This is a genomic window from Acinetobacter sp. P37 (assembly GCF_057480965.1).
Genome location: NZ_JBLIYY010000017.1, coordinates 1 through 57,671, shown reverse-complemented (window position 1 = coordinate 57,671; position 57,671 = coordinate 1). Strand labels below are relative to the sequence as shown.

Genomic DNA, 57,671 nt, shown 5'->3' with positions numbered 1-57,671 from the left:
TCTCAGGAGCCGTTCATGTTCAAAGAAGAGCAGCAAATATTTGCACGAGATGGCGTAGTGATTCTGCGCGGTCTTTTTAAAGATTGGATAGATGTTTTGGAACAAGGCGTTGCCGTCAATGAACAAAACCCAGGTCAATGGTTTCGTGACTATACGCCGGGGCAAACAGAGGGCCGCTTTTGGGCGGACTACTGCAATTGGCAGAGAATTGAGGCTTTTGACCAATTTATTCGTAAGAGCCCCGCGGCCGATATTGTAAAAAACATTATGAATGCGCAAGCGGTACGTATGTTTCATGAGCATGTTTTGGTAAAAGGTACTGGCTCAGCAAAAGTGACACCTTGGCATCATGACGCGCCTTATTACCCTGTAAATGCAAAGCAAACCTTAAGCTTATGGATTCCGCTTGATCCGATTTCACGCGAGTCCAGTATTGAGTTTGTGGCGGGTTCACATCTCTGGGGCAAACACTTTAAAGCTCAGGGCTTTAATGGCGAATATTATGAACATGAAGGCGCTAAAGAAGAGATGCTGCCAGATATTGACGCTCACCGTGAGGACTACAGCATTCTCGGCTGGGAACTGGAACCCGGTGATGCGATTGCCTTTGACTTTCGGACTATACACGGCGCACCAGGCAATAGCTCGAAACAGCATGCACGCCGTGCGGTCTCTTTCCGCTGGTTAGGCGATGATGCCGTTTATGTCGATCGAGGCGGAAAAACCTCTCCACAATATCCGCATTTGATCGACAAATTACAGACAGGCGATGCCCTGCCTGAGGATGAATTTCCGTTCATGGCTTGACCATTAATTTTTAAAGGTCCCTCCTGATACCAATGCTGACCCATTTTCAGCATTGGTTTTTTTTTATGCGCTTATGAACTTGCGAAAAATGTGTAAAAAACTTAAAAATAAATCTCATATATAACAAGATCAGCAAAAACATGAGCTATAACGGCAGCTGCCTATGCGGCGATGTCCAATTTCAGATACTGCAAGACATCCATACCATTTATCATTGCCATTGCAGTTTATGCCGTAAACAAAGCGGTACGGGTGCAAATGCCGCATCACTTATCCACTGCAGCGCTTTTCAATGGCTCCAAGGCCAAGAACAGATTCAAAGCTTTTATAAAGCTTCAGGTTTTACTTCCTGCTTTTGTTCTCATTGTGGCTCTCCACTTCCAAATACTGTACGCAATACCGATTGGATCTGGATTCCACTCGGCCTATTAGATCAAAGCCCTGCCATATCAACCCGATTAAACTTTTGCCTCAGTTCTAAAACTGCATGGCAAATACCCTCTGAAGCAGATCAAAGCTTTGATCACTTGCCGAAAATGAGTGAACTCAATGCATTTTTTAAATGACAGTTGAATCCACAATCAAAAAAGCCCTGAATCATTCAGGGCTTTTAGGTAAGACTGAAACTTTATTCACTAAAATGAATTACGGTACGAATCGATTTTCCTTCGTGCATCAAATCAAAAGCTTCGTTAATTTGTTCCAAGCCCATGGTGTGCGTCACAAATGGTTCGAGCTGAATCTCTCCTTTCATCGCATCTTCTACCATGCCCGGCAGCTGACTGCGGCCTTTTACCCCGCCAAAGGCTGTACCTTTCCACGTGCGTCCCGTCACCAGCTGGAATGGGCGTGTTGAAATTTCCTGCCCTGCTCCTGCTACACCAATAATCACGGACTGTCCCCAGCCACGATGTGCAGACTCAAGCGCCGAACGCATGACATGGGTATTACCGATACATTCAAAGGAATGATCAACTCCCCAGCCTGTCATTTCCACAATCACTTGCTGAATCGGCTGTTCATAATCTTTAGGGTTTAAAAAGTCTGTTGCGCCAAACTCTTCTGCAAGCTTGAACTTTTCAGGGTTGGTATCCACCACAATAATACGGCCTGCTTTGGCTTGGCGCGCACCTTGCACCACTGCCAAACCGATACCGCCTAAACCGAATACCGCAACCGTGTCGCCTTCTTGCACTTTAGCTGTGTTATGCACTGCGCCTATCCCTGTTGTTACCCCGCAGCCCAGCAGACAAACGTGTTCAGGATTCGCTTCAGGGTTAATTTTAGCCAAAGAAACTTCAGCCACAACTGTATATTCAGAAAAGGTTGAACAGCCCATGTAATGGTAAATAGGCTCGCCATTATATGAAAAACGTGTTGTACCGTTTGGCATCACACCCTTACCTTGTGTTGCACGTACCGACACGCACAGGTTAGTTTTACCTGATTTACAGAACAAGCACTCGCCGCATTCAGCTGTATACAATGGAATGACGTGATCACCAGGTTTTAAACTGGTCACGCCCTCACCGACTTCAATCACAATGCCCGCACCCTCATGCCCCAGCACCGCAGGGAAAATACCTTCAGGATCTGAACCTGACAGCGTAAAAGCATCGGTATGGCAAACACCAGTATGGGTAATTTTAACCAAGACTTCTCCTGCCTGCGGCGGAGCAACATCCAGTTCTACAATTTTCAGTGACTGGCCTGGACCAAATGCGACAGCTGCTCGTGATTTCATTTTGTACCCTTCTTTACTGAATGATTTATTGCCCAACCAATGTTTTAAAACTGTTTTTTTGAACAATAAATCAAAATTACAAACTTAAATTTCTTGTGCCTTTTATATGAAAATCACGCTGTGCAAGCAATTCGGTTTTTTTGATGCACTTGTTTTGCTTATATGATTTTCTCTTTTCTTTACCACTATCTATAGTCAATTCATCGAAACAGATGTCTAGGTATGAAACGGAAAAAGTTTCAGCACTGGGCTAAATACAGCGTACTTACACCAGCGTGCATGTAGGAAGGATGAATAATATGAAATTAAATAATTTGACTGTGGATACGGTTGTAGTGGGTGCAGGCCAAGCAGGAGTTGCGATGAGTGAGCATTTAAATGCGCTAGGCATTTCTCACGTCGTTTTGGAAAAAAACCGTATTGCTGAAGCTTGGCGTACACGCCGCTGGGATTCATTAGTCGCAAATGGCCCTTGCTGGCATGACCGCTTTCCAAATATGGAATTTGACGCGGACCCTGACAGCTTTATTCATCATGACCAAGTCGCAGACTATTTCCAAAACTATGCAGAAAAGTTTAACTTGCCGATTCATACCGGTGTTGAAGTATTCAAAGTTTATAAAACCGATCAGCGCCTTGGGTTTACAGTAGAAACCTCCGAAGGCACGATTTATACGCAGCGCTTAGTATCAGCAACAGGCGCATTTCAAAAAGCAGTGATTCCTCCCGTCGCTCTGCAAAAACCTGAGTTTTACCAAATCCATTCAGACCAATACAAAAACCCGCAGCAGCTGCCTGAAGGTGCTGTTTTAGTGATTGGTTCAGGTTCTTCTGGTGTGCAGATTGCAGATGAAATCAACCGTTCTGGTAAAAAAGTTTATCTATCTATCGGTCAACATGAACGTCCGCCGCGTACTTACCGCAACCGTGACAATGTATGGTGGCTAGGCGTACTTGGCGGCTGGGACTTTATGCGTACAGATAAAGGGCCGCTCAAAGGTTTAGCCGTAAGCGGCGCGCATGGCGGTATAAATATTGATTTCCGCGCCTTAGCAAAACAAGGCATTACCCTATTGGGCATGACCGATTCATTTGACGGTCAAAAAATTCAATTCAAAGCTGACCTGAAACAAAACCTTGAATCTGGTGATGCTGCGCTGCATGCCTTTTACGACCAAGCAGATGAATATGTGCGTGCCAATGGCCTCGACCTGCCTGCTGAACCGCAAGCGCGTCAGCTGCTGCCTAACCCAGAATGCGTAACGCAGCCGATTTTAGAGCTGGATATGCAAGCCGCCAACATTACGAGCGTCATTTGGGCTTCAGGCTTCAGTTATGACTTTGACTGGCTGCAAGTCAATGCCTTTGATGAGCAAAAAAAACCGAAACATAAACGAGGCATTTCAGATGAACGCGGGATCTATTTCCTTGGTTTGCCCTATTTGACTGGTCGCGGTTCAAGCTTTATTTGGGGCGTTTGGCATGATGCTAAATACATCGCTGAACACATTGATATTCAACGTAAATACCAAGAATACCAAACCGATAAAAATCTACTCAAAAACACCGCCTAATTTCTACCTTTATGCACACATGAATCTCTCTCCATTTATGTGTGCATTTTTCATTCAATCTCTGTTCAGCTTTGCTCTGACCATTTCAAAATTGAGGATATGATGACCACCATTTTAAAATCAAAAATTACAGATAAGTGTGCATGGATCGGGGCAGAGATTGCCGAAAAAACCGATTGGATCTACCACTTATCACCACATGTATTAAGCATTTTTGATCACAGCCTGCAAGTATTGGCGGCAAAAAACTTAGCTGCGCCCAATTTTGTAAAATCGGATGTCGTCATTCAGGATGACGCTTTTTTAAAGGAAATTGCCTATATTTCTAATGAATTGGAAAACGGCTACGGTTTCATTGTGATTCGCGGTTTAGACCCAGAAAAATACAATGAACTTGAAATGAGCAATATTTACTATTTGATGGGTTTATACATGGGAAACAGCGTGACACAAAATGCACGCGGCGACCTCATTGGTTATGTCGAAAACATAGGTGATAAAAGCAAAAAAATGACCCGTGTTTATGAAACCAACAGCTATTTGCCCTACCATGCGGACTTAAGTGATGTCGTTGGTCTGCTCTCAATTCGTAAAGCTAAAACTGGCGGCCTCAGCAGCATTGTCAGCTCATCTACGGTTTATAACCGTATTTTAGAACAATATCCCGAATACTTAGGCTATTACTATCACCCAGCTTGGTATGACCATTTGGGAGAAACCGAACCTTCACTGAGTCCGATTTTCAGTTATTTTGACGGTAAATTGGCCTGCCGCTACTTACGCTATTATATTGAATTAGGCCATGACCGCAGAAACGTTCCACTGTCCCAAGTACAAATGGATGCCCTGAATATTTTTGATGAAATTAGCCATGATCCAAGCTTAAGGCTCGATATGATGTTAGAACCGGGCGATATTCAGTTCTGTAATAACTACTGTGTCATGCATTCGCGCACTTCATTTGAAGATTATGATGAAGCTGATAAGCGCCGCAAACTTTTACGCCTCTGGCTGCAAATGCCAAATGCGCGCAAGCTTGCGAAAGACTTCCCAGGTCGTAACGGCATACCGAAAGGTTTAGGCGAGGTAGCTTAATTTATAAAACTGAAAAGAGGCGTTGGTCGCCTCTTTTTTATTCCTTCATTTTAGTGTTAACAGCTTTGAAACTATTCTGCATATTCTTCTAATGATGGACCTAAAATCTAACAAATTAATGGCAGTGAATCATATCTAACTTGTCCCATTTAAATTGGTTCTAACTTCCGCATTTCGTATAATCGCCATTATGTTCAATCGATGATAAAAGGCTCGATTCATAGAATTATTCATTTAGAAGTTATAGAGGGTTCATCATAAACCCGTAAAATAAAGTCATTAAAATCAATTAATTGATATATCCCCCTCTGTTTGTAGAAGAAAATATTTACTTCTAAATATTCAGCTTTATAACATTTTGTTCTATCCATTTTTTTTATAAAATTTGGAAATTGCTTTTTAAATGGAAAATAGGGTCTAACGAAGTTCTGGCTCTTTAAACCATCAACTAAAAAATAATAACTATCTATCGAGGTATATGCTCCTGTAGATTTTCTTGAATAAGGCTTATAACCGAGATAACAAATTTCTCCGACTTTAAAGTTTCCTTGTTCATATTGTTTATCTACCATTTTTGATACAAAGATAGAAAATAAAATATTAAAAATTAATAATAATAAAAATAGTAAAAATCCTCCAATTAAAAGCACTCTTCTATGATAAAGATCCATTAAAAATCCCTTTCAAATTAGTTATTTCCCTAAAATAAACATAATACACGTTATAAGAAATCAATTTATTTTATCAATAAATTTCAAAATCTTACACAAATACAAAGAGCACTATTCTACTCAATGGTGCTTTTTCCATGGTTTTTACTGTTATAAGCCTAATTTTAATCAATATTCCACAGTTTTGTGTAATCCCATTCAAAGATAAAGCAAACAAAAGTGTCCAGATAAAATAGTAATCGATATCCAAGTAGTTATTGATATTGCAAACTCTCCCGAAACCATTTTAATTTGCGCAACAAAATTTAATGCAAATTTTCAGATAAAGTCTGATCCCGTACTTCGTGATATGAAGCTTTTCAAATACCTCCTGCTCATTTCTGCTTGTTCGTAATTCATCATCGAACTCAATATTCAGCGATTGAAACAAAATTCACCAAACTTGATACGTAAATTCCACACGTATCCTGAACAGCACTGCAAAAACTAAATTTCAGGCAGATAAAAACACCGTATAAATTGCTTTATACGGTGTGAGTTTAATCGAAAGTATCTGACTTAGAAATTGTAATAGAACTGCAGATTCAACAGTTCATGCGTATCATCATCGCCGCCTTGCGCATACGAGCTACTCGGGCCGCCAATCAGGAAGTCATTTTTACCCATAATATATTCAGCCACAAAGCTCATGTTTTTATAATAAGCCGCTACTCCCAGTAAATTACGCGATGAATCGTCATAACCGTCTTCAGACTTCACATAACTGCTGTACATGGCATACGGCATAACCGCATCCAGTTTGCCTACATTCTTAAACTTATAGCTGACATCTGCGGTATAGAACATCCCCTCATTTGCCACCATAAAATTATCATCAAATGAACCCATTAAAGATGTTTTGGGCGTCAGCGGATCTTTGTTATCCATTTCATTTTTACCCAGTGTTAAGCCAAACCCCAGATTGTTATAGCTCATATTGCCAAATACCGCCCATGCTTGACGGTCACCCGTTTGGCCATTGGTTTTGTTTTCAATATCCGACTGCCAATACGATGCACCAATGTTCCCTTTCATCGGTTCCGGCAGACTTCGGATTTCCTGCTTTACACGGCCAATAAACATATTTTGTTCATCTAAATGTGTCAGGCTTGAATCTTCAGGTTTAACGAAGTTTGTAGTGTAACGGCTGGCATCTTCTGAATAAGGGCCGCTGTAGCTGCCGCCATCTCCAGTAAAGTAAGCCAATTCCACTTGCGTGCCTGTATCAAACTTGCCTTGGTATTTCAGCCCGACATTATGTACGTCTTCTAAGCCAATCTGTGTAATGACACCGCCATAATAGTTGCTTTCCCAAAAGCGCCCCGGCCCAAACGGCACAGGCTGCAAACCTGCTTGAATCAAATGACTGTCGTTAATGTTATAACCTACATAAGCATCGACCAATGTGGAAAAATCGCACAGCTTATTATATTGATAGCAGCGATACTCTAAATGACCAAAAATTTTCGGTGAAGTATAGTCCAAGTTGATACGCGCTGCATCGAAGGTCAACTTATGATCATTTTCCGTCCAGCTTTTGTCTTGGTATTTCACTCTTAAAAAACCTGAGAGTTTTAATTCCCCTAAGTCAGTTTTTGGATCCCCAATGGATAAATCTGCAGCTATAGCAGGTGTAGCCGCACACCCCAACAGCAACAATGAAACACAATAATTTAAAGCTTTCTTTTGCATTATTTAAATCTCTATACCTGTTGTTAAGTCAAGTGTGTACTGCGGGCTTTTTTGCAAAAGCCCCTGCAGCGCTTCGCTTTAAACGAAGCTAGGAAAATAGGAGAATGAAAATAGAGGATCGATCTATGCCTATTTCGGCATGTATTTCGCAATTTCTTCAGCGCTAGGCGCTTGCAAGTTGTACTTCACCAGCAGCTTGTCAAATTCACCAGACTGTTTCATGGCATCCAAACCTTGGGTGACTTTTTCCAGCATGGCTGTATCTCCCTTACGGATCGCAATACCGCCTAGAACTGGGAAAAATTGCTCTGTCGAACTGATTTGAACACGGCCTTTCAGCTTTTCTGCAGTGCTCATCGCTACACTGGTATCGTCATAATGCGCATCCACTGCTTTAGACAGCAGCGCCTGCACTGACTCAGGCGAGGTATCAAACTCACGTATGGTGATGGCCGCTTTACCCTTCGCTACACAGCTTTCTGCAGACATTTGGCGCAGCTGCTCAGGGAACATTGAGCCTTTTTGCGCAGAAATTGTTTTACCGCATAAATCATCACGGGTTTTCGGCTGATATTCAGAATCCGCCAATGCGAGCAAAGCCTCTGTCGTCATGTAATACGGAACCATATCCACTTTTTCTAAACGCTCTTTGGTGATGTATAAACCTGACATCACTAAATCAAATTTTTTCGCTTCCAAACCCGTAATCAAGTTAGAAAAACGGCTGTCGATAAAATTTGCTTGAGCATTTGAATGTGCAAAGATTTGATTGGCTACATCAATGTCAAAACCAGCAGGTTTGTCATTTTCCATATATTCAAATGGCGGGAATGTCATATCACTGCCTATCTGATAGGTCTGGCCTGCAGCTGCCGCATCAGAAGCCGATGCCGCTGATGATGCCGTATCCGCACTTTTACTGCATGCAGTTAAACCCCAAACCAAACATGCCGCTGCTACTAATGGTTTCACTTTTAACATTACACTCACTGCAATACTCCTTGAGTACTTTATGTACGTTTTAGAACTGTTATACGTGAGATTTTTCGAGATTGTAATTTTGAAATTCCTACGCAATACTCCAAAAAAAGCGATGCAAGCTTTTGATTAAACAGTAATAGACTTTTCTCATATTCTAAGCAGAGCAATATGATGAAAACAGAACAGCAAATTCGTATAGACCTCGCAGCAGCACTGCGTTTGAGTGCAAAATTAGGCATGCATGAGGCAGTCGCCAACCACTTCAGTGCCGCTGTTTCAGAGGACGGAAAATCTTTTTTACTAAATCCGAAATGGGTACATTTTTCTAAGGTAAAGGCCAGTGATTTAATCTTGGTCCATGCTGATGATGCAGGCAGTTTTGAAAAAGGCAAAATAGACTCAACCGCATGGGCCATTCATGGCCAAATTCATAAGCTGCGCCCTGATATTAAAGTCATCATGCATTTACACCCGATTTATGCAACTGCGCTTTCCTGCCTAAAAAATCCGACCTTGCTGCCGATTGAGCAAAACAGCGCACGCTACTTTAACCGTGTTTCTTATGATTCACATTATTCAGGCATGGCAGATCAGATCGCTGAAGGTCAGCGTCTTGCTCAGCTGCTGCAGACCAATACCCGACTGCTGATGGGCAACCACGGTGTACTGATCGGCTCACATGATATCGGCCTTGCTTTTGATGATATGTATACCTTTGAGCGCTCAAGTCAAATCCTGATTCATGCCTATTCCACTGGCCAAACCTTAAATATTTTGGATGATGCTGTGGCAGAAAAAACAGCGCAGGATTGGGAAAAAATTGAAGATTTCAGCATCGCACATTTCGAAGAAATGAAAGAAATTTTGGCAGCTGAAGATCCAAGCTTTATGGACTAAGAAAACTTAAACAATAAAAAAGAGCTTCAATTGAAGCTCTTTTTTTCACTCTCGTTCTAAATTCGTTAAGCCATTTCTAAACCGGCTTGTTGTACAAAGAAAGAGGCCCCCTTGGGCTTTTGCGGCATTTTCAAATGATTCGCTGTCATACGTACTTGCCCGCTTTCTTGTCCATAAACCAATTGCCCTTGGTGCACGCTTGGCAGCGGGTTATCTGACAATGCAACCGCATCTTCTGCTGCATATACCGTAATGAATAAATAACGCGGCAACTCAGTATTATTTGCACCAGATGCATGCAGCAAACGGGTATGCATGAAACAGACTGAGCCTGCAGGGCCTGTGCAAGACACAAATTTTTGGCACTGCTCCGCCTCGACTTCATCTTCCACTTTGCCTGTGAAACGGCCATCTTGCCAATGGTTATACAACTCGCCCTTTTGGCTGCCCGGAATCACCTGCAGCGGGCCATTGTCTTCTGTCACCTCACCCACCATCAATAACGCTGTGATCATGTCATCATTAGTATGCGGCGTGAATGGAAAATCTTGATGCCATTTCACAGTGGTCGCTGTATGCGGCAGTTTAGCATTTACTTTACTGTGGTGAAAACGGGTGCCGCTGCCTCCAATGAGCTCTCCAGCCATTTGCGCCATATTAGAATGAATGGCTGTTTCAAAATATGCATCTGAAATTTCCGTCGGAGAACTAACACGACGCAGTGCAGGATGTTCTGAGCTGTGATCCGCAGGATCGACATCAAAGCGCGAGCGTCCATCAATGGTTTCTCCATAAGCTTCTGCAAAGCCTCGGCTTTCGTCAATCCATGCTTCCAACTGCTGACGTAGACCCTGTAATTCCGCAGCATCTACGACATTTTCGACAACTAAAAAACCGTCACGGTGAAATTGTTCAATTTGGTTTTGATTTAACATTTGCTCATCCTATTCGCTTTTATTTATTCATGACTGCTGCAATGTCTTCTTCAGTCGGTGCTTTTAAGCCATATGCAGTCAAAATTTCTTCATATTCGCCTGAGGCTTTAATACGATTCAAACCTTCCTCAACGAGCTTATACGTTTCGGTATCACCTTTACGGATGCCAATACCTCCTACTGTCGGGAAGAATTGTTCTGTCGACGTAATCTTCACTTTGCCAGCTAAGCTAGTTTCAGCCGCTTTCATGACTGCGGCATCGTCATATTGGATTTCTACAGCATGCGCTAATAGCGCCTGCGTGGTTTGCGGCGATGTTTCAAACTCACGGATCATCAGCGCTTTCTTACCATTTGCTACACAATTTTTCGCTGAAATTTCATGTGCCTGAGTTGAGAACGCAGTACCTTTCATTACGCCCACTACAGCACCGCACAAATCATTTGGCCCTTTAGGTGCAAGCTTGGAATCATGACGCACCAGCAATGAAATATCTGTTTTGTAGTAAGGGATCATATCAATCTGTTCAAGACGCTCAGGCGTGATGTACATAGATGAAAATAAAATATCGTACTTTTCGCCTTTCAAACCAGGGATCAGATTCGCCCAGCGTGTATCCACCCAGTCGGCCTTATAGCTACCGTCAACTTCAGCAATCTTTTCCATGATTTCAACGCTGATACCGCTTGGCACGCCATCTTTCAAATACTCGTATGGAGGGAAAGTCAGGTCTGAACCTACAGTGACCAAACGTTTTTCTGCTACCGGCGCTGCCGAATCTGCAGTTGGTTCTGACTGTTTCGAGCAGCCAGCCAATAGTAAACCGCCAACGATAGCCCCAATGAACATTGATTTATTTTTCATACCCCATCCACCCAACTCTTTATGTTTATCTGTCATTTGAAGATAGAACAAACATATACAGAATCCGATTTGGATTTTTTTATGCAAAGCTTTATAAAAATAGAATTTAAAATTTAGCGATTAAAATATGAAAAAAGCAGCCAATAATGACTGCTTTCTTTAATTTAAATAGAAATACTACTTAGAGGTTTTATAAAAAGTTAATCCTTGGCAATAAATTTTTGGAACCGCTCATTATCAGACTGCATTAATGCTTCTGGTGTATCATTTAATACCACATGACCGTTTTCCATAAACATTACACGATCAGATACTTGAAAAGCAAAGCGCATTTCATGGGTCACAATAATCATGGTTAAGCCTTCTTGTGCCAATTCTTCAATCACTTTCAGCACTTCATTGACCAATTCAGGGTCTAATGCTGAAGTTGGTTCATCAAACAGAATAATCGACGGCTGCATGGCTAGCGCACGGGCAATCGCCACACGCTGCTGCTGACCACCTGAAAGCTGGTGCGGAAACTTATTGGCATGCATTTTCATACCGACTTTTTCCAACATCGCTAAAGCCGTAATTTTGTTATCCAGCACCGTACCGCGCTTGTGATACAGCGGTGCAAGCATGACATTTTCCAAAATCGTTTTATGCGGAAACAGGTTAAAGCTTTGGAACACCATTCCGACATTTACAATTTGCTGTTTATATGCAGGCGATTCATCAGTTAATTCCTGATCTTTTAAGAAAGGCTGACCCAATAAATTGACTGTGCCTTTATTCAAGCTTTCTAAGCCATTTAAAGTACGGATAAATGTCGTTTTACCTGAACCCGATGGCCCAATAACGGAAATGACCTCACCCCATTTCACTTTTAAATCAATCCCTTTCAGGACTTCATGCTCACCATAGGCTTTATGAATATCAATAGCTTCCAATGCATATTCGCCATTGCGTTCAGTATTGATCTCTTTACGCGCACGCACAGAAGCTTGCGGCAGCTGCAGCAGCGGATCATTTTCTGCCAGCATCCCTGGTTTACGGTTCGTAATATCTATACGGCGTTCAAACCAGCCGAGCAACCAGCCAAAGACAGTCACGATCAGCACATAATAGAATGCTACGGCCAGCATGGTTTCCATCACCAAAAAGTTTTGGGTATATAAACGCTGACCGACCAATAAAATTTCAGTGAGTGAAATGACCGAAACCAAAGATGTGAGTTTTACAATGGAAACATATTCATTACCCAGTGCTGGAAGCGCAACACGAAAGGCTTGCGGAATCATCACTAAACGCTGAATGCCTGAATATTTCATGCCTAGCGCCTTACCCGCTTCAATTTGCCCCTTATGCACCGCTGTTAGACCGCCACGGTGAATCTCTGCAATATAAGCCGCTTCACTTAAAGTCATAGCAATCAGACCTGCAATAAATGGCGACGCCAAAAGCACACTCGAAGCTGGGAAAATTTGCGGCAGGTTATAAACAAAAACCAGCAGCACCAGCAGCGGTAAGCTTCTAAAGAACCAAATATAAAGATCACTCGACCATGCCAAAGGTTTGAATTTAGACTGTTTGCCCAACGCCAGTACAAAGCCCAATACAATGCCGACCACCCAAACCAATACGCTGAGTTCAATGACGGTCCAAGTTGCGGCCCAAAAGTTTTTATGTGAAAACAAACTGAATGTATAAGACCAATTAAAATCCATTCAATACCCCACTCGCATGATTCTGTTCTATTTCCTTTGTTATAGCGAACTTTGAGTGAATAAGTAATTTTGAAAAATTGAGGTCTTAATACAGAAATAATTAAGCAATAAAAAAGGCCAGATAACTGACCTTTTAAAAATTTGCACATCTACGGCATTTATAATAAACACTGTAGTTACCTTTTTATAATTATCTAAAAACAAATATAAATACAAGCTTTATTTTTAAATAACTTAAGCATTATAAATCAAAGCTGATTATTCCCTTAAACTCATATAAAGCTTTTCTAAGAAAATATCACACTGCTGCAGCTGATCTATATCTACATATTCATTCGGTTTATGCGCTACAGCGATATCTCCCGGGCCACAAACCATCACAGGACAATGCAGCGCCCCTTGGAACAATCCGCCCTCAGTACCAAAGGAAATATTGCCTATAGAGGTTTCTTTTGGCAACAGGCTTTGAATAAACTGAACCGCCTCAATGGTTTTGGAGGTTTTCAGCCCTGGATATTGGTTGACTTCTTCAACCTCAATGTGACTGCGGAAGTCATCCTGTATTTGACTTAATATCTGCTCTTGAATAAGACTGCTGCTGTCCTCCGCCAAATGACGGATTTCATAATCCACCACACAGCTGTTCGGTACAATATTCAGCGCTGTCCCACCATTAATCTTACCCACATGCACCGTGCTGTAAGGAATATCATAGCCAGCGTCCTTATGTCCTTGTTGACGGAGGTTCTGCTGAATGGTTTGCAAAGAAGTCACCAGCTGGCTGGCCACATGGATCGCATTGACATAATTAGGCGCTAAAGCCGAATGCCCCTCTTCACCGCAGCAGCGGGCGCGGAATACCGTTTTACCTTTATGCGCCAATGCCAACTGCATCATGGTCGGCTCACCAATCACACATAAGATAGGGGAAATAATCGTGGAAGCCAGTTGATCTAAAATCCCACGTACACCAATACAGCCTATTTCCTCATCATAAGAAATACACAAATGCAGCGGACGTTTGAGCTCTAATTTTGAAGCTTTCAACATGGCGATGATGGCACATGCTAAAAAACCTTTCATATCCGCTGTTCCGCGGCCAATAATTCTTCCGTCTTTATGAGTCGCTTCAAAGGCTGGCGAATCCCACTGCTGCCCCTCTACCGGCACAACATCTGAGTGGCCAGACAAAAGAATACCCGCCTGATCACGCGGTCCCACACTGACCAATAAATTAGCCTTGCTCTGTTCTGCATTAAAATTCAGTTCTGTAAAAATACCGTTTTGCTCAAATAATTTTTGAACATAAAAAATAAACGCTAAATTGCTTTTATAAGATGTTGTATCAAAAGAAATAAATTTATCTAACAGCTGTATGCTGTTTACATCAGTCACTATTTAGGCCTCTTCCAGTACAGGCTTTGTCTTAACATGCGGATCAAAGAAATGCGCATCGCCCATACCGGGTATGTATTGATTGGATAGGAATGCACGGCAGCGGCTGATGAATGCCTGCGACACCGTATTCAGATTTGCATTTTTTGCAGTCGCCAAACCAATTTTCATCGGACGGTTATCGCCTGCTATACGCAAGCGGACGAGTCGTTTGCCGTCTAATGAATAATTATTTTTCGGGCGCACATTTAAAATGGTATAGCCCAGATTATTGGCTACCATCGAACGGACGACATCCACATGGCGCGAAGTATGCGCCACCAACGGGCTTAACTTATGCTTACGGAACAATGAAATAAAGTAATCATTACTGAAAGGCATATCTAAAAGCACCATCGGCAGTTCTGCCAGTTCTTCTAAAGTCACCGCCACATTTTTTGCTAGAGGATGCGCTTCACTGACCAAAACATGCGGCGGCAGCACGGCCAAAGGTTCGAAATTAATCAGGTCATGATCAATATTTAAATCATAAGTCAATGCGACATCCAATTCATTACGCGCCAACTGGCTCAACAAAATCTGCTGATCATCCTCACTTAGCTCCAAAGTGACATTTTTATATAAATTGGCAAAGCCATGAATGATTTCTGCATAAATCATGGGTGAAAATGCAGTAAAGCAGCCGAGCTTTAAGGGCCCACGGATAGAACCTGAAAAGTCAGCAGCCAAAGCATATAAGCTGCTGGCCTGACTTAAAATGAATTTGCATTCCTGCATGACTTTTTCGCCAATGCTGGTCAGCATTAAGCCTTTTGCATGCTGGCGAATAAATAGCTGTACTTGCAATTCAGATTCTATGTGGGCTATCGCCGCTGAAATAGAAGGTGAAGAAACGTGAATTTTTTCAGATGCAATAATAATGCTGCCGCTTTCAGCTGTCGCAACAAAATATTGCATTTGACGTAAAGAAATTCGATTTAACAATGCCGCGTCCTTTTCAGCGCAGGCTAAGCATTATTCGTCGCCCGGTACACCATAACTTGGAGAGCTGGATGGATCTAAAGCCCGTGCAACATAATCCTCAACTTGCGGTTCATACACTTTCCAAAGCTGATACAAGTCCTCAATTGGAGTTTCAGACCAATCAACCCGAAGATTAATCACAGGCCATTCCAGTTTATCGACTACTAGAATACCTGCTGAATGAACTGGGCCAGCTTCGCCGCCTGCATCTAAACCAGCTTGCAGCGCTATAAGCAAACGCTCTGCCAAACTGCCGGATGCCTGATGAAAAGCGTCAACCATGGCCTGAGGAACATCTTCATTTGCAAGCAGATTTCCCGCACCAACAGCATGCTCCCCTACGCACTGAGAATGAACACCTAAGGTATATTTGCCGCTAAATGCAGCAGGCTTTTCATCAAAATTTAAAACCGTCAGCTGTCGATACTCAATAAAGTCGGTATTTTTGACCAATTCAGCAATCGCATCGTCTGGCGCCAGATCATATTTGGTCATATCTAGCAAAATATTTGCCAAGTATGGATCTGTAATGTTCTGAGATGTTGCAACACCCACACCGGCCTTGGCTTGAATGCACCGCGATGCAACAGCTGGAGAAGAAGAGCTGATCGCTCCTCCAAATTGCCCCGTTTTATGACAGCGGGCAATAATTGAAAATGTCATAGGCTGCGTTGCTCCTTTTACTTAGTCAGGAATAACTGCAGTTGCATCAATTTCAACCAGCCATTCAGGACGGGCAAGTGCCGAAACGACAATACCTGTTGAAACTGGGAACACGCCTTTTAGCCATTTGCCAACGACACGGTAAACATCTTCACGGTAGCGCGGATCAATAATATAGATTGTGATTTTGCAAATATCTTCAAGTTCACCGCCAGCTTCTTCGAGCAGCATCTTAATGTTATACATGGCTTGTTCTGCTTGGCCCGAAGCATCGCCAATGCATACGCTTTCAGATGTATCTAGGTTTTGTCCAATTTGACCGCGTAAGAACACTGTGCTGCCGCGTGCGACAACTGCTTGGCATAAGTCATTATCTAAATTTTGTTCTGGGTAAGTTGCTTTTGTATTAAAAGTTCTAATGCGTGTATGTTTCATCTGAAGTGTCCTCTGTTTACTACAGTTTCAGTATGAATCAATCACTTGTGAAGGCAATTTCCCTTTTCCGTGTTAGTGCTTCAAGTTTTCCTTACTAGATATATTTTATTAATTAGCCATATAAGATGTATTTTAAATCTTGAATATTTTTATTTTATAAAATTCACCACTGCATGAAATTTTTATTTTTTTATGTGATAGATGCAGTGATACAAGATGTAGTCTTTTAAGTCGTAAAGAATTTATAAACTGGCAATAAAAAAGCTTTAAATCAATAAGATTTAAGGCTTTTTTTAATTTTGGTGGGATGGCGTCAATTGAACTCAGCTCATAACCTATTCATTCTAAAGCTATTTTATTAAATAAAAAAAATCTTTGACCCAAATTAGATTTAGTGCATTGAATCACTTTTAAAATCTTATTCAAATCCAAATTCAGGATTTGAAGTGGCGTACTGATTATACCAACATCGAACACGCCATAAAATGACATATTATAACATATCATTTCTTTGATTTTCTTTTTTGATGTATCATTCTTTTAGATATATTCAGGGATAAGGTAATGTTTGAAATTATTGATGATTTAAAAAATAAATTAGATCAGCATCGTCCCCTATCACCTGCGATAGTAAAAAATTTACAAGAAGACCTTATTGTACGATTGACTTATCATTCCAATGCTATTGAAGGCAATACACTTACTCTATTAGAAACCAAAGTTGTACTAGAAGGCATTACTGTCGGTGGAAAAGCTTTACGAGAGCACTTCGAGGCAATTAACCATAGAAATGCCATTTATTACGTTGAAGACATTATTAGAAAGGAAGAACCTTTTTTTGAATGGCAAATTCGCAATATCCATCAACTCATTTTAAAGAATATTGACGATGATAATGCTGGCCGATATCGCCAGCAAAACGTATTGATTTCAGGTGCTACAACTACACTACCCGACTATACCCTACTCAATGATAAAATGGCTCAATTGATTGATTGGTATAACAGTGAAGCACATGCACTTCACCCTATCGAACGTGCTGCAAAAGTACATGCTGACTTTGTTGGCATTCACCCATTTATCGATATGGATGTACCTCGCGCCTCTTAATGAATCTTGAATTATTAAAAGCTGGCTATCCACCTTGTGTCATTACTGTTGAAAATCGATTAGCTTATTATGAAGCTCTTGATCAATGGATGGCTTATGGGAAAACTGACGCATTTAACCACTTAGTTTCCGATGCGGTACTCGAAGGATTTAAACCGTATCAAGTTGTTTTAGGAATTTAGGGGGACTTTGTCTTTCAAAGCTTTGTGCAACAAAGCCCTTAGCTTTTAAAACTTTAGTAAATTAGCTCTATAACATAAAAAAACCGATGTATAAACATCGGTTTTTTAATTTTTTATTTAGTTATGCAGGCGTAGCTAGATTTGCGACTTTAAGTAAGCTCACTTGGTCCTGTTGTCTTTGCATAATAATTTTACCATTACGCACACTTAAAATAGCTTTTACTTGATTAGCAACAACTTCATAATCATTTTTAGCCGGCATAATTATAAAACTGGCAGGACGTCCGACCTCAATCCCGTATTGATCCCCTAAACATAAAGTCTTGGCTGAATTATCTGAAACAAAATCCAAGCAACGTTGTAAGTCTTCGTAACCCAGCATATGACAGATATGTAAGCCAGCATCCAGAATACGAATAATATTACCGTTTCCTACTGGATACCAAGGATCACGAATTGAATCCTGAGCAAAACAAATATTCATGCCTGCACGGTCAATTTCTGGTACACGGGTCAAACCTCGGCGCTTTGGATAGCTATCAAATCTTCCTTGCAAATGAATACTTTCTGTAGGGCACGAAATAAAGTTAATTTTAGAACGTTTTAGTAAGCGGAATAACTTGTAACAATAGGCATTGTCATAAGATCCCATCGCTGTAGTATGGCTAGCTGTTACACGTTCCCCCATACCTCGTACGTGTGCTTCATCTGCCAAAACTTCCAAAAAGCGAGATGCTGGATCATCAATCTCATCACAGTGTACATCCACCAGACAGTTATATTTTTCAGCTAAATCCATCAAGAAATGAACTGAACTTACACCTTTTTCACGGGTATATTCAAAATGTGGAATGCCACCAACTACATCAGCACCAAGCTTTACGGCTTCCTCCATTAAAGTACGACCATTTTTAAATGACTCAATACCTTCTTGTGGAAATGCTACAATCTGCAAATTCACTTTATCTTTGATTTCTTCTTTAACTTCAAGCATAGCTCGCATTGCAGTTAAGCTTGGATCAGTGACATCGACATGTGTACGCACATGTTGAATACCATGCTCAATGAGCATATCTAGCGTTTTTAAAGCACGTAGTTTAGTATCTTCAAAAGTGATCGTGGCTTTACGTTGCCCCCAACGTTCAATCCCTTCAAAGAGTGTACCTGACATATTCCACTCAGGCTCACCCGCAGTGAGTACAGCATCTAAATGAATGTGTGGATCAACTAAAGGAGCCATGACTAATTGTTGTTGTGCATCGATAGTATCTACATCAACTGTTTGAATGAGACTAGCCTGTTTTTCAATGGCTTCAAAGATGCCATTGTTGTAAATAATACTAAATAGCCCTTCTTGTTGACGTAAAACTGCATTGATAATTTTCATGTTGGTTCCTTTTAAAATAATTAATGACTCATGTGCCAGATCAGTAATGCCATTGAAGCATTTAGACGGAAATTTGCCTCAGTTAAGACCTGATTTGTCAGTGATTCAATTTTTTGAATCCGTTGGTTTAAGGTGTTTCTATGGATACCAAGTCGTTTGGCTGTATCATTTAAGTTGCCATTTTCTTTAAGCCAGGCATCTAACGTTTCGAGTAGTACAAATGGATGCTTTTTATCGCTAATGAGAATACCCAAGGTTTCATGCATGAATTGCTGCAATACGCTTTTGTTCGGAATCGCTTTTAAAAGTTTTAGCACCCCCAAATCACGATATTGGCAAATACTATTTTTCATCTGCATTTCAAAAGCAATTTCCTGAGCTTGGGATGCTTCCCAAAATCCTCGTTGAAATGCCACTGCAGAATTCACTTCATTTGAGAACCCTGCAAAGACCTTAAGTTTATTATCAAGTTGACTCATTTGATAGATCACTTCTATGAGTGATTTTTTCCACGCATCGATATCATGATCATCAAGGTTGAGTACCAAACTAAACTGATCCCCCTGACGGATGACTGGAATTTTCTGCTTCCACTGTTTGGACCATTTTTCCAAGGCTTCATAACACTGTTGTTTAATTCTGAAAAAATAATTTTCATGCACAGCATTAGTATCGGTATGAAACAAGGCATGAATATTGTGTAAGCGCAGTACTGTAATCACATGACGTCCAAGTAAGTTAATTTTTAACTGTTTGGCACGAAGTTGAATTGTATCTACCGATGGAAAATCCCCTGTCAGTAATTGAGAGATTACATCTTCACTCGATTTTTTGACTTGAGAAAACTGAACTAGCTGTGTACCAATCGCATGCGTAACTTCAACCATCTTCAAACTGTAAGGTTGCTCAATTAACGGTAAACCAAGCTCATTTGCGCGTGAAATAAGTTTAGGTGGAATTTCATGGATATATTCCTGACCTGTCATAATGACAAGCGCAGCTACATTTCGTTCATATGCCTGTTCAAGTAAACCTAAGAGATTATTTTCATCACGGGTATAGTTGATTCCCGTAACAAATACAATCTCTCCACCCTCAATCCATTCAGCGATTCCTTCATTTTCTGCTACATAGAACCAGCGGACAGGCCGATGAATATTTTCTGTTCCACCACATAATTTTAGTGGATAAAGTGAAGGTAGATTCAGGATATCTTGAACGGTCATATTCATCGCATTACTCCACTGCATCTACTTTATTTAAGACAGATGATTCCTGACGTAATGGGAATAAATAATTCAACACACTATAAGTGGTACATGCCACCACAATACCCACAATAGGTGCAATCCATGGTGATACATAGGCAACAATTGCGCCTGTGAAATAAGCAATCAAACCAATCCAGTTAAAATTAGGAATATTTGCTTCAGCTAATAATGGATATTTTCCTTTATGACGAATCCAGTAATCCGCCATGATCACACCACCAAGTGGAGGAATAATTGCGCCAAGGAGTAATAAGAACGGAATCAATAGCTCATACATACCAGCAGCAGCTAAAATGATCCCCGCAACAGCAGCTACAAGCACCATGGTTTTACGGCGTTCACTTCTTACCATATGGCAAGCAGCAGTTGAAACACTATAGATTGCTGGGCCTTGGATCGTCCATAAGTTCAGGCAAAGCATCACTACTGCAGCAATAGATAACCCTTGTAAAACTAAGACCTCTACAATATCGGGTTGTTGATAAACGATTGCCATCCAAGCGCCAGCTAGGACCATTAGACCATTACCAATTACAAAGCTCACTAGACATGCCCAAATCGCGATTTTTCCGCTCTTGGACATGCGCGTCCAATTGGTAATTTGTGTTGCACCACTGGCAAAGGTACCAAATACCATGGTAATGGCTGTTGCGAATGTGAGTGTTTCTGTCGGTTGAACACTAGTTAAACCAGTCCATCCACCAATTTCTTTGGTCGCTAAGACAATAGAAGTAACGAGCAAAATAAACATTAAAGGAATCGATACACGGGATAGATATTCAAGTCCTTTAAAGCCGACAATTGCTGTAATGGAAAAACCGAGTCCAAATAGCACCATCAAAGGAATGAGTAAACTGTCAGAAAATCCTAATATTTTTCCAAGTGAAATCGCCAGAGTTGCTGTTCCCCAAGCAAACCAGCCTAATTCAGCAAAACCTAAAATAAAGTCTGATAATTTACTGCCCCAGTTGCCAAAGCAGAAACGTCCCATTAGAACTGTATTTAAGCCACTACGTGCAGAAATAAATCCCAAGGTCGCGGCATAAGCTCCTAATAGCAAGTTGCCTATGGCTACAATCCACAAAATATCAGTGAACTCAAAAGCTACCCCGATTTTTCCACCAGCAAACATAGTTCCTGTGAAAAAAGTAAAACTAAATAACACTAAGGCTATTGGGAAAAAGCCTTTACGTTGTGAAAGTGGTGTTTCTGTTAAAGGCGACTCTGCATGCACGCTCATATTCAACACTCCTACTATTCAATTAAAATCCTTGAGCGCTGTATTGCAAGAGCTATGCCAATTTTTTAATGCTTAAATTTATGTAGGTTAAATTGTTAAATGTGGGCAATTTGCACATATTTTTACTTTTCATGCAGAGTAAATGGGTAAACTACTGTGCTTTAATAACATTCAGTGATTTTATTTTGTGCATTTTAGAAACTGTAAATATTACAGAACATGCCGATATTAACAGAGATGGATCCGGAAATTTGAACAACTCCTATAAGTGATATTCTGCTCCCCAAATGATGTTATAAACCTCAATATATGGAGTATTTTATGGCACGTAGACCAAAAAGAAATCATTCAAACGACTTTAAGGCTAAGGTAGCACTTGCTGCGATCAAAGCAGAAAAAACACTTGCTGAATTGAGTTCTGAGTTTGATGTTCATCAAAACCAAATTATTGACTGGAAAAATCAATTAATCTCAGCTTCCTCGCAAGCTTTCGATCAATCAAAAGCTCCATCAGCCCCCCCCCCCCCATTGATCTTAAAAAGTTACATGCAAAAATCGGTGAGCAGGCATTAGAAATTGATTTTTTAGAAGGTGTGTTGAAGAAACTGGGCCGCTTCAACCACAAAAGTTAATCGATCACTCACTTCAAATTTCAGTATCTAAACAAGCTAAGTTACTGAAAGTCTCTCGTGGTTGTTATTATTATCGCCCAAAACCTGTTAGCTCATCAGATCTCAAGCTGATGCGATGTATTGATGAATTACATATGCAATATCCTTTTGCAGGCAGTCGTATGATGCGTGATTTGTTGAATCGTCAAGGGCATCATATAGGACGACGTCATACACGTACTTTAATGAAGAAAATGGGTATTCAGGCGTTATATTGCAAACCAAATTTAAGCCAGGCTAATCAAGCTCACCGTAAATATCCATATCGACTCAAAGGATTGGCCATTCAGCGCAGTAATCAAGTGTGGTCTACGGATATAACGTATATCCCTATGGCAAAAGGCTTTGTTTATTTATGTGCTGTGATTGATTGGCATAGCCGCAAGGTACTTGCGCATAGGGTATCGATTAGTATGGATGGTAAAGGTCGATGGGTTGATAATGTGATGGTTGAACGATTATGGCGGAGCGTTAGATATGAAGAGGTGTATCTCAAAGCTTATAGCAGTGTCACAGATGCGAAAAAGCAATTGAGTGCATATTTTGAGTTTTATAATTTGAAACGACCTCATTCGAGGCTGGACAAAATGACACCAAATGAATTTTACAATGATCAGCTACCCCAACAAAACAAGGTGGCTTAACTAGAGCGGAATATCACTTATAAATACGCTTTTAGTTGTTCAAACAAGTGGAACCACCTCTAACTCAACTGATGGCTCTAGTCCTCTTATTTGTCAAGTCAATTTCTTATCCGCGATTCAGGTTAAATAAGACTTAGATTATAAAGATGAAGTAATCTCTCCCTAAAAATTTCCTTATTCTATCTATGATTAGCAGAGACGCTTGAGATAGCCTCAATATCTCTGCTAAAAATTAATTAATCTAATGGATTAAGAAACTTTCTTTTCATTTACCCATCTATACAGTACTGGCAATAAAACTAAGGTAAGTAAAGTAGATGAAATAATCCCGCCAATCACTACGGTTGCTAGAGGCCGTTGAACCTCAGCGCCTGTTCCGGTTGCCAGTGCCATTGGTACAAAACCAAGTGAAGCGACACAAGCCGTCATCAGCACAGGACGTAGACGCAAAACTGCCCCTTTCCATACTGCTTCATCTAAGCTGTATTGATTTCGAAGCTCTTTGATAAATGTCAGCATCACCAGGCCATTCAAGACAGCAACACCTGATAGTGCAATAAAGCCAATCCCTGCTGACATGGATAAGGGAATACCACGTAGCCAGAGGAATAAAACACCACCCGTTAAAGCAAACGGTACGCCTGTAAATACCAAAAGACTCTCTTTAACATTATGAAATACTGCCATGAGCAAAATAAAGATAGTCAATAAGGCCAGTGGAATCACAATTTGCATACGTGATTGAGCTGAAGCTAAATTTTCAAATTGGCCACCATATTCAATCCAGTATCCACTTGGCAGATCATAGTCTTTTAACTGCTTTTGCAGTTCAGAAACATAAGAACCCAGATCACGCCCTTCAACATTCGTTGTCACGACAATACGACGTTTACCATTTTCACGGCTGACTTGGTTCACACCTTCGATTAGACTGACTGTCGCAACATCGGCTAAGACAATTTGCCCTCCACTAGGAAGCTGAATCGGCAACTGAGCAACTGTTGATGTATTTCGATCTTGATCAGTTAATCTAATTTCAAAATCAAAACGTCGATCACCTTCTAAGATTTCACCCACATTTTGACCACCAATACTGGTTGCCACAAGGTCTTGAATTGAACGCACACTTAGCCCATATTGCGCAGCCAAAGCTTTATTTACCTCGACATTTAGTAATGGCAAACCTGAGGTCTGCTCGACTTTCACGGCACTGCTACCCGATATTTGCTGAATGATTTTGGAGATTTTAGTCGCTTCAGTATTGAGGACATCCATATCATCACCGAAGATTTTCACACCAACATCACTACGCACACCTGAGATCAATTCATTAAATCGGAGTTCAATCGGTTGTGAAAATTCACTATTATTGCCTGGAATCGTGGCTAAATACGTCACCATACGGCCACGTAATTCATCTAAACTTTCTTTAGGATTTGGCCATTCTGAACGAGGCTTTAACATGATATAGCCATCTGCAATATTGGGTGGCATGACATCTGTTGCAACCTCGGCTGTACCCGTTCTGGCAAATACTGCCTTAATTTCAGGGAAACTCTTTAAAAGAAGCTTTTCAGTATTCTCCTGAATACGTAAAGACTCTTCTAAGCCTGTACTTGGTGAACGCAACTGTTGTACCGCAAAGTCTCCTTCACTGAGCTGTGGTGCAAATTCACTGCCGAGTTTGGTACTGATGAATCCTATAATCACTAATAAACACAGTGCAAAAGTCAGCACAACTGCTTTGTATTGGTACGCAATATCAAGAGTTTGCTGATATTTAGCTTTTAGCCATAACATCCAACGACTTTCTTTTTCTTGAATATCGCCTTTGACCCACAATGCCACCGCAGCAGGCACAAATGTGATCGATAAAATAATGGCTGCAACAAGGGCGAGTACCACTGTCAGTGCCATCGGATGGAACATTTTTGCTTCCACACCACTTAAAGCAAAAATCGGAAAATACACCACTAAAATGATCAATTGCCCAAAAATCAAGGGACGTCGAGCTTGGCGTGCGGCTAAAAAGACCTCTTTAAAACGCTCTTGTTGAGTTAATTGTCGCTTTAACTGTTGCTGAGTATGTGCCAAACGACGAATACAGTTTTCAACAATCACCACCGCCCCATCGACAATAATCCCAAAATCTAAAGCACCTAAACTCATGAGATTGGCACTGATATTTTTTTGCGCCATCCCTGTGAGTGTGAATAGCATCGACAATGGGATCACACAGGCTGTAATTAAGGCTGCACGAATATTCCCGAGAAATAAAAAAAGAATGACGATGACCAAAATGGCGCCTTCAATCAGGTTTTTTTGTACCGTTTTAATCGCCTTTTCGACCAAGCTGGTGCGGTCATAAACAGTTTCAATTTTAACCCCTTTGGGTAAGCTTTTCTGAACCTCTTGGATCTTAGCATCTACCGATTTTGATACCGTACGGCTATTTTCGCCCATCGCCATCATGGCAATCCCAAGTACCGTTTCCACACCGTTATAGGTAGCACCACCTGTTCTTAAGTCATGACCAATGGAGACTTGAGCAATATCACCCACACGGATTGGACTACCGTTCGGACTTGCAATCATGGTGTTTTCAATATCACTGATATTATTCAAGGTACCCGGCACACGAACCGTGAGTTGCTGACCATTTTCCTCAATGAACCCTGCACCACGATTTTCATTATTCAGTGTCAAGGCTTGCTGTAATTGATCTAAACCAACATTCAACTGCTGCATACGACTTAGATCGGGCGAAACGAGATAGGTTTTATTATAGCCACCAATACTATTAACCTCAGCAACACCTTTAACTCGTTGCAGTTGCGGTCGAACAATCCAATCCTGAATTTCTCTTAAATCCATCGCTGTATAAGTAGAACCATCTGCCTTTTTTGCATTTGGTTCAGCTTTAACGACCCATTGATAGATTTCCCCTAAACCAGTCGATACAGGTGACATAGTAGGTGAAACTTGATTGGGTAGTTCTGCCTGTACCTCTTGCACACGCTGGTTAATTTGTTGACGTGCCCAATAGATATCGGTTCCATCTTTAAATACAACAGTGACTTGGGATAATCCATAGCGGGAGATTGAACGTGTTAGCTCCAAATCTGGAATACCCGCCATGGCATTTTCAATCGGATAGGTAATCCGTTGTTCTACTTCAAGTGCTGTAAAACCATTGGCTTGGGTATTGATCTGTACTTGGGTATTGGTAATGTCAGGAACAGCATCAATTGGCAACTTCTGATAACTATAAATACCCACCGCAATCCATGTGCAGACAAACAGCATCACCCAAATAGCATTTTGAATTGCAAACTGAATAATGCGCTCAAATAATCCTTCAGGATGAGGTAAATCTTGATTAATGCTCATGACCGGCCTCATCTTTTTCTAATTCAGACTTTAATAAAAAACTGCCATCAGCAATGTATTTCTGCCCTTCAGTTAATCCAGAAATGACTTCTAGCCATTGCCCATCCTGACTGCTCACGCCCACTTCTATTAGCTGTGCTTTAAGATGAACCTGTCCCTTTTCTTCAGACTCAATCACAAATACCACAGGTTTTCCTTCAACCTGCTGTAAGGCTTTTTTCTGAACTCTTAACGCTGTTTTTGCTTGTGCATCAGTCACAAAAACATTTACCAAAACATTTGGACGCAGTACATCCGCTTGTGTGGTGACTTTGGCACGCACTTGTAAACGTCCAGTTTGTAAATCTGCCTGTGAATTCAGCGTTTGCACTTTTGCTTGGTAATTTTGATCAGAACCATTGGTTTTAAAATTTAAAATTTGCCCCGCTTGAAGCTGAATATTTGAGGTATTTGGTAGATTAAATTCCAACCAAAGGTCTTTTAGATTTTCAATCACAAAAAGCTGATCCGCCAGTTGGACATTTTCACCTACCACAATGTCTTTTTGACTGATCATGCCTGGAATGGGTGCGCGAATAACAAAACGTCCATTTTGCCCAGTTGAACCTAGAGCGTGTAGACGGGCTTGCTGAGATTGCACTGTAATTTGGGCTTGGCGATAGGCATTTTCAGCACGCTGCAAATCTTGCTTTGCCGAAATACCTTGTGACCATAACTGTTGTTCTCGTTGGTATTCTTGCTGTGCCAAACGCAAACTTGACTGCGCAATGCTCAAACTCGCTTGTTGATCAATTAATTCAGGGACGGAAAGTACTGCAAGCGTTTGACCACGTTCCACATACTGACCAAGTGCCACATTAACTTGCTCAACATGACCACTAAAATTCGGTGAAATATGCGCTTGTTGATCCGTATTCACCACCAATTTTCCAGGGAGTGTTACAAAGCTGTTTATCTCCCCCTGTGTGACTGTTTCAACTTTAAGGCTATGTTCCACCATCTGTTGCGCTGTAAGCTCTATTTCGCCTTCTTCACTATGCTGATCTTCTTTACTTTCTTTAGCATGATCATCATGCTGTTCATCTTCACCATCATGCCCATGCTCATCATTTTTTTCATTTTGATTACCCAACCAGATCCATACGCTGATTAAAGCCGTTAAGCCGATCAATACACTGATTAAAATGGGTTGAGAGATTTTTCCAAATTGATATTTTTTCACCTTATTCTCCCTGACCATTCAGCAGATTTTGAGTTTCGACAAAGGCTTTTTTATTGAGTTGGCTATAAGCATTAGATTGGCTGATCTCTTCATAACTTGTGCCTAAGCTTAAAGCCTCAACACTGAGGCCGATCTGCCAAGCTTGTTTGAGTATTTGCAGTTGTACTAAACGTAAATTTTGCAACTGAAGAGATGTCTGGTGCATATCCGTGATAGAGAATTTGCCTGCCTGAAACCCCTGTAAAGTTCGAGAATGGACTTTCTCGGAAAGCTGTATTTGCGTATTGATAGCATCAAATTGTTGACGCAACCCTTTCAGCTCATTCAAACGATTAGCAATTTCAAGAATTTGTTGTTTCAATTCTCTTTGTTGGACTTGATTTAATAACTGCTGTTGGCGCTCTGCCATTGGAATCGTATATTGCTGACGATTAAAAATATTTAAAGGAATTTCGACACCCAATGCCAAAGTCTTTTCATCCAAAGATTGAGGTGATTTAGTCTGAGTCATGCCGAGATTCAACGTGGGTTGAGGAAGGTTTTTAATTCTTAAATTCTCTACTTTTTGCTGAGATTGTTGCTTATTCAAGGCATACAGTTTTTCGAGCCAACCTTGTTGGATATTTTTTTCAACTGAACGTTCAATCTCGCTTGGCCAAACCACTTTGTTTGATAGAACACTTAAGGAAGGTTGGGAGTCTCCCCATAAATTAGAAAGTTGTCGCTGCGACGCTTGCAGCTCAAGTAAAGCCTGTTGATATTGTCTTTGACTATCTAAATGTTCAATCTGAGTACGCTCATAATCTACCAAAGCAATACTACCCGCTTGATAACGCTTTTTAGCACTGTTTAAGTTGCTTTGGCTGAGCTTAAGTTGCTTTGCAAAGATAGTCGTTTCAGTTTCAGATAATAGATACTGTGCCCAAGCATACTTCACCACCAACTCACTCTGAGCTTGCCAAAGCTGTTCTTGTAAGTGAAGCTGCTGTTCTGAAATTAAGGCTATTTTTTGATTAATCTTACGTTGGCCAAAAACATCGAGTGGCTGGCTAATACCGATACTTAGTTCTTGTTCCTGATTGGAATCAAATCCATTTTGTTCAATGGAGAACACTGGATTTTGCCACAAACGGCTGTTTTGAATATTTAATGTCGCCAATTGTTGGCGCTGTATCTGCGATTCAGACTGTGATTGATATTGCTGAACTTTGACTAAAGCATCTTGAAAATTTGAAATTTCACTTGCATAGGTATAGCTATTTTGAATACCAACTAGCAAAAGCCCAATAGCGATGCATTGACTTGTAAAAGTCATATTTTGAAAAGACATGGATATTTCCCACTAAATTAAATTTGAAAGTGGTGGGAATATTTAAGGCTACCCCACCATTAGCGGGGAAATTTCGGGAGGCGGGCTTTGTGAACTTAAGTCAGGCGAACGGTAATCATTGTTCCAAAAATACTCTGGTCTAACAGTATATGAAAACAGTATTTGTATAAAAGAAACTTGACGTTGTTCTAAAATCAATTGGTTCATTGAGGGAAGATGATCCTGATGATCCTCACCCAAATCTAATGTATTTGCAATTGATTCTGAAACTTGATGATAATCATGTTGAACATCACTCACACATAAAACATTGTTATGGTGTCCAAAATGATAGTTTTGATTCAGGGGTATGCTTTCTTCATGGATACAGAAAGCAGCTGCCACATTCCAAAGGCTTTGGAACATGAACAAACTTACTAAAACGGTAATCCATGTTGATGAACGCATACGAAGAAAAGTAATAAATTTTAATGGTATTATAAAGTAAATAGCCATCAAAATTCTAGACGCATATAACCATATTTGGGACTGCCAAAAATAACTAGTTTAAGCTTTTCATATCAACGTACAACATTATTCCAGTAAAACCATATACATATTTATTTGAATAATCTATTGTTTTTATTAAGGACACTTAAGATAAAAGACTGAATCGTACCGGGTTTGCCGGAGAGTCAATATTCTGAGAGACTATCCCGATGACAAAATTAAAATATACCCCTGAAATCAGAGAAAGAACGGTTCAATTATTGATTGAATCCGAAAAAGATTATCCTTCTACTTGGGCTGCAATCACAGCAATTGTTCCTGAGCAGCATGCTGCGCAAGGGCTATACTCCTGAAACACTACGTGTTTGGTATCAAAAATATTTAGATAAACAAAATCCAGTTAAAGTAGAGCAGCTTTCAGACCAAGAACGTATTAAACAACTCGAACGCGAAAATAAAGAACTGCAACGAGCCAATGAAATTCTACGTAAAGCAGCCGCTTTTTTCGCCCAGGCGGAGCTCGACCGTCCACACAAATAATGGTGGATTTTATCCATAAAAATAAAGATCGATATGGTGTTGAAGCGATTTGTAGGATTTTACCAATCGCGGCTTCTACCTATTATCGAACACTAAATCTCACAGTAAATCCAGAACATCGAGCGAAACGAGATCTACATGATGAGCATCATGCTGAACAAATTAAACGAATTTGGAAGGAAAGTTCAGGTCGATATGGTGTACGTAAAGTTTGGCAAAAACTGAAACGTGAAGGCTATATTATTGCGCCCTGTACAGTTGCTCGATTGATGCAAAAGCTAGGTATACAAGGTGTTATGGTGTTTTAAAACATCAGACTGCCTATCAAAGAGATTATTTATTGGTCGAATAATCTCAAAACCTGATTGACTACCAAGACGGTATCTCAGGTCGCTGACTTCACGTATATTCAAACCCATTCAGGTTGGGTCTATACCGCCTTTATTATTGATGTGTTCTCACGAGCAATTGTTGGATGGAAAGTATCAACACGTATGAATACAGACATGGTCCTGGATGCATTGGAGCAAGCATTGCATGATCGAGGCGTGCCAAAAAACGTGATTCATCATAGTGACAGAGGCGTGCAAGATCTTTCCATTCTCTATACCAATCGCTTAGAAGCAGCAAATTTACAAGCTTCAGTCGGTACAACCGGTGATTGAATATTTAAAAGCGGATTGGCACGGTTTAGTGGATGTACAACTTGCGACATTAAACTGGGTAGATTGGTTCAATAAAGAGCGTGTACATAGTGCACTAGATTATGTGTCACCTTTTGATTTTGAAGCAATGTACTATGATAAAATTAATCCGTTAGGTCAGGTGGCCTAACTTAAATAAAAAGTCTCCGACAAACCCGGTACGGTTCAACCACTACCTCCTTACTAATTAGTACGTATGTATTTAGTTGTATAAATAATACTCTTCAACCGCCATCGCCAAGTTAAAAACACCTTTATTAATTAGATCAGCGCTGATTGAACCTAGACCTAAACGTAGAAAATGCTTCTGCTTATCGAAATCTAAAAAGAAAGATTGTCCCGACTCAATGAATACGCCTAAATTCGCAGCATAGTGAGGTAAGACAGCAGTATCAATTTCAGATGCTGTATCAATCCAACATGCCGAACCGCCATTCAAAGCATAAGGTTTCCATGTTGGAAGATATTGTTTTAATGCCTTATTGAGTATTTCACCCCGTTGTCGGTGTAATTGGTGCTGACGGCGTAACATGCTATGGTAATAGCCTTGATCGATAAACAAAGCAAAGACACGTTGATTGAACACATTTGGATGTCGTAACATCAGCCGGCGTAAATGTCGAAGTTCTTGTATTAATTCAGGTGCGGCAACGATATATCCCAGACGTAACCCAGGTGCCAATGGCTTAGATAGACTTCCAAGATAAATGACTCGTCCATGTCGATCTAAACTTTTTAGCGCGGGGATCGTCGTATTTTGCACCAACACTTGAGCATCATATTCATCTTCAATAATAATGCTGTCGTTTTGTTCTACTAGCTGCAATAAATTTTGTCGGCGTTGTGGAGACATGGTTACTCCTGTTGGACATTGTCGCCCTGGTGTAACAAATAAATAATCACACTCATTTGCCCGAGTTAAAGTCACCCCCTCATGATCCACGGCTAAAGGCACAATATGCTGGGTCTGTAGCAAAAATATATTACGTGCATCTGGATAACCAGGTTCTTCGACACCAATGACATGATTCTGCCGCATTAATAACGTCGCCAACATATATAAACCATGCTGACTCCCTACGGTTAACAAGATTTCGTTCTCTTGAGCCATGATGCCTCGCGTGGGCAAAATATGCTGACGTATTGCATTTATGAGATAAGCGTCGTCCCCCTGTTGAGTAATATCTTGTGACCATATTGAGGCATCTTTTGCAGATAAGGCACGTAATGCACATTCCCTCCAAGCTGAAGCAGGAAAGTTTTCCGCATCTGGCTGACCATAAATAAAAGGATAGGAATAATTCATCCAATCACTTGGTTTAGTTAAATGCCTTTGTGCTGAAGGTCGTATACAAAAGCGAGCACCCCAGGTCGTCGCTTTTGATGTAGTCCGAATGGTTTTACTCTCACTACTATCAATCTGGAAATTTAAACAGACAAAATGTCCACTCCGCTGTTTGGATTCCAAAATTCGCTCAGCAACCAATTGTTGATACGCAATGGTGACCGTATTTCTACCAACACCCAGTTGATCAGCTAAATCTCGGCTAGAAGGTACTACCATACCTGGTTTTAAATAACCTTGTACTAAAGCCGAAAACATCATACGGCAGATTCTGCCCTGTAAATTCAAACCACTCTGTGCCGTATTAGAAAATAATGCTTGCCAAACTGTAGCTGAAATTGCTGAACTCACTAATTAATCCTTATATCTGTGCATTGCTGCGATCCATTTTGATGCTTGCCTACTCAAACTGGTGCAAAGCTCATGGTTTCAGTCCATCTTTAAGCTAAAACTGGACTTACTTGATATAAAGCAAAAGGCATTCCACTCCTATTAATTTAAACTATTTATTTAAAAACAATAACTTAATAATATTAATTGCTGGCTCCATCAAAACTCTAAATCTGGTACTACGCCATATTTCAGTATTTCCGTACATTCATTTCATCAGTTTATAAAACCTAATTTTGGAGCAATACAAATGCAGCAAGCACAATTAATCCAACTTCTTACCGATTTTTCAACAGCTTGGAATCAACATGATGTTGAACAACTCATGGCATGCATGCATCCAGAATGTCGGTTTGAAACTGTGGCTGGAGATGATGTTTTTGGAACCAGAATTGAGGGCTTAGATGCAGTTCGTCAAGCATTTAGCAATACCTTTCAAAGTTTTCCAGATGCTCAGTGGCGTAACGGTAAACACTGGATCAGTGATAACGCGGAGTTCGGTATTTCAGAAACAACTTTTACAGCAACGACTGCTGATGGAGGCTGGATTGAAGCCAATATGGTTGATGTCTTTACATTTAAAGATGGAAAAATTCTCGTCAAAAATGCATTCCGTAAAAATAGACCTGTGCAAGCAATCGCATAAGGAGTCATTCAATGAATCAATCTGTCCAACATGCAAGTTCATTTCGCGAGCGCCTAGAACTGCATAAATCTATACCGCCACAGAGTTTTAAAAGTTACAACTCACAGTTTGACCCTTTAACCACTCCTGTCCTATCAGGTAATGAAAATTATGCGCCAACTTATTGGGTCGGCACAGCAGGTACGCCACCCGAAGATGATGGGCCATTAATGGGTGACACCGAAGCGGACATTGTCATTATTGGTGGAGGCTTCACTGGGCTATCGACAGCACTAACACTGGCTGAACAATTTGGTGCCGCACCTCTTGTGCTTGAAGCAAACCGTACCGCATGGGGCTGTACCAGCCGTAACGGTGGGCAAGGTCAAAATGCTTCGGGTCGTCTGTATCGCTCCCAATGGATTGAAAAATGGGGATTAGAGACCGCCAAACGTCTTGATGCCGAAATTCGGGAGGGCTTTGACTACTTTAAAGACCTCGTGAGCGGTATTGAATGTGATGCGCAAGATGGTGGACATCTTTATATCGCCCATCGTGCAAAAAAAATGGCTTTCCTTGAAAATGAAGGTCGCGTCATGAAAGAGGTGTTCGGCTATCAGACTCGTATGTTGAACCGTGAGCAACTGCATGAAGAGTATGTGGCTGATCAGGAAGCTGCCGGAGCCTTACTGGAACCCGATGGTGTTGGCGTACACCCCTTAAAACTGGCTTTTGGCTACTTAAAGCGTGCCCGTGCTGCTGGTGCCAAAGTACACACTTCTAGTCCAGTGCATGGCTGGGAAACGCGCAATGGCATCCACTATTTACGTACCCCAAATGGCATTGTCAAAGCGAAACGTGTAGCGGTTGCAACAGGTGGCTATACGCCTAATGGATTACACCCGCATCTATCTGGAAAAATCATGCCGATTTTATCCAATTCTATTGTGACGCGTCCTTTAACAGCTGCGGAACGTGCTGAAGCAGGCTTACACAGCACCACATTTATTACAGATACCCGAACTTTACGTCACTATTATCGCCTACTCCCTGATGGATCTATGCAATGTGGCAGTAGAAGTTCCTTAACAGGTGCGGATGCAGACAATCCAGTCCATCTCGAACGCTTAAAAGAAGGGCTTTATCGCAAATTTCCAAGTCTACGTGGCATACCTATTGCTTATTCTTGGTGGGGTTGGGTCGATGTGAGTCATGACATGATGCCTCGTATCGTACAACCCAACCCTGAAGAAAGCATTTATTACGCTATAGGTTATGGTGGTAATGGTGTGTCTTTCTCCGCGATGGCAGGACGCCGTCTCGCAGAACGCGTGATGGGAATACAACGCCCTCAATTTGAGCTTCCAATTTATCAATCCCCTTTGCCTTCACATCTGTTTCGACCATTTCGTCGACTCGGGCAAGCACTGTTATATCGCTGGTACCACTTAAGAGATGAAGTGCTTTAAGCGCACATTCAATCATCTGTAATGATTCGGTTATAAAAATATAAGAGGGAATCCATCATGTATGATTCAGATTCAAATCAAAGTTTAAAAAGTACTTTAAAACCCCGCCATGTTCAAATGATGGCACTCGGTGGTGTTATTGGAATGGGACTATTTGTAGGTAGTTCTGTAGTGATTCAATCTGCTGGTCCAGCCGCAATTTTGTCCTTCCTGATTACGGGTGTATTGATTATTTTAGTGATGCGAATGCTCGGTGAACTAGCAACCGCCTCTCCTGTATCAGGCTCCTTCTATGCATATGCACGCCATGCTTTCCAAGATTCGCCTTATTTATCTCGACTCGCAGGTTTCATGACGGGATGGATGTATTGGTATTTCTGGGTCATCGTGATTGCATTAGAAGCGATTGTCGGTGCAAAACTCTTGGCGTATTGGTTACCTGATACACCTCAATGGATTGTCAGTCTAGTTTTACTCGCCCTATTAACAGCAACTAACTTATTCTCCGTAAAATCCTTTGGTGAATTCGAATTTTGGTTCTCATCTATTAAAGTTGCTGCGATTGGTCTTTTCATTTTCCTTTGTTCTTTATATATGTTCGGTCTTTGGCCAAACCATCAAGCCGCGGGATTTGGTGAATTGTTAAATCATGGTGGCTTTATGCCAAATGGTTGGGGACCAGTCTTATCGGGTGCTGTTGCCGCAACTGGATTTTACTTTGGTGCAGAGATCGTCACCATTGCCGCTGCAGAAACTAAAGATCCTGAAAAATCAGTTGCCAAAGCCACACAATCCGTGATTTCTCGCGTCCTGATTTTCTATGTTTGCTCTATTTTATTAGTGGTCTGCATCGTCCCTTGGAACAGTACAGAAATTGCGACACCTTACGTAAGTGCACTAAAAGTATTGAATATTCCGTTTGTTGCGGACATTATGAATGTTGTGATTCTGGTGGCTGTACTCAGTTGCTTAAATTCTGGAGTTTATGCTGCAAGCCGTATGTTGTTTGCTTTAACCCAAAATGGCGATGCACCTCGTAGTTTGACCAAACTTTCAAAAAATGGGGTTCCTATTCGTGCCATTCTGTTCAGTACCTTATTTGGTTATTTCTCAATTTTAGCTTCATACTTCTCACCAGATGCTGTATTCCCTTTCTTGGTCGAATCTTATGGAACTGTAGCCTTATTTGTCTATATCGTGATTGCATTCTCTCAAATTCGTTTGCGTCGCCACTTAGAGCGTGTAGCACCTGAACGTTTAAAAGTTCGTATGTGGTGTTTCCCATACCTGAGTTATTTTGCAATCATCGGCATGCTTTCCATCTTTGCAGCCATGGCTTTTATTCCTAGTCTTCAAAAAGCGTTCTGGTTCGGTATCGCAAGTGCAGGCATCCTATTCTGTATCTTCATTATTCGAGATTATGTAGAGCTAATTAAATTACGTCATCAAAGTACTCAACTGAATACGCTCATCCCTGTCAAACAAACCAAAATTTAATCCTCAAACACAATGACCTGTACTTTGTAAAGGTCATCCTTGTCTTTAGGAAATCACACATGCTTTTAAAAGATAAACTTGCTGCATTTGCAGTGGTGTTCATCTGGGGTATTAACTTTTATTTTATGAAAGTTGGGGTCAGTGAGTTACACCCTATGCTCCTCGGATGTTTACGCTATCTACTGGTTTTATTGCCTGCTCTCTTCTTTATCCGAATTCCAAGCGTCGGGTGGAAATGGTTATTACTTTATGGCTTTATTAGTAACTTTTCTCAATTTGCATTTATGTTCAGTGCAATTGCGACTGGAATGCCTACAGGTCTAGTCGCTTTGGTGGTTCAATCCCAAGCATTTTTTACTGTCGTGATTGCAGCATTTTTATTACGTGAACAAGCCTTCTGGAACCAGTGGTTGGCCATAGCGATTGCCTTTATGGGCTTAATGCTAATTGCATTCGGTCAAAAACATAGTCATGTGCCATTAATGGGGCTAGCATTGGTTTTATGCTCTGCAATTTCATGGGCCTGTGGCAATATCGTAGTCAAAAAAATGGGGCCTGTTAACCCAATTGGTCTGGTCGTATGGGGCAATATTCTTACCCCTTTATGGTTTTTACTTTTAGCGGTACAAGATATTGGCTGGCAAGGTATCATAGCCGATTGGCATGCGCTGACATGGAAAGGATTTGGTGCTGCAGCATTTCTCGCTTACTTTGCCACTATTGTCGGATATGGCTTATGGATCTACCTACTGACACGTTATCCTGCTGCTAAAATTAGCCCATTGTCACTCTGGGTACCTGTTATAAGTATGATTTTTGCCTATTTATTTTTAGATGAAAAATTAAATACTTTGCAGTGGTTGGGTTCATGTATTGTTATGCTGGGTTTAATCGTGCATTTATTAGGATCAAAAATTCAAACTCTATTGTTAATGCAAAGAGCATCAAGCACTTAAATAATTATAATTTTCCCATATACACTCAAAGGCTTACTCAAAAGAGTAAGCCATATTCTGAACAGCCATTCATTCGAGTTAATCCTGTCCTTTTGAGAATCATCTTAGTATAACAATAAGTAAAATTTCAGAACCTACAGAGATGGGGGCATTTTAACTCAACCTCCGTTTCCTTTAAAAACTTAGGGGCTTAGGAAGTTAAGCATATTAAAAACTATGGTAACTTCCTAATATGAAAGCAAAAAATAGATACTATTCTCGTTCAAAAATCACAGAAGCAAAATTCAGGCAGATCATTCGCTTTTTTGCCATGGATTTTACCGCATCAGATACAGCTAAACTCACCGATATTTCTGTGCGTTCCATTAATACGATCTATATTAAATTGCGTAAAAAAATTGCGATTCAATGTGAAGAAATATCCCCTTTCAACGGTATTGTTGAGCTGGATGAGTCCTACTTCGGTGCGCGTCGTGTTCGTGGTAAACGAGGTCGTGGCGCATCAGGGAAAACCATTGTGTTTGGACTACTCAAACGAGATGGGAATGTATAACAGAAATTGTCCCAGATTGCTCCAAAGCCACGCTACAAGGCATTATCCGTGGGCATCTTGAGCTTGATTCAGTGATCAATACAGATGGCTGGAGAGGCTATGATGGTTTGGTTGATATTGGCTTTGACAAGCATTTGAGGGTGAATCATGGCAACAATGAATTTGCTTGTGGGGAGCGACATATTAACGGTATAGAATCCTTTTGGGGCTATGCCAAAAAGCGGCTAATCAAATTTAATGGAATTGACAAAAAGATGTTTTATTTGCATCTTAAAGAAACGGAGTATCGCTTCAATCATCGGCATAGTAATTTATACCTCGATTTGCTTAAACTACTCCGTAATAACCCTCTTTAACTTCCTAAGCCCTTATTTATTTTCTCTAAGTATCTGTGCAAACAATTTGACCTTTTCTAAGGTCTCATTTATTCCCTTATTAAAAAAATTATCGACGAGTGCTGAACCGATAACAATAAGATCTACTTTATTTACTAGTGCTCTAACATGGCTTTCATTTTTGATCCCAAAACCAATTGCAACAGGTATATTAAAAATCGGCTTAATTTCAGTCATCTTTTTCTCAAGATAAGATAAATTGAAGTCTCCTCCTGTTAAGCCATTTTCTGCAACATGATATAAAAACCCTGTCGCGCGCGCTGAAATTTGCTCTAACCTTTCAACTGGGGTAGTCGGCGCGGTCATTGCAATTAAATGCATATTTTTTTCATTTAACTGCACTTCAAAGTTTTCTCGATATCCATATGGAGCATCTAAAATCAATATTCCATCTATAAGATTTTCTGTTTCGGCGATAAGTGTCTCAAAACCATATTGCATAATCGGATTTAAATAAGTCATGAAAATTATTGGTGTCTGGTCATCATGCAGCCTGATTACTTTTACCAACTCAATGGTCTGTTTTACCGTTTGACCTGCATCTAAAGCCCGAAGATGCGCTGCCTGAATGATCTCTCCATCTGCCACTGGATCAGAAAATGGAATACCCACTTCAATAATGTCAGCCCCTGCTTGACCCAATTGGCTTAACAGACGACAACTTTCTGTAAAATTAGGATCTCCAGCAGTAAAATAACAGACCAGACCGCTTCGATTTTCCAGTTTCAATTGCTCTAATGTTTGATCTAGACGGTTCATGCTGTAGCTCCTGCAAGATATTTTTTGACCGTGTTTAAGTCTTTGTCTCCTCTGCCACTTAAATTGACAATAATGATCTGTTCTGGCTGCATTTCTTGAGCAAGTTGAATCGCATATGCAATCGCATGAGAACTCTCAAGAGCAGGAATAATACCCTCCTGTTGACTTAAAAGCTGAAAGGCATTTACCGCTTCTTGATCGGTGATCGCCGTATATGTAACACGTCTTGTTTCAAACAGAAGACCATGCTCAGGACCAACACCAGGATAATCTAAGCCAGCTGATATAGAGTGCCCCTCTAAAATCTGCCCATCTGAATCTTGTAATAAATAAGTTAAATTGCCATGCAGCACACCGACTTGACCCTTGCAAATAGAGGCGGCATGTTCACCGCTATTTGTTCCTTTTCCACCCGCTTCAACGCCAAACATTTTGACATTCAGGTCTTCTAGAAAAGGATGCATCAACCCTAATGCATTTGATCCTCCACCAACGCAAGCAACTAGAGCATCAGGCAGTTTATTTTCTTTCAGGAGTATTTGGTTTCTGGCTTCTAAACCAATAATTTTCTGAAATTCTCTGACCATGGTGGGATATGGATGAGGGCCCGCACCCGTACCCAATAGGTAATAGGTTGTATCCACATGACGAATCCAGTCACGTAATGCTTCATTCATGGCATCTTTTAAAGTCCCACGCCCTTTTTGAACACTTCTGACTTCAGCACCGAGTAATTTCATACGTTCAACATTCATTTGTTGCCGCTGAATATCTGTTTCTCCCATAAAAATGGTACATTTCATCTTAAACAGCGCGCAAACCGTTGCTGTTGCAACACCATGTTGCCCAGCACCCGTTTCTGCAATGATTCTGGTTTTGCCCATAAATTTGGCTAATAAGATTTGCCCTACACAATTATTGATCTTATGCGCACCCGTATGGTTCAAATCTTCTCGCTTGAAATATATTCGAGCGCCGCCTGCATAAGCTGTTAGGTTTTTTGCATAAAAAAGAGGACTAGGACGACCGACAAAGTCCGTTAAAATCTGATGATATTCAGCCCAAAATTCAGGTTTGTGCCGAACAGTATTAAAGGCTTGTTCTAATTCTTGAAGTGCTGGCATTAAGATCTCTGGCATGTAACATCCGCCAAATTTACCAAAAAATCCTAAGTCATCAGGACCATTACCTGCATAAGGGGTTGTCATCTCATATCTCTTTTACTATCAAAACTTGTTCGATCTTAAAATATTTTCATTTTGATGATAATTGATATATTTTGAGCTTATGGTGTTAGAAAATTTTACAACATGAAACGCAGAACATTACCTCCGCTTAATGCTTTAAAAGCTTTCGAAGCTGTCGCCAGAAATAAAAGTTTCAGCTTAGCTGCCGAAGAATTATGTGTCACCCATAGTGCGATTAGCCATCAAATAAAGCAGTTAGAAGAATGGTTGGATAAAAAATTGTTTATTCGACATTCCTCGACCATCTCTCTGACGGCGGATGCCGAAGAATTATCGCTCGTTTGTATGGAGCTTTTTAATCGTTTAGAACAATGCGTCTTTGAGTTAACAAATAAAACTTCAGAAGTAGAAGTTGTCATAGGCGCTTCTCATAGTTTTATGGCAAATTGGCTGATTCCTCGATTAGAAAAGCTCGAAGTCATTTATCCCAATATCCATATCAAATTAATGACATGTAATGACTTAAAATTGTTAGAAAAAGAGAAGGTTGACATATTGATCAATAGCGTCAGTGAGCATCATCTACTTCCCAACTTTTTGAATAAATATCTGTTATTTCCCGATAACATGGGTCCTATTTGTAATCGTGAAATAAATCTTCTTCATTCCGTAAATGATCTTTTAAACTATCCATTACTTCATACCCACTCAAATAAAAGTGCATGGCATACATGGTTTGATCAGTTTCAAATAAGCTTTTGCCCAAAATCCAATGACCGTTATTTTGATAGTCTGAATTTAATGATAGAAGCTGCAGTGTCTGGGTTAGGAATTGCCATAGCACCTCAAATTCTAGTAGAAAAAGAAATGTTAAATGGAAAGATCATTGCCCCTTTTGGTTTTATCTATTGTGACTATAATTTTTATGCAATGGTCAGAAAAAATAACGAAAATCGTGATGTTATGAATATCATTGATTGGTTAATGGCCGAAGAAAAAAGTTAAACATTTAATCTTTGATTTGAAAAATTCTATTCAATTGCTCATCTATAACGTCTATTTCACATTCTGTTCACGCTGTGCTGCCTAAGGTATAAAGATACACTTCATACGGACACTGATGATGAGACTTGTAAAAACACTTATTGCTACAGCCTTATCCTTGCCGCTTCTGTTGTTAGCCGGATGTAAAAGTATTCCCAGTTATTCAGCCGATTATGCTCAATCCAGAAACGGTATTCAGGGGATAGCGCTGGATCAGGCTAAAGCTCAGGATATCGGCCTCCGCTTTACCTCAGCCTTTAATACCTTGGGCACACCGAAATTTGTGGAAAGAGCCGGATCGCTGTATGCTGACCAGCTGTTTATTAACGATACCCTATCGCAATTTTCATCCCGTCAAAATCTGCTGGAGCACTTTCAAGGCATGAACAAACGGGTCAGCAAGGTCAGCGTCAAGCTGTTAAACGCTTCTTATCATCAGGACTCTGCCTATGTGCACTGGCATATGGCCTATGATTTTAAAATGTTCGGCACGACCCGCAGTATGGACTCTTACGGTATCAGTGAAATCAAGATCAACGAAAACAACAAGATTATTTTCCAGCAGGATTTCTGGGACCCTGCGAATGGCCTGTACCGTTCCCTGCCTTATGTTGGAGGGGTCTACTCATGGCTACTGCCTTTCAAAAAATAGCGATTAGTACAGCGTTAGTGATGGGATGTAGCTTCTGTCCATGGGCACAGGCACAAAGCCTGAATCAATGCGGCAATGGTCCGCTGATGGTGGGTCAAAAACAGGTCGGTATGGCCAGTTATTTTGCCCAAAACTGTAGCCAGTCCTGGGAAAAACAAAATATACAGATGGACTTTTCCTATACACAGAATATTCCGGAATGGGCATTTAAGCGTGCGGCCACACATTTACTGAAACGTAATGTTAAAGACGCAAAAATACATGCTCTATTCAACCCAATCACCGATTTGTATCGTCCGGTCAGATCAGGCGACCTCTACCGTTTAAAATACAACCATGCTACACAGACCCTGAGCTTATCTTTGAACCAGCAAAGTTTAGGGCAGCTTAAACATCCTCTGGCACAACAATATTTTAATATATGGCTGGGTCCCAAGCCATTTAGTGCTAAATTAAAACAGCAATTATTAAATTAGTGTCTGCCGCTATGTCGAAACATTTTATCCTGATGGTTGAAGACCATTATGAACTGGCCTCTACCCTATGCGAGTTTCTTGAAGAACATGGCTTTGTGGTCGATCACGCCCGCAATCTGAGTGCTGCTAGACAATTACTGAAACAGCAACGCTACCATATCTTGCTACTAGACATTAATTTGCCTGATGGTTCTGGTTATGAATTGTGCGAGTGGTTACGCAATGAAGAGGGGTTGGACTTACCTGTCTTGATGCTTACCGCTCGGGATACCTTGGATGACAAACTTAAAGGCTTCAATTCCGGCACGGATGATTATCTGGTCAAGCCCTTTGACTTTAACGAGCTAGTGGTTCGGGTCAAGGCCCTGATCAAACGTTCCCTGGGTGAAGTATCTAGCAGTCGTCTGCAAATTCATGACCTAATTTTGGACCCAGCAACACAACAGCTAACTCGAGCTGGGCAGAACATTGAATTGCCTCCGATTCAGTTTAAACTTTTGAAGCTACTAATGCGACATTCTCCTAAAGTACTGACCAAACAGGAAATTATGATGCAGCTTTGGGGTGACGAAGAGCCAGAAAGTGATGCTCTGCGCAGTCATATCTATAATTTACGCAAAATGGTCGATAAACCCTTTGAACAAAAGCTGATTCACACCATATCTGGGATTGGTTTAAAGATTGCTTTCGAAGATGAAGCCTAATTTAGGTACACAACAACAATCAGTCCAGTGGTCATTGCTAGATCAACATTCTGATGAGTGTCAAGATAATATTGCCTGTCAAACAGCTCCACACGCCAACCTAGCTGTTTGCATAGCTTTTGCACCAATTGCAATCCAATACCATGCCCTTTGATTTCCAGTTGTAGCTGCTGACCAGACAGTTCCTGAACTTTAGAATTGTTAGGTAAAGGCATGCCGACCCCATTGTCAGCAATCAGCACTTTATTTTTTTCCAGAATCACATCAATTTCTGTGCCCTGTGAATAGTTCAGCGCATTGCGCAGAATATTACCAAACACCATTTTGGTCATGGATGGATAAAGTTTACGCGGCTGTTCATCGAGGTCTTTTTGCAGGTCAATCTGCATGCCTTTGTTATGACTGACACTCTCTAGATCCTGCACCAGATTGTCCAGACATCCTGAAAGCATGGTCGGTTCAGCAGTTAAAGTATTGGTGGTATTGCGGGCAATGGCCAGCAAGGTATCGACCAGCAGCTGCATGTCTTCAATGGTGTTATGCAGGCGGGTAAAGGACTTGTTGTCGCCATAGCGTGCCTGACACAGCTGCACATTGCCTTTTAAAATGGTCAGTGGCGTGCGCAGCTCATGGCTAACATCTCCGGTAAATTCACGCTCACGCTGAATAAATTCGCTTAATACCTGATGATATTTTTCCAGCGCCTGCTTGAGGTATTCAGCTTCCAGATTGGAGTCGGTGCGGATGTCCTGAAAAGGCGAAGCCTGATTTTTCTGATGTTCCCAGTCGATATGTTCCAGCGCATTGGCCAACCGGGTAATCGGGGAAAAATAACGTCGGGCCCGACGGTTCCACCACCACAATACGCTATATAGCACAAACAGGCTGACCATCAGCGGTGCCAGACCAAACAGCCAGACCAGCTTGTTGACGTTGCTTTCGCCAAACACCAGCAGCACATACTGTCCGTCTTTTTCACCATAAACGGTCATGCGCTCTTTGCCATCGACAAAATGCCGGTTCACCCCTTGCTCAAGCTGCATGTGGCGAAATTGGACCGGCGGCACATCGTTCCAGCGGTAACCATACAGGTTTTTGGTGTCGGGCAGTTCAGCAGCTGGATTACGTTCCAGCCGCTGCCAGTAGTGGGACATTTCCTGTTCCAGCGCAGTTCTGAGCAATGAACCCTTGATTACCCAGGCACTACAGGCAATCCCGATCACCACAGACAGGGCAATGAATCCGATTTGCAGCCAGTAGTAGCGGTTAAACACCTCACCCAAAGGATGATCGCGTTTGTCCCTAAACAGCCTTAACATTGGTCTATTCCCCGCTGGCCCATCCGATTCATCTTTCAATTATATGGCTTTTTTCTTAAACAGAAAGTGGCCGATCACCCATTCACGTCCATGGTCATAACCAAATAGTTCGGCACAGGCCATAAAGAAAATTCGCCAGCGCTGCCACCAGATTGCAGCATCTGCACCATAGGTCTGTTCAAACAGGGGCTGCAGTTCGGCCTGCTTTTGGTCCATATTCTCCAGCCAGGCATTTGCGGTGCGTTCATATTGGGTGCCGGCCCATTGCCAGTGCTGTTCCAGCTGCAAATGCTGCTGGAAATGCAGGAAGGTTGAGGCTGCAGGCATCAGACCACCACTAAAGAAATATTTCGACATCCAGTCAAATTCATTTTTCACTTCAAACGGATAATGCAGGAAACGGTGACAGAAAATATGGCACCACAACAGGCCATCTGCTTTCAGCCAGGTGCTGATATTTTCAAACAGTTTTTGGTAATTACGTACATGTTCAAACATTTCCACCGAAACTACACGGTCGAAAGAAGCGGCTTCCAGTTGCAGTACATTGACGTCGCAGGTGATCACCGTCAGGTTCTGCAGTTTTTTCAGACGCGCCTGTTCCTGAATATACTGGCGCTGGGTCGAGGAATTCGACACCACCGTAATGCGGGCCTTGGGATAATGCTCGGCCATATACAGACTCAACGATCCCCAGCCACAGCCAATTTCCAGAATATCCTGTCCATCTTTTAACTGTGCACGCTGGCAATAGCTGGCCAGTGCGGCTTCTTCCGCCTGATCCAGGGTGGTATGAGTATGTTCAAACAGGCTAGCGCTGTATTTCAGACGCTTGCCCAGCACCGCCTGGAAAAATGCGGTGGGGAGTTCATAGTGCTGTTCATTGGCCTTTTCGGTCTCGATGGCAATCTCGCTGTTTTTCAGCATATGCAGCACATCCATATAGCGCCGAGCCGCCAGTGCCGGGTCAAAGCGTCCTTCCTGTGCCAGACGTTTTTTGCTTAGGCTGCGAATGCCGGCGCGAATGACTGAATCGGGCAGCTTGCCGCTTTCGACCAGTTTTAAAGATTGTTGAATCATAAAGTCCATGTATTTACCTACTGTTTGGGTGGCCACGGAATAAACATTGAAGTTCGTCGTTGATAGTCTTTATAGTTGTCGCCGCGATGTGCCAGCGCCTGTTGTTCACTAAAGGGAATCCCGGTGATGTAGTACAGAAACAGCCACATCAGCAGCGGATAAATCCATAATCCATAGGCACCTGCTGCCAGACCAAGGACCGGATAGGCAAACCAGTGCAGCCATTCAAAAAAATAATTCGGATGGCGCGAATATTTCCAGAGTCCCTGATCCATGGTTTTACCTTGATTCTGTGGATCTAGCTTAAAACGGTAAAGTTGTTGGTCGGCAGTGCTTTCGCCTATCAAAGCGGATAGCATGATCATGCCCGCCACAATCACAGTGACCAAAGTCCAGTCATTCCATTGCTCGGTCGAGATACTTACCAGCTTCAGCATTGGGTAAGAAAACAGTAGAGCCAAACCTGCCTGAAATATAAAAAACATCAGAAAACCAAGATGCTGATAATCCCCCATCGCTCGGCGCATGTTGGCATAACGCGTGTCTTCTTGGGTTTCACTGGCATAGCGCCGTAACAGATGCCAAGTCAGCCGTGAAAACCAGATCCCACTCGCCAGTCCCAGAAATAAGCGAACCAAGATCGGTGCACTGTCAATCGCCCAAGCGGCAATAATCACATTGAGGGCAATACTGAAACTCCAAGCGACATCGACCAGCCCTGCTCTGCGGTTATAGGTCACCAACACCCAGCTACAGAGCATGATAAAGACATTCAGCATCAGTAAATTCAGCAGCATTTCGGCCCTCCTGTTTTATCTTGGCTTAGTAGGCACTGGCTTCGAACAGCAGATGTACATCACTGATCACGCCTTCGCGGAAGCCACCTTCGCAATAACACAGATAAAAATCCCACATGCGGATAAAACGCTCATCAAAACCAAGCCCAAGTACCTGATCATGCTGCTGCAAGAAACGCTGACGCCAGCAGTGCAAGGTCTGGGCATAGCTCTGGCCGATATCTTGCAGATGTTTGAGTCGCAGTTTTTGTTCGGAAGCGGTCTGGGTCATGACACTGATACAGGGAATAAAACTGCCCGGGAAAATATAGCGCTTGATATAGTCCACGGTATTCAGGGCTTTGGCATAGCGTGCATCTTCAATCGTAATCGCCTGTATCAAGGCTAGACCATTCGGCTTGAGGAGCTCGCGGCATTTTCGGAAATAAGTTGGTAAATACTGCTCACCTACGGCCTCGATCATTTCAATCGACACCAGCTTGTCGTATTTGCCTTCCAGTAAGCGGTAATCTTTCAGCTGCACAGTCACACGATGTGACAGTCCGGCTGCAGCGACCCGGGCCACGGCTTCATCATACTGTGCTCTGGAAATGGTGATGGTGGTGACTTTGCAGCCATACTGCTGCGCGGCATAAATGGCAAAACCGCCCCAGCCGCTGCCAATTTCGACCAAATGATCCATCGGTTTGAGTTGCAGTTTCTGGCAGATCAGCTCTTTTTTATAATCCGAAGCCTGTTCCAGGCTCATGCCCGGCTCTTTAAACACCGCACTGGAATACATCATGCTGTAATCCAGGAACAGCTTGAAAAAGTCATTACTCAGGTCATAATGCTCGGCAATATTTTTGCGGCTGCCATCAATCGAATTCTTGCGCGATTTATACCAGACCTTTAACAGTAACTGGCTGGCTTTGGCCACTGCATTCTGATTCATCAGATCCAGCACATCGCGGTTACGTGCCAAAATGCGGATCACATCGACCAGATCTTCACTGCTCCAGTAGCCACGGATAAAACCTTCGGCAGCACCCAGTACACCATTACGGAACAGTAGATCCATCAGACGCACATCATGCACCTGTATCACCGCCTGTAAATCGCTATTTTCCCCGACAGCCCCGTTCCAGACACCTTTAAAAATCAGCTGACCATGGCGTAATTTCAGCAGGTGGCGCAGTACCACCGGCAGTGTGCTTTGCTCTCCCATGAATAGTGTTTTCATCGCAATGTATTTCCTTTTTCTTTTTTAGGATGTCGGTAAAACGGAATTTTCTTTTTCCATAAACGAAAGGCGTGCAGATAAATTCCGCTGACCATCCTGAAGGGTTCAAGAACTTTCAGTACAGCATAGCGATGCTGCTGTGAAGGAACCGTGATGGCCTGCAAGGAAAATTTCAGGGTGGCATCGAATTGCAAGATTCCCTGCTCAAACAGCTGCATATGAATCACGTTCTGCCTATCCGAAAAGCTGAAGCGCCAGCGATAATCCAGCCCCATCGGCATGAACGGCGACACATGAAAGGCCTTTTTAAAGTCAAACTGGTGACTCTGGTACGGCGCATGTTCGTCTGCATTGTTCCGGCAGTCGTGAATGTAGACCTGTCGTTCATTCCACGGTGTGTTGGTGATTTCACTCAGCACAAAGAGCAACTGGTCGGTGGCACCAAAGACCAGATAAAACACTACGGAATTGAAACGGAAACCCAGTGTGCGCGGCAAGGCCAGCACCCGGATGGAAGCGGCATGCGGTAACAGATAGTTTTCCCGCTTGATTAGCAGGCGTGCAACTTTCTGCCGGATTGAACCACATTCCATGCTCAGAAAATCGCGCTCATCCAAGGTCAGAAAATTCCAGCGGCTGGAAGACCAGAGCCAGGATTTACCGGTAAAGGTCGCGAGCTGATCCGGATCAAACCATAGATAGGTTAGCTGGGTCTCAAAAGCATGGGCTTTGGGCAAATAACGTCGGTGCCGGATTTCGGCAGAGGCAATCGCCAGTGGATACATCTGCATCATGTGCTCCTAGGCGGCCTGTTCGGCCTGTTTCAATAGCTGATCGACTACCCATGATGCGCTACGCGCCCCATCCTCATGAAAGCCCCAGCCCCAGTAAGCACCACAGTATGAAGTGCGGTTCTGGCTATTGATCTCGGCCCAGCGTTGTTGGGCTTCAATTGCGGGGGCATCAAACACCGGATGACGGTAATGCCGTTCGACCCAGACCTTTTTCGGATCCAAGGCAAAGTTAGGATTCAGGGTGGCAAAGACCTGAGTCTTGCATTGCAGGTTTTGCAACTGGTTCATCCAGTAACTGAAACCATAGTGCATACCGCTGTGCTGGAATGGCGTCTGTTCAGCTGCCTGACTCGGGGTGACATGCACATGCCAGCTGGCCCATTGACGACGGGATTTGGGCATGATGCGGGTATCAGAATGCACCACCATACGGTTAGCCTGATAGCGGAACTTGCCCAGCACGTCCAGCTCCTGCGCTGTCGGATCTTTAAGTAGTTTCAGGCTGTCGTCAGCATGACTGGCAAAGATTACCCAGTCAAAACGCTCACTGCCCTGTGCTGTTTCAACCAGTACACCATTGGAACTACGGGATACATGAAGCACACCCGTTTTGCGGAAGATAATATTCGTCTGGGACTGAATCGCACGAACGTAGCGAGCCGATCCACCCTTGACCGTGAGCCATAACGGCCGGTCTTTCAGTTGCAACATGCGATGGTGCTGGAAAAAGCTCACCACAAATTTATAGGGAATCTGTCCGGCCTGTTCCACCGGACAGGACCACAGCGCTCCACACATCGGATAGAGATGTTCCTGACGGAAGGCATCGCTATAACCATGTTGATTTAAATACTCATCAATACTGAGCTGTGCATCGACCTGTTCCACATCCAGATCTTTATTGGCCGCATAGAAACGGAACAAATCCGACAACATCGCGCGAAAATCTGCATTAAAAAAGTTTTGAGGTCGGAACAATAACGAGAATTTTTTTGAAGGATTGTACTGTAAGCCACTGACCTGATTATTCACCGAAAAGCTCATGTCACTGCTTTGCGATTGAATCCCAAGTTCTTTTAGCATCGAGCAGAACAGCGGATAGTTATGCTCATTAAAGACAATAAAGCCACTGTCCACCGCAACCTGTTCACCATCGATATTCAGCTGATGGGTATCGGTATGACCACCAAAGTAGTTATTCTTTTCAAAGACTATGACTTCATGCGCTTTGCTGAGTTTCCAGGCAGCGTACAGACCGGAAATACCTGAACCAATAATTGCAATTTTCATGGTGATTCCTTTGAATGAATAGTCGGAGTGCCGGTCTTGGCAGCTTTTTTCTGTTTTCGAGCCCGGGCAATTTTACTGACATCATAGACACGTGCGGGAATGGGCTTGAGTCCCCAGACCAGCCCGAACAAAGACATGAGTTTCAGCAGGTAATAGGTCACATCAATCTGCCACCAGTAAAAACCCTGCCGTGTACTGCCGGCATAATAATGGTGATTGTTGTGCCAGCCTTCGCCCAAGGTAATGATGGACAGAAATAAGTTGTTGCGGCTGTGATCTTCAGTGTCAAAATCCCGGCCGCCATAATGATGCGCCAATGAGTTAATACACAAAGTGGCATGGAGCAGCAACACAGTGGAGACCACAAACCCCCAGACCAGCAATTGCAGGCCGGAGGTACCGAGTTGCGGCCAGGTCATAGCCAACCACTCCCCTAGCGCATAAATACCGCCCGCGGTCAGCACCACCACAATTAAACTGAAACGGTCCAGCCAGATCAGTTCCGGATATTTCAGCCAATCTCTAATGACTTCTTTACGCGTGGCAAAGTTATATTCGTTTAAAAACCAGCCAACGTGGCTGTACCAAAAACCATGTGTTGAGGAGTGTGGATCTTGTAGTGTATCGGTATAGCGGTGGTGATAACGGTGATGGGCCGCCCACCATAGCGGACCACGCTGTGCACTCATAGTTCCAATTAACACAAACAGGAATTGCACCGGACGCGAAGTCTGAAAAGTTTTATGTGACAGATAGCGATGAAAAAAGGCCGTAATGGAAAACATACGGATTAGGTAGAATGCGAGCATGAAACCCAGTGCAAACCACGATACCTCCACCCAGAATACTGCCAGACAGGCCAGATGCAGTAGAATAAAGGGTAAAATTCTGAACCACTGAATTTTACTATTTTCAGCAGTCAGGGTTTTGGGCGCTGTGGGTGTAGACCAGCTGTCTATCCATCGAATTAGACTTTTCAACATGGACTCATCCTAATTTTAAGCGACTGTCTTTATTCTGTTTGATGAGTGTAATCAGCCAGATATGAATTTTATGTGAAGTGAAAAAAAGCCGAACTGTAAGAGTCTAGGCAGTTCGGCCAAAGGGTAGCAGATTAATGCGGTAATTTGATTAACTTTGTGATGTCGTAACCATAGTGTTTCGCAGTCTCCAGATACGACTGGTAGGTGGCTTCATCCAGTTGCGGTTCACGTGACAAAATCCACAGGTATTTACTGCTTGGTCCACCTACTAGCGCCACTTTATATTCCGGGTCAACTCTTAACACCCAATAATGACCTTTGGTAAAAGGCATCCAGCGCAAACCTTGCGGCAAAAAGCTGACCTTGAGTTTGCTGTTCTCTTCATTTTGTGGATAGGCAATACCTTCGGAGCTGATCATCTCTCCACTGGCAATACGGCAGCTATTTAATACCCCCATAGTCTGGTTAGCATTGACGCTATATTGTGCAGTGATATTGGATACACACTTACGCTGAAAATACATCGGTAGATGCGCAATTTCATACCACTTGCCCGCATACCGTTGGATATCTACCTGATCGACTGCCTGAGGTGGAACCGTTTCAGCTTGCGTAGTAAAGCTTAAGCTGATTATCGCCAGCGTTGTCGCTGCCAAAACAGACTTGAATAGCATCTTCATTTTTTAGCCTTGTTTGATTTTAGGCTTAAGATAACTCAACAGCATGTGAACAAAGCGTGAAGACGAAATGATGTGATTCAGGAGGCGTGCTGCTAAAAAAGTCCTAGACTGGTTTCCGGGTTAAAGCCATTCTTTGCTGTCATCTGCCACAGGGGTACCATGCATCACATGCTGAATCATGGCATAGGCAATACTGCCCTTGAACGGAATTTCGGGTAACTGATCAAATTTGAAAAACTGCGCATCGCTCAGTTCATTTTCCTGAATTTGAATGTCCCCTGTATGATATTCTGCCTTGAAGGCCATCATCAGATTGCTGGGAAACGGCCACGGCTGGCTGGCCAGATATTGAATATTTTTGATCTGTAGCCCCACTTCTTCTAGCGTTTCACGGCGTACTGCCTCCTCCAAGGTTTCGCCCACTTCGACAAATCCAGCAATCAGACTGTACATCTGGGTTTTATTGCGGGCATTTTTTGCCAGTAAAATTTCATCTTTGCCCCGGGTAATGATGGTAATCACACAGGGATTCACCCGTGGATACTGGTTATAGCCACAGGATGGACAGACCATGGCATACTGGCTGGCATGTTGCTGGGTGGCATGGCCGCATTTACTGCAAAAGCGGTGGTTACGGCGCCATTCCAGTAACTGTACTGCACGACTGGCCTGTTCAAATTGTGGTCTGTTCCAGACTTGCACCAGCTGCCGGATCGGAACCAGCTGATAACCTTCGGGCACTATTTCATCTTCTTTTAGATCGCGTGCAATGACCTGGCCATTTTCCGACAGGTTCAGGTCGTGCTGCAGTCTTTCCACTTGCGGCAACTGGAAATGATCATCCACCAGCAATTGCTGCTGTCTAAAAATATACGCTTTTGAATGCATGCTCGTGAGAATTCCCTGATTAAAAAAAATCCCATACTGGTGGTGTATGGGACAAAACTAAGGAAGCTTACATGGAGTAACTTCACGGAAGATACTAGGCGCACGTTGCCTGAATTACAACCATAATAATTTGTATCTTTTTGATTAAAATCACATAATTTTCACATCAATTATGAACTCAGAAATCATGAAAAGTAAGTTTCATCAACTGGCTTAGCGTTATAGAGATGAACGGTTTGTTATTGCAGCAAGCATAATTTCTGTGCAATGTATGTAATCCAAGACGATCATTTAGCCGAGTTGAATTGGCTCAACATGTGGGGTGATTTTTATTTTCACAAAAAATTGAACTGCCTAGATTTACACTTCGCTATCTTTGATCAGGTCTGGAGTGGCTATGCGTTTCGGTTTAATTCTGGGTGACCAGCTTCATCATCAGCTTGCTACGCTCAAAGCACTGGACCGTACCCGGGATGTGATCCTGATGGCCGAAGTGGTTGAGGAAGCCACTTATGTCGCCCATCATCCGCAGAAAATTGCCCTGATTTTTAGCGCCATGCGTCATTTTGCTAAAGAACTCAAAGCAGAAGGCTGGCGTGTACGTTATCATGCTTTTCAATCCGGCAGTCCGATTCGTAGCCTGCTGGATTTTGTGCAGGCACAGCAACAGCTGTTCCCCGTCACAGAACTGGTCATGACCCAATGCGGAGAATACCGCTTGCAGCAGCAGATTGAACAGCAGTGGAGCCAGCATCTGCAACTGCCGATACAGTGTCTGAATGACGAGCGTTTTTTCTGCAGTCCAGAGCAGTTCCGGCACTGGGCCAGCCGTTACCAGACACTCCGTATGGAATATTTTTATCGGGAAATGCGCAAGCAGACCGGCTACTTGATGCAGGGACAGCAGCCGCTTGGACAACAGTGGAACTATGACAGTGCCAATCGCAAGGCCTGGTCAGGCAGTCCACCATTGACCGCGCCACTGCACTTTGAACGCGATCAGATTGATCTGGATGTACTGGAACTGGTTGAACGCGAGTTTTCCCATCACCCCGGTAGCCTTGACGATTTCCGCTGGGCCACCACGCACAACAATGCCCTGCGTGCACTGCACCATTTTATTGATCACAGTTTGCCGCATTTTGGCGATTATCAGGATGCTATGGTGCAGGGAGCAGACACACTGTTTCACAGCCTGCTCTCGCCTTATCTGAACTGCGGCCTGCTGCTGCCCAGAGAAGTCTGTGATGCCGCAGAAGCGGCCTACCATGCCGGTCATGCACCGTTAAATGCAGTCGAAGGTTTTATCCGGCAGATTCTCGGCTGGCGCGAATATGTCCGCGGAATTTACTGGCTGTACATGCCGGAATATGCCAGCCGCAATGCACTACAGGACTCAGCGCTGCTGCCGCAATTTTACTGGACTGGCCGTACCCGGATGAACTGTATGGCGGAGTGTTTCCGCAATACCTTTCAGCATGCCTTTGCGCATCATATCCAGCGTTTGATGGTGACTGGTAATTTTGCTTTATTAACTGGTGTAGACCCACAGCAGATCAGTGAGTGGTATCTGGCAGTCTATGCCGATGCCTATGCATGGGTGGAACTGCCGAATACGCTGGGCATGGTGATGCATGCCGATGGCGGCTTGATGGCCAGCAAGCCCTATGGGGCTTCGGGTAATTACATCCATAAGATGTCGGATTACTGCAAGCACTGCAGCTACAATGTCAAAACCCGTACCGAACCGGACAGCTGTCCTTTCAACAGCCTGTACTGGTATTTCATGATCCGGCATGAAGCGACATTCCGTACTCATCCACGTATGTGCATGATCTATCGACAGCTGGACAAGCTTAAAGATCGGCCTCAGATTATCAGCCATGCCCAGCAACTTCTTAGCCGGATTGATGAGTTATAAACCATGAAAAAACAGCATTTTCCTGAAAAAATCTGTATGCACTGTTTGCGTCCTTTTACTTGGCGCAAAAAATGGCAACGCTGCTGGGAGGAAGTCAGATACTGTTCTGAACGATGTAAACGTGAGTCCAGACAGCGATCAAAATCAAACGCTTAGAAACGCTTGTATTGCCGTGAACAATAGGCCCGTATCACGTCGGGTGAACGCAGTTGCAGATGTTTGGTTTTTCGGCCGGTCACGCGTTCACGCCACATTTTAAAGCTACTGGGTTTCATATTTTGCCGCATCAAGCGGATCACCGCCGCTTCATTTAAACCATACTCACATAAAATAGCTTCAAAAGGAGTTCTATCTTCCCAAGCCATTTCTATAATTCTGGATAAGTCCTCTTCAGAAAATTGATTCATACCATTCTCGTTTTTAATCATCACGAAGCGTCAATAAGCTTTATCGACTTTAATCTGACTAAAAGAATAACAATACAGTCATGAATTTTTTGTGATTTTTCTCTAGTTTACGGACTCAGCACGAATAAAAGGGCTAGTTAAACTAGCCCTGTTAAGTCTTAGTTACCTCTATAAGTCGAATATCCATAAGGACTTAAAAGTAGAGGAATATGATAATGGCTGACACTTCCATCTACCTTAAAAATTACAGGAACTTCAGGAAAGAAAGTATCTTGCTTATTTTTTTTAAACCAGTCCTCAGTTTTAAAAGTAACTTTATAAATACCGGCTTCAAGCTTCTGATTTTCAGGAAACAATCCAGTAATACGGCCATTAGGACCAGTATATTGCTGATTTAACTTCACCCATTTATTCCCAGTACTTTTTTCGAGTACCACTTCGACTTGAGCTGAGGGTAGACCATTTTCTAGATTCAACACATGCACACTTAAAGGGTTAGTTTGTGCGAAAGTCATTGAGGTCAACAATAGTGTTGAAAGTGGCAATAATTTTTTAAACATGATGAATTCCTTAAGGATTGAAAATAGACTTAACAGCTGTTTCAGCGCAGTAATGGTCATTTTTTGCACCCCCTGCTCCGGCAACGCCAATGGCACCGACCACCTGATTTTCATAACTCACAGGTAGGCCGCCACCCAACAGCAGTAGATTGGATAAAGTGGTTAAATTTTTTGCATCCTTGTTTTCATTGGCATTTTGACTTAACAACATAGTCGCCGTTTTGGTCGATAAGGCGGTATAGGCTTTCTTTTCAGCTGCGCCCAAATTATGCGGTCCGACAGTTTCATGCCTGTTTGCCATTAACGTATTTCCGCCCCGATCCACCACCACCACAGCGATATTGTGCTGTATTTTTTGACACGCAGTCACCGCAGCATCCGTAAGAGTTCGTGCTGACTGAGAATCAAGTGAATAAACTTGATTGAATTGAACGGATTGTGCAAAAGTACTGCTACTCATCAGCATTACTGTTGCAATAAGCCCTTTGAGTTTGTTCATCATGATTGCCCTGAATTAAGTTTTAAAAATCTTATACAACCTGAATGATTTGAAGGATGACAATCACATTACAAAGTTGTCATCTTTAAAATGAGTCTGAACAAAATGTGTATTCTAATTATCGAAGATGAAGCGAAGATCGCCTCATATCTGGTTAAAGGGTTAAATGAATCTGGCTATGAGGCGCAATGCGTCCATTCAGGACTAGAAGGTTTGGAAAAGTTAAAGATGCATGCATATAGCCTAGTCATATTAGATGTAATGTTGCCCGATATTGATGGCTGGGCAGTCCTGAAAGTCTTGCGACAATTTTCCCAAATTCCGGTCATTTTTCTTACAGCAAAAGATCAGGTGATTGATCGGGTCAAAGGTTTGGAACTGGGCGCCGATGATTATCTGGCCAAGCCTTTTTCTTATATTGAATTACTGGCCCGAATTAAAAGTCTACTTAGGCGCCAGCAGTATGCACAGGAAAACCAATTAGAAATTGCCAATCTGAAATTGGATTTGATCCATCATAAAGTCTGGCGTAACGAGCAGTCGATAGAACTCAGTAGAAAAGAATTCAACCTTTTGCGCTTTCTGCTGCGCCATCCGAATGAAATTATTACGCGCAGGCAAATAGCTTCTGAAGTCTGGCAGATCAATTTTGATACCGATACCAATTTTATTGATGTAGCGGTAAGGCGTTTACGTAGTAAAATTGATGAGGGACATGATATAAAGTTAATTCATACTGTTCGCGGTTTGGGCTATAAAATTTCGGCAGAGAAATAATGTTGAAACCGATTCGTTCGCTAGAACTCCGATTAACACTCTTGGTTACAGGGTGTGCTGCAATGGTCTTGTGCGGTGTAGCATTTATGACCTATCTGGGTATCAACCAGATTTTAATTGCTCAGCAAGATAGGGCTTTGATTGAGCGAATTGAGCGACTGGAAATATTACTACAAGACAGTAGCAATATTGAACAGATTATCGCTCGCCCGAAGCTGTATCAAAACATGTTGGGAAATCAGGATAATTTGTTTTTATTGATTCAGGGTGATCAGGCGCTGATCAGCATTAATCCTCTTGGCATTCCTCTACCTGAATTTACCCATCAGCCCCAAATTCAATTCCAAGATTTATCGGCGCATGCTTATCCCACCCGCATTGCCTGGAAAACTATTCAAATTAATCGCCAGCCGTATCTGTTAATTGCAGGCAAACAGTGGTCTGAACGTTTAGGCATCATTGCACCTTTTCAAAAGAGCCTTGTCATTTATGTTTTCACAGGTATCTTGGCGATTTTCATCCTTTGTGCTATTGCTAGCCATCTGGGATTAAAAGTATTAAGAACCCTGCGAGAACAAACCCATGCGATAAATATTCAGCAACTTGAACAGCGACTCAATCTGCCCTATCCCCCTCAAGAGATTGCACAACTAGCCTCCGATATCAATGCCATGCTCGACCGTATTGAGCTGGGATATAGCCAGCTGAATCGTTTTTCAGAAGACATTGCGCATGAATTTAGAACACCATTGAATAATTTAATAGGACAAACCGAAATTTTACTCATGAGTGAACGCAGTCCCGTACAATATCAGGAAGTGCTGATTTCCAACCTAGAGGACTATCAACGCTTAAAAAGAATGATTGACAGCATGTTATTTCTGGCACGTGCAGATGCGCAGAAGGTTTGCTTAAACAGACAAAAAATCCAACTTCAATCCTTTATAGAAAATATCTTCAGCATTTTTGAGTATCAAGCCGAAGAACAACACTGCAATTTTGTTTTAAAGCTTGAGGCAACTGAGCTATTGGCAGATCCAGAACAGTTACAACAAGCTCTGTATAATCTGCTCTCCAATGCCCTGATTCATGGCGGCAAGCACCGGACTATTTATGTGCATAGCTATCGAAAGATCATCAACAAACTGCCTATGATTGCGCTATCGGTCGTGACCAGTGGTTTAGAAATTGCCCCGGAACATTTGCCGCATATCTTTGAGCGATTTTATCAATGCAGTTCCAGTAGACAAAGTTATCATCAAACAGGTGGTTTGGGACTATCCATTGTGGCATCTATTATGACGCTTCATCAAGGGATGTATCAGGCGATTAATAGCGCAGAAGGTATATGCTTTGAACTGCTTTTCCCAGATACGTGATTCACATTCACACTGAGCTTATATCATTTTTTGTAATCACTCTGAATTCTCCCATCCACCAAATTAATGGTTCGATCACAGGTTCCATACAAACACGAATCATACCTGACAAAAAATACGGCACAAAATCACCGAAATTAAAAGTAAAAATGGTGGAAGTTAGAATCAAAGCCGATGACAATAAAAATTTTTAACCCATTTCAACTCAAATAAAATTTTCTCTGTACACGACAAATTTCACAGAACCCTTATCCTATCAGGATTCTGCTTTCTTAAAATTGCCAAAATTTCCTTAAACTCTTCTTTTTTCCCAAAACC

Annotated in this window: 50 protein-coding genes, 5 pseudogenes and 1 other annotated feature; of the genes and pseudogenes, 21 read left to right on the top strand and 34 right to left on the bottom strand. The window is 42.2% G+C overall.

All coding sequences use genetic code 11. The features are described 5' to 3' along the window. The first annotated feature begins 15 nt into the window (after window positions 1-15). Together AC25JC_RS14185 and AC25JC_RS14180 are read left to right on the top strand one after the other, a co-directional pair. Window positions 16-807 (top strand): phytanoyl-CoA dioxygenase family protein, encoded by a 792-nt coding sequence (locus tag AC25JC_RS14185; RefSeq protein ID WP_180035902.1) that lies wholly within the window; start codon window positions 16-18, stop codon window positions 805-807. Between the two features lie 140 nt (window positions 808-947). Next, window positions 948-1,373 (top strand): GFA family protein, encoded by a 426-nt coding sequence (locus AC25JC_RS14180; protein ID WP_180035903.1) that lies wholly within the window; start codon window positions 948-950, stop codon window positions 1,371-1,373. A 62-nt stretch (window positions 1,374-1,435) separates the two neighbouring features. On the opposite strand, the gene AC25JC_RS14175 is transcribed toward AC25JC_RS14180, so the two are convergent. Continuing rightward, on the bottom strand, window positions 1,436-2,551 hold the full coding sequence (locus AC25JC_RS14175; protein WP_180035904.1) for an S-(hydroxymethyl)glutathione dehydrogenase/class III alcohol dehydrogenase: 1,116 nt from the start codon (window positions 2,549-2,551) through the stop codon (window positions 1,436-1,438). 299 nt (window positions 2,552-2,850) lie between these two features. Between AC25JC_RS14175 and AC25JC_RS14170 the strand changes: the two genes are divergently transcribed. Continuing rightward, window positions 2,851-4,125, top strand: coding sequence for a flavin-containing monooxygenase (locus AC25JC_RS14170; RefSeq protein ID WP_249707450.1), 1,275 nt, complete (start codon window positions 2,851-2,853; stop codon window positions 4,123-4,125). 102 nt (window positions 4,126-4,227) lie between these two features. After that, entirely contained in the window at window positions 4,228-5,220 is a 993-nt protein-coding gene (locus AC25JC_RS14165; protein WP_180035906.1) for a TauD/TfdA family dioxygenase, read from the top strand. 230 nt (window positions 5,221-5,450) lie between these two features. On the opposite strand, the gene AC25JC_RS14160 is transcribed toward AC25JC_RS14165, so the two are convergent. The 3 genes from AC25JC_RS14160 to AC25JC_RS14150 form a co-directional block, all read right to left on the bottom strand. Further along, a complete protein-coding gene (locus AC25JC_RS14160; RefSeq protein WP_249707454.1) occupies window positions 5,451-5,891 on the bottom strand; it encodes a hypothetical protein in 441 nt (146 codons plus the stop codon). A gap of 558 nt (window positions 5,892-6,449) precedes the next feature. Then, on the bottom strand, window positions 6,450-7,622 hold the full coding sequence (locus tag AC25JC_RS14155) for a hypothetical protein (protein WP_486924274.1): 1,173 nt from the start codon (window positions 7,620-7,622) through the stop codon (window positions 6,450-6,452). A gap of 129 nt (window positions 7,623-7,751) precedes the next feature. Further along, on the bottom strand, window positions 7,752-8,603 hold the full coding sequence (locus tag AC25JC_RS14150; RefSeq protein WP_111885197.1) for an ABC transporter substrate-binding protein: 852 nt from the start codon (window positions 8,601-8,603) through the stop codon (window positions 7,752-7,754). 168 nt (window positions 8,604-8,771) lie between these two features. Here AC25JC_RS14150 and AC25JC_RS14145 point away from each other — a divergent pair, with 168 nt between their 5' ends. Then, a complete protein-coding gene (locus AC25JC_RS14145; protein WP_249682337.1) occupies window positions 8,772-9,500 on the top strand; it encodes a class II aldolase and adducin N-terminal domain-containing protein in 729 nt (242 codons plus the stop codon). A gap of 65 nt (window positions 9,501-9,565) precedes the next feature. On the opposite strand, the gene AC25JC_RS14140 is transcribed toward AC25JC_RS14145, so the two are convergent. From AC25JC_RS14140 to AC25JC_RS14110, 7 genes are all read right to left on the bottom strand, one after another. After that, window positions 9,566-10,435, bottom strand: coding sequence for a phytanoyl-CoA dioxygenase family protein (locus AC25JC_RS14140; protein WP_111885198.1), 870 nt, complete (start codon window positions 10,433-10,435; stop codon window positions 9,566-9,568). A gap of 19 nt (window positions 10,436-10,454) precedes the next feature. Further along, on the bottom strand, window positions 10,455-11,300 hold the full coding sequence (locus AC25JC_RS14135) for a transporter substrate-binding domain-containing protein (protein ID WP_486924273.1): 846 nt from the start codon (window positions 11,298-11,300) through the stop codon (window positions 10,455-10,457). A gap of 200 nt (window positions 11,301-11,500) precedes the next feature. After that, a complete protein-coding gene (locus AC25JC_RS14130) occupies window positions 11,501-13,009 on the bottom strand; it encodes an amino acid ABC transporter permease/ATP-binding protein (RefSeq protein ID WP_283773903.1) in 1,509 nt (502 codons plus the stop codon). 258 nt (window positions 13,010-13,267) lie between these two features. Continuing rightward, a complete protein-coding gene (argE, locus tag AC25JC_RS14125) occupies window positions 13,268-14,404 on the bottom strand; it encodes an acetylornithine deacetylase (protein WP_486924272.1) in 1,137 nt (378 codons plus the stop codon). Window positions 14,405-14,407: 3 nt separating this feature from the next. Beyond that, window positions 14,408-15,388, bottom strand: a complete 981-nt coding sequence (locus AC25JC_RS14120) for a LysR family transcriptional regulator (RefSeq protein WP_078190010.1) — start codon at window positions 15,386-15,388, stop codon at window positions 14,408-14,410. 30 nt (window positions 15,389-15,418) lie between these two features. Further along, window positions 15,419-16,090 (bottom strand): DUF1028 domain-containing protein, encoded by a 672-nt coding sequence (locus AC25JC_RS14115; protein ID WP_078190011.1) that lies wholly within the window; start codon window positions 16,088-16,090, stop codon window positions 15,419-15,421. A 21-nt stretch (window positions 16,091-16,111) separates the two neighbouring features. Beyond that, the gene (locus AC25JC_RS14110; RefSeq protein ID WP_249708753.1) at window positions 16,112-16,525 is read right to left on the bottom strand and encodes a RidA family protein; all 414 of its coding nucleotides are present in this window, start codon (window positions 16,523-16,525) and stop codon (window positions 16,112-16,114) included. 564 nt (window positions 16,526-17,089) lie between these two features. Between AC25JC_RS14110 and AC25JC_RS14105 the strand changes: the two are divergent. Further along, window positions 17,090-17,817 (top strand): annotated as a pseudogene (locus AC25JC_RS14105) (Fic family protein). A 121-nt stretch (window positions 17,818-17,938) separates the two neighbouring features. On the opposite strand, the gene codA reads toward AC25JC_RS14105, so the two are convergent. Genes codA through codB form a run of 3 tightly spaced genes read right to left on the bottom strand, consistent with a single transcriptional unit; the run spans window position 17,939 to window position 21,715 of the window. Then, the gene (gene codA / locus AC25JC_RS14100) at window positions 17,939-19,204 is read right to left on the bottom strand and encodes a cytosine deaminase (RefSeq protein WP_249708754.1); all 1,266 of its coding nucleotides are present in this window, start codon (window positions 19,202-19,204) and stop codon (window positions 17,939-17,941) included. A 20-nt stretch (window positions 19,205-19,224) separates the two neighbouring features. Further along, the gene (locus tag AC25JC_RS14095; protein WP_486924271.1) at window positions 19,225-20,436 is read right to left on the bottom strand and encodes a PucR family transcriptional regulator; all 1,212 of its coding nucleotides are present in this window, start codon (window positions 20,434-20,436) and stop codon (window positions 19,225-19,227) included. Window positions 20,437-20,440: 4 nt separating this feature from the next. Beyond that, complete coding sequence (gene codB, locus AC25JC_RS14090; protein ID WP_111885204.1) at window positions 20,441-21,715, bottom strand: cytosine permease; 1,275 nt, start codon at window positions 21,713-21,715, stop codon at window positions 20,441-20,443. Between the two features lie 309 nt (window positions 21,716-22,024). Here codB and AC25JC_RS14085 point away from each other — a divergent pair. Next, window positions 22,025-23,030, top strand: a pseudogene (locus AC25JC_RS14085) (IS3 family transposase). Between the two features lie 249 nt (window positions 23,031-23,279). On the opposite strand, the gene AC25JC_RS14080 reads toward AC25JC_RS14085, so the two are convergent. From AC25JC_RS14080 to AC25JC_RS14065, 4 genes are read right to left on the bottom strand one after another with little or no spacing between them, the layout of a single operon-like run. Then, window positions 23,280-26,420 (bottom strand): efflux RND transporter permease subunit, encoded by a 3,141-nt coding sequence (locus AC25JC_RS14080; protein WP_486924270.1) that lies wholly within the window; start codon window positions 26,418-26,420, stop codon window positions 23,280-23,282. After that, window positions 26,410-27,660, bottom strand: coding sequence for an efflux RND transporter periplasmic adaptor subunit (locus AC25JC_RS14075; protein WP_486924269.1), 1,251 nt, complete (start codon window positions 27,658-27,660; stop codon window positions 26,410-26,412). The genes AC25JC_RS14080 and AC25JC_RS14075 overlap by 11 nt, the downstream gene beginning before the upstream one ends. Beyond that, window positions 27,644-28,972: a TolC family protein gene (locus AC25JC_RS14070; RefSeq protein ID WP_249708760.1), complete on the bottom strand. Its 1,329-nt coding sequence runs from the start codon at window positions 28,970-28,972 to the stop codon at window positions 27,644-27,646. Before AC25JC_RS14070 ends, AC25JC_RS14075 begins: the two co-directional genes overlap by 17 nt. 48 nt (window positions 28,973-29,020) lie before the next feature. Then, window positions 29,021-29,467, bottom strand: coding sequence for a cation efflux protein, CzcI-like (locus tag AC25JC_RS14065; RefSeq protein ID WP_249682306.1), 447 nt, complete (start codon window positions 29,465-29,467; stop codon window positions 29,021-29,023). Window positions 29,468-29,670: 203 nt separating this feature from the next. Here AC25JC_RS14065 and AC25JC_RS14060 point away from each other — a divergent pair. Next, a pseudogene (locus AC25JC_RS14060) lies at window positions 29,671-30,835 on the top strand (IS3 family transposase). After that, window positions 29,959-30,075, top strand: a sequence feature (AL1L pseudoknot). (Overlaps the previous pseudogene by 117 nt.) Window positions 30,836-30,907: 72 nt before the next feature. On the opposite strand, the gene pdxR reads toward AC25JC_RS14060, so the two are convergent. Continuing rightward, window positions 30,908-32,401, bottom strand: coding sequence for a MocR-like pyridoxine biosynthesis transcription factor PdxR (gene pdxR / locus AC25JC_RS14055; RefSeq protein ID WP_249682304.1), 1,494 nt, complete (start codon window positions 32,399-32,401; stop codon window positions 30,908-30,910). A gap of 289 nt (window positions 32,402-32,690) precedes the next feature. Here pdxR and AC25JC_RS14050 point away from each other — a divergent pair, with 289 nt between their 5' ends. The 5 genes and pseudogenes from AC25JC_RS14050 to AC25JC_RS14030 all read left to right on the top strand — a co-directional run bounded on the left by AC25JC_RS14050 (window position 32,691) and on the right by AC25JC_RS14030 (window position 37,896). Then, entirely contained in the window at window positions 32,691-33,086 is a 396-nt protein-coding gene (locus AC25JC_RS14050; RefSeq protein WP_249682302.1) for a nuclear transport factor 2 family protein, read from the top strand. A gap of 11 nt (window positions 33,087-33,097) precedes the next feature. Then, on the top strand, window positions 33,098-34,534 hold the full coding sequence (locus AC25JC_RS14045; protein WP_486924268.1) for an NAD(P)/FAD-dependent oxidoreductase: 1,437 nt from the start codon (window positions 33,098-33,100) through the stop codon (window positions 34,532-34,534). A 57-nt stretch (window positions 34,535-34,591) separates the two neighbouring features. Further along, the gene (locus AC25JC_RS14040) at window positions 34,592-36,031 is read left to right on the top strand and encodes an amino acid permease (protein ID WP_249682298.1); all 1,440 of its coding nucleotides are present in this window, start codon (window positions 34,592-34,594) and stop codon (window positions 36,029-36,031) included. Between the two features lie 59 nt (window positions 36,032-36,090). Continuing rightward, complete coding sequence (locus tag AC25JC_RS14035) at window positions 36,091-36,987, top strand: EamA family transporter (RefSeq protein ID WP_486924267.1); 897 nt, start codon at window positions 36,091-36,093, stop codon at window positions 36,985-36,987. Between the two features lie 232 nt (window positions 36,988-37,219). Then, window positions 37,220-37,896, top strand: a pseudogene (locus AC25JC_RS14030) (IS1595 family transposase). 12 nt (window positions 37,897-37,908) lie between these two features. Here the strand turns inward: AC25JC_RS14030 and trpA are convergent. Beyond that, window positions 37,909-38,694 (bottom strand): tryptophan synthase subunit alpha, encoded by a 786-nt coding sequence (gene trpA, locus AC25JC_RS14025; protein ID WP_486924266.1) that lies wholly within the window; start codon window positions 38,692-38,694, stop codon window positions 37,909-37,911. After that, on the bottom strand, window positions 38,691-39,902 hold the full coding sequence (gene trpB / locus AC25JC_RS14020; protein WP_249708765.1) for a tryptophan synthase subunit beta: 1,212 nt from the start codon (window positions 39,900-39,902) through the stop codon (window positions 38,691-38,693). Before trpB ends, trpA begins: the two co-directional genes overlap by 4 nt. Before the next feature lie 102 nt (window positions 39,903-40,004). Between trpB and AC25JC_RS14015 the strand changes: the two genes are divergently transcribed. The 4 genes from AC25JC_RS14015 (at window position 40,005) to AC25JC_RS14000 (ending at window position 42,757) form a co-directional block, all read left to right on the top strand. Then, window positions 40,005-40,886, top strand: coding sequence for a LysR family transcriptional regulator (locus AC25JC_RS14015; protein WP_168407597.1), 882 nt, complete (start codon window positions 40,005-40,007; stop codon window positions 40,884-40,886). Window positions 40,887-41,004: 118 nt separating this feature from the next. Further along, window positions 41,005-41,577, top strand: a complete 573-nt coding sequence (locus tag AC25JC_RS14010) for a nuclear transport factor 2 family protein (protein WP_180024907.1) — start codon at window positions 41,005-41,007, stop codon at window positions 41,575-41,577. Beyond that, window positions 41,553-42,053 carry a chalcone isomerase family protein gene (locus AC25JC_RS14005; RefSeq protein WP_180153276.1) on the top strand — a complete coding sequence of 167 codons (501 nt, stop codon included), beginning with the start codon at window positions 41,553-41,555 and terminating at the stop codon, window positions 42,051-42,053. The genes AC25JC_RS14010 and AC25JC_RS14005 overlap by 25 nt, the downstream gene beginning before the upstream one ends. 11 nt (window positions 42,054-42,064) lie before the next feature. Continuing rightward, the gene (locus tag AC25JC_RS14000) at window positions 42,065-42,757 is read left to right on the top strand and encodes a response regulator transcription factor (RefSeq protein ID WP_005177281.1); all 693 of its coding nucleotides are present in this window, start codon (window positions 42,065-42,067) and stop codon (window positions 42,755-42,757) included. Here AC25JC_RS14000 and AC25JC_RS13995 read toward each other — a convergent pair. The 9 genes from AC25JC_RS13995 to nudC form a co-directional block, all read right to left on the bottom strand. Continuing rightward, window positions 42,754-44,076 (bottom strand): sensor histidine kinase, encoded by a 1,323-nt coding sequence (locus tag AC25JC_RS13995; RefSeq protein WP_486924265.1) that lies wholly within the window; start codon window positions 44,074-44,076, stop codon window positions 42,754-42,756. The two genes, AC25JC_RS14000 and AC25JC_RS13995, sit on opposite strands and share 4 nt — an antisense overlap. A 39-nt stretch (window positions 44,077-44,115) precedes the next feature. After that, the gene (locus AC25JC_RS13990) at window positions 44,116-45,165 is read right to left on the bottom strand and encodes an SAM-dependent methyltransferase (protein ID WP_249734874.1); all 1,050 of its coding nucleotides are present in this window, start codon (window positions 45,163-45,165) and stop codon (window positions 44,116-44,118) included. An 8-nt stretch (window positions 45,166-45,173) separates the two neighbouring features. Further along, complete coding sequence (locus AC25JC_RS13985; RefSeq protein WP_486924264.1) at window positions 45,174-45,953, bottom strand: DUF1295 domain-containing protein; 780 nt, start codon at window positions 45,951-45,953, stop codon at window positions 45,174-45,176. A gap of 25 nt (window positions 45,954-45,978) precedes the next feature. Further along, window positions 45,979-47,175 carry an SAM-dependent methyltransferase gene (locus tag AC25JC_RS13980; RefSeq protein WP_249708769.1) on the bottom strand — a complete coding sequence of 399 codons (1,197 nt, stop codon included), beginning with the start codon at window positions 47,173-47,175 and terminating at the stop codon, window positions 45,979-45,981. Continuing rightward, the gene (locus AC25JC_RS13975; RefSeq protein ID WP_180024909.1) at window positions 47,172-47,966 is read right to left on the bottom strand and encodes a DUF1365 domain-containing protein; all 795 of its coding nucleotides are present in this window, start codon (window positions 47,964-47,966) and stop codon (window positions 47,172-47,174) included. The genes AC25JC_RS13980 and AC25JC_RS13975 overlap by 4 nt, the downstream gene beginning before the upstream one ends. Window positions 47,967-47,975: 9 nt before the next feature. Continuing rightward, the gene (locus AC25JC_RS13970) at window positions 47,976-49,259 is read right to left on the bottom strand and encodes an NAD(P)/FAD-dependent oxidoreductase (RefSeq protein ID WP_180102710.1); all 1,284 of its coding nucleotides are present in this window, start codon (window positions 49,257-49,259) and stop codon (window positions 47,976-47,978) included. Then, the gene (locus AC25JC_RS13965; RefSeq protein ID WP_249708770.1) at window positions 49,256-50,242 is read right to left on the bottom strand and encodes an acyl-CoA desaturase; all 987 of its coding nucleotides are present in this window, start codon (window positions 50,240-50,242) and stop codon (window positions 49,256-49,258) included. The genes AC25JC_RS13970 and AC25JC_RS13965 overlap by 4 nt, the downstream gene beginning before the upstream one ends. Before the next feature lie 131 nt (window positions 50,243-50,373). Further along, complete coding sequence (locus AC25JC_RS13960; protein WP_180102712.1) at window positions 50,374-50,922, bottom strand: lipocalin family protein; 549 nt, start codon at window positions 50,920-50,922, stop codon at window positions 50,374-50,376. Window positions 50,923-51,042: 120 nt separating this feature from the next. Further along, window positions 51,043-51,810: an NAD(+) diphosphatase gene (gene nudC, locus AC25JC_RS13955; RefSeq protein ID WP_168397580.1), complete on the bottom strand. Its 768-nt coding sequence runs from the start codon at window positions 51,808-51,810 to the stop codon at window positions 51,043-51,045. 397 nt (window positions 51,811-52,207) lie between these two features. On the opposite strand from nudC, the gene AC25JC_RS13950 reads away from it, so the two are divergent. Next, on the top strand, window positions 52,208-53,731 hold the full coding sequence (locus AC25JC_RS13950; protein WP_286420576.1) for a cryptochrome/photolyase family protein: 1,524 nt from the start codon (window positions 52,208-52,210) through the stop codon (window positions 53,729-53,731). Between the two features lie 3 nt (window positions 53,732-53,734). Continuing rightward, window positions 53,735-53,887, top strand: a complete 153-nt coding sequence (locus AC25JC_RS13945; RefSeq protein WP_078194309.1) for a DUF2256 domain-containing protein — start codon at window positions 53,735-53,737, stop codon at window positions 53,885-53,887. Here AC25JC_RS13945 and AC25JC_RS13940 read toward each other — a convergent pair. From AC25JC_RS13940 to AC25JC_RS13930, 3 genes are all read right to left on the bottom strand, one after another. Further along, window positions 53,884-54,138, bottom strand: coding sequence for a TIGR03643 family protein (locus AC25JC_RS13940; protein WP_249708774.1), 255 nt, complete (start codon window positions 54,136-54,138; stop codon window positions 53,884-53,886). The genes AC25JC_RS13945 and AC25JC_RS13940 overlap by 4 nt on opposite strands. Before the next feature lie 158 nt (window positions 54,139-54,296). Further along, window positions 54,297-54,698: a hydroxyisourate hydrolase gene (gene uraH, locus AC25JC_RS13935; RefSeq protein WP_004981585.1), complete on the bottom strand. Its 402-nt coding sequence runs from the start codon at window positions 54,696-54,698 to the stop codon at window positions 54,297-54,299. Window positions 54,699-54,708: 10 nt separating this feature from the next. Beyond that, window positions 54,709-55,197: a GlcG/HbpS family heme-binding protein gene (locus tag AC25JC_RS13930; RefSeq protein WP_171263817.1), complete on the bottom strand. Its 489-nt coding sequence runs from the start codon at window positions 55,195-55,197 to the stop codon at window positions 54,709-54,711. Between the two features lie 105 nt (window positions 55,198-55,302). Here AC25JC_RS13930 and AC25JC_RS13925 point away from each other — a divergent pair, with 105 nt between their 5' ends. Together AC25JC_RS13925 and AC25JC_RS13920 are read left to right on the top strand one after the other, a co-directional pair. Continuing rightward, a complete protein-coding gene (locus AC25JC_RS13925; protein WP_005177241.1) occupies window positions 55,303-55,974 on the top strand; it encodes a heavy metal response regulator transcription factor in 672 nt (223 codons plus the stop codon). Continuing rightward, window positions 55,971-57,353 (top strand): heavy metal sensor histidine kinase, encoded by a 1,383-nt coding sequence (locus tag AC25JC_RS13920; RefSeq protein ID WP_155756615.1) that lies wholly within the window; start codon window positions 55,971-55,973, stop codon window positions 57,351-57,353. The genes AC25JC_RS13925 and AC25JC_RS13920 overlap by 4 nt, the downstream gene beginning before the upstream one ends. Window positions 57,354-57,376: 23 nt before the next feature. Here the strand turns inward: AC25JC_RS13920 and AC25JC_RS13915 are convergent. Next, window positions 57,377-57,478: pseudogene (locus AC25JC_RS13915) on the bottom strand (ABC transporter ATP-binding protein); the annotation flags it as partial. Window positions 57,479-57,671: the final 193 nt, after the last annotated feature.

Excerpts from the sequence above, each read along its gene's own strand:
- AC25JC_RS14185 (WP_180035902.1), top strand. The coding sequence starts at position 16 with ATGTTCAAAGAAGAGCAGCAAATATTTGCACGAGATGGCGTAGTGATT.
- AC25JC_RS14180 (WP_180035903.1), top strand. The coding sequence starts at position 948 with ATGAGCTATAACGGCAGCTGCCTATGCGGCGATGTCCAATTTCAGATA.
- AC25JC_RS14175 (WP_180035904.1), bottom strand. The coding sequence starts at position 2,551 with ATGAAATCACGAGCAGCTGTCGCATTTGGTCCAGGCCAGTCACTGAAA.
- AC25JC_RS14170 (WP_249707450.1), top strand. The coding sequence starts at position 2,851 with ATGAAATTAAATAATTTGACTGTGGATACGGTTGTAGTGGGTGCAGGC.
- AC25JC_RS14165 (WP_180035906.1), top strand. The coding sequence starts at position 4,228 with ATGACCACCATTTTAAAATCAAAAATTACAGATAAGTGTGCATGGATC.
- AC25JC_RS14160 (WP_249707454.1), bottom strand. The coding sequence starts at position 5,891 with ATGGATCTTTATCATAGAAGAGTGCTTTTAATTGGAGGATTTTTACTA.
- AC25JC_RS14155 (WP_486924274.1), bottom strand. The coding sequence starts at position 7,622 with ATGCAAAAGAAAGCTTTAAATTATTGTGTTTCATTGTTGCTGTTGGGG.
- AC25JC_RS14150 (WP_111885197.1), bottom strand. The coding sequence starts at position 8,603 with ATGTTAAAAGTGAAACCATTAGTAGCAGCGGCATGTTTGGTTTGGGGT.
- AC25JC_RS14145 (WP_249682337.1), top strand. The coding sequence starts at position 8,772 with ATGATGAAAACAGAACAGCAAATTCGTATAGACCTCGCAGCAGCACTG.
- AC25JC_RS14140 (WP_111885198.1), bottom strand. The coding sequence starts at position 10,435 with ATGTTAAATCAAAACCAAATTGAACAATTTCACCGTGACGGTTTTTTA.
- AC25JC_RS14135 (WP_486924273.1), bottom strand. The coding sequence starts at position 11,300 with ATGAAAAATAAATCAATGTTCATTGGGGCTATCGTTGGCGGTTTACTA.
- AC25JC_RS14130 (WP_283773903.1), bottom strand. The coding sequence starts at position 13,009 with ATGGATTTTAATTGGTCTTATACATTCAGTTTGTTTTCACATAAAAAC.
- AC25JC_RS14115 (WP_078190011.1), bottom strand. The coding sequence starts at position 16,090 with ATGACATTTTCAATTATTGCCCGCTGTCATAAAACGGGGCAATTTGGA.
- AC25JC_RS14110 (WP_249708753.1), bottom strand. The coding sequence starts at position 16,525 with ATGAAACATACACGCATTAGAACTTTTAATACAAAAGCAACTTACCCA.
- codA (WP_249708754.1), bottom strand. The coding sequence starts at position 19,204 with ATGAAAATTATCAATGCAGTTTTACGTCAACAAGAAGGGCTATTTAGT.
- AC25JC_RS14095 (WP_486924271.1), bottom strand. The coding sequence starts at position 20,436 with ATGAATATGACCGTTCAAGATATCCTGAATCTACCTTCACTTTATCCA.
- codB (WP_111885204.1), bottom strand. The coding sequence starts at position 21,715 with ATGAGCGTGCATGCAGAGTCGCCTTTAACAGAAACACCACTTTCACAA.
- AC25JC_RS14080 (WP_486924270.1), bottom strand. The coding sequence starts at position 26,420 with ATGAGCATTAATCAAGATTTACCTCATCCTGAAGGATTATTTGAGCGC.
- AC25JC_RS14075 (WP_486924269.1), bottom strand. The coding sequence starts at position 27,660 with ATGGTCAGGGAGAATAAGGTGAAAAAATATCAATTTGGAAAAATCTCT.
- AC25JC_RS14070 (WP_249708760.1), bottom strand. The coding sequence starts at position 28,972 with ATGTCTTTTCAAAATATGACTTTTACAAGTCAATGCATCGCTATTGGG.
- AC25JC_RS14065 (WP_249682306.1), bottom strand. The coding sequence starts at position 29,467 with ATGGCTATTTACTTTATAATACCATTAAAATTTATTACTTTTCTTCGT.
- AC25JC_RS14050 (WP_249682302.1), top strand. The coding sequence starts at position 32,691 with ATGCAGCAAGCACAATTAATCCAACTTCTTACCGATTTTTCAACAGCT.
- AC25JC_RS14045 (WP_486924268.1), top strand. The coding sequence starts at position 33,098 with ATGAATCAATCTGTCCAACATGCAAGTTCATTTCGCGAGCGCCTAGAA.
- AC25JC_RS14040 (WP_249682298.1), top strand. The coding sequence starts at position 34,592 with ATGTATGATTCAGATTCAAATCAAAGTTTAAAAAGTACTTTAAAACCC.
- AC25JC_RS14035 (WP_486924267.1), top strand. The coding sequence starts at position 36,091 with ATGCTTTTAAAAGATAAACTTGCTGCATTTGCAGTGGTGTTCATCTGG.
- trpA (WP_486924266.1), bottom strand. The coding sequence starts at position 38,694 with ATGAACCGTCTAGATCAAACATTAGAGCAATTGAAACTGGAAAATCGA.
- trpB (WP_249708765.1), bottom strand. The coding sequence starts at position 39,902 with ATGACAACCCCTTATGCAGGTAATGGTCCTGATGACTTAGGATTTTTT.
- AC25JC_RS14015 (WP_168407597.1), top strand. The coding sequence starts at position 40,005 with ATGAAACGCAGAACATTACCTCCGCTTAATGCTTTAAAAGCTTTCGAA.
- AC25JC_RS14010 (WP_180024907.1), top strand. The coding sequence starts at position 41,005 with ATGAGACTTGTAAAAACACTTATTGCTACAGCCTTATCCTTGCCGCTT.
- AC25JC_RS14005 (WP_180153276.1), top strand. The coding sequence starts at position 41,553 with ATGGCTACTGCCTTTCAAAAAATAGCGATTAGTACAGCGTTAGTGATG.
- AC25JC_RS14000 (WP_005177281.1), top strand. The coding sequence starts at position 42,065 with ATGTCGAAACATTTTATCCTGATGGTTGAAGACCATTATGAACTGGCC.
- AC25JC_RS13995 (WP_486924265.1), bottom strand. The coding sequence starts at position 44,076 with ATGTTAAGGCTGTTTAGGGACAAACGCGATCATCCTTTGGGTGAGGTG.
- AC25JC_RS13990 (WP_249734874.1), bottom strand. The coding sequence starts at position 45,165 with ATGGACTTTATGATTCAACAATCTTTAAAACTGGTCGAAAGCGGCAAG.
- AC25JC_RS13985 (WP_486924264.1), bottom strand. The coding sequence starts at position 45,953 with ATGCTGCTGAATTTACTGATGCTGAATGTCTTTATCATGCTCTGTAGC.
- AC25JC_RS13980 (WP_249708769.1), bottom strand. The coding sequence starts at position 47,175 with ATGAAAACACTATTCATGGGAGAGCAAAGCACACTGCCGGTGGTACTG.
- AC25JC_RS13975 (WP_180024909.1), bottom strand. The coding sequence starts at position 47,966 with ATGCAGATGTATCCACTGGCGATTGCCTCTGCCGAAATCCGGCACCGA.
- AC25JC_RS13970 (WP_180102710.1), bottom strand. The coding sequence starts at position 49,259 with ATGAAAATTGCAATTATTGGTTCAGGTATTTCCGGTCTGTACGCTGCC.
- AC25JC_RS13965 (WP_249708770.1), bottom strand. The coding sequence starts at position 50,242 with ATGTTGAAAAGTCTAATTCGATGGATAGACAGCTGGTCTACACCCACA.
- AC25JC_RS13960 (WP_180102712.1), bottom strand. The coding sequence starts at position 50,922 with ATGAAGATGCTATTCAAGTCTGTTTTGGCAGCGACAACGCTGGCGATA.
- nudC (WP_168397580.1), bottom strand. The coding sequence starts at position 51,810 with ATGCATTCAAAAGCGTATATTTTTAGACAGCAGCAATTGCTGGTGGAT.
- AC25JC_RS13950 (WP_286420576.1), top strand. The coding sequence starts at position 52,208 with ATGCGTTTCGGTTTAATTCTGGGTGACCAGCTTCATCATCAGCTTGCT.
- AC25JC_RS13945 (WP_078194309.1), top strand. The coding sequence starts at position 53,735 with ATGAAAAAACAGCATTTTCCTGAAAAAATCTGTATGCACTGTTTGCGT.
- AC25JC_RS13940 (WP_249708774.1), bottom strand. The coding sequence starts at position 54,138 with ATGAATCAATTTTCTGAAGAGGACTTATCCAGAATTATAGAAATGGCT.
- uraH (WP_004981585.1), bottom strand. The coding sequence starts at position 54,698 with ATGTTTAAAAAATTATTGCCACTTTCAACACTATTGTTGACCTCAATG.
- AC25JC_RS13930 (WP_171263817.1), bottom strand. The coding sequence starts at position 55,197 with ATGAACAAACTCAAAGGGCTTATTGCAACAGTAATGCTGATGAGTAGC.
- AC25JC_RS13925 (WP_005177241.1), top strand. The coding sequence starts at position 55,303 with ATGTGTATTCTAATTATCGAAGATGAAGCGAAGATCGCCTCATATCTG.